General features: G+C 36.9%; 50 protein-coding genes and 2 tRNA genes (2 of these 52 cut by a window edge). 30 read left to right on the plus strand and 22 right to left on the minus strand.

All coding sequences use genetic code 11. The features are described 5' to 3' along the window. The 6 genes from D0T53_RS08150 to D0T53_RS08175 all read left to right on the plus strand — a co-directional run. A protein-coding gene (locus D0T53_RS08150) for an efflux RND transporter permease subunit (RefSeq protein ID WP_163266699.1) crosses the window boundary here: on the plus strand, positions 1–955 show its 3' end. Its footprint begins 2,099 nt before the window's first position; 955 of the gene's 3,054 nt are visible here — the last part of the coding sequence; its start codon lies beyond the left edge, outside the window; the stop codon is at positions 953–955. A gap of 4 nt (positions 956–959) precedes the next feature. Continuing rightward, a complete protein-coding gene (locus tag D0T53_RS08155; protein ID WP_163266701.1) occupies positions 960–2,276 on the plus strand; it encodes a TolC family protein in 1,317 nt (438 codons plus the stop codon). 185 nt (positions 2,277–2,461) lie between these two features. Next, positions 2,462–2,926, plus strand: coding sequence for a MarR family winged helix-turn-helix transcriptional regulator (locus D0T53_RS08160; RefSeq protein ID WP_163266703.1), 465 nt, complete (start codon positions 2,462–2,464; stop codon positions 2,924–2,926). An 18-nt stretch (positions 2,927–2,944) separates the two neighbouring features. Next, positions 2,945–4,045: an efflux RND transporter periplasmic adaptor subunit gene (locus tag D0T53_RS08165; protein WP_163266705.1), complete on the plus strand. Its 1,101-nt coding sequence runs from the start codon at positions 2,945–2,947 to the stop codon at positions 4,043–4,045. A gap of 35 nt (positions 4,046–4,080) precedes the next feature. Next, positions 4,081–7,233, plus strand: coding sequence for an efflux RND transporter permease subunit (locus tag D0T53_RS08170; RefSeq protein WP_163266707.1), 3,153 nt, complete (start codon positions 4,081–4,083; stop codon positions 7,231–7,233). Positions 7,234–7,245: 12 nt separating this feature from the next. Beyond that, complete coding sequence (locus tag D0T53_RS08175; RefSeq protein WP_163266709.1) at positions 7,246–8,646, plus strand: efflux transporter outer membrane subunit; 1,401 nt, start codon at positions 7,246–7,248, stop codon at positions 8,644–8,646. 93 nt (positions 8,647–8,739) lie between these two features. Here D0T53_RS08175 and D0T53_RS08180 read toward each other — a convergent pair whose 3' ends face one another. The 15 genes from D0T53_RS08180 to rfbB all read right to left on the minus strand — a co-directional run bounded on the left by D0T53_RS08180 (position 8,740) and on the right by rfbB (position 25,081). Continuing rightward, entirely contained in the window at positions 8,740–10,965 is a 2,226-nt protein-coding gene (locus D0T53_RS08180; protein ID WP_163266711.1) for a lipopolysaccharide assembly protein LapB, read from the minus strand. 137 nt (positions 10,966–11,102) lie between these two features. Then, positions 11,103–11,924, minus strand: a complete 822-nt coding sequence (locus D0T53_RS08185) for an aldo/keto reductase (protein ID WP_163266712.1) — start codon at positions 11,922–11,924, stop codon at positions 11,103–11,105. 80 nt (positions 11,925–12,004) lie between these two features. Beyond that, a complete protein-coding gene (locus D0T53_RS08190; protein ID WP_163266714.1) occupies positions 12,005–12,505 on the minus strand; it encodes a hypothetical protein in 501 nt (166 codons plus the stop codon). Positions 12,506–12,769: 264 nt separating this feature from the next. Beyond that, entirely contained in the window at positions 12,770–15,073 is a 2,304-nt protein-coding gene (locus tag D0T53_RS08195) for a hypothetical protein (protein WP_163266716.1), read from the minus strand. A gap of 189 nt (positions 15,074–15,262) precedes the next feature. Further along, a complete protein-coding gene (locus D0T53_RS08200; protein ID WP_370457808.1) occupies positions 15,263–16,114 on the minus strand; it encodes a M48 family metallopeptidase in 852 nt (283 codons plus the stop codon). Positions 16,115–16,162: 48 nt separating this feature from the next. Then, positions 16,163–16,960: a metal ABC transporter ATP-binding protein gene (locus tag D0T53_RS08205; RefSeq protein WP_163266719.1), complete on the minus strand. Its 798-nt coding sequence runs from the start codon at positions 16,958–16,960 to the stop codon at positions 16,163–16,165. Continuing rightward, positions 16,957–17,838: a metal ABC transporter solute-binding protein, Zn/Mn family gene (locus D0T53_RS08210; protein ID WP_163266721.1), complete on the minus strand. Its 882-nt coding sequence runs from the start codon at positions 17,836–17,838 to the stop codon at positions 16,957–16,959. Before D0T53_RS08210 ends, D0T53_RS08205 begins: the two co-directional genes overlap by 4 nt. Continuing rightward, the gene (locus tag D0T53_RS08215; RefSeq protein ID WP_163266723.1) at positions 17,835–18,485 is read right to left on the minus strand and encodes a carbonic anhydrase; all 651 of its coding nucleotides are present in this window, start codon (positions 18,483–18,485) and stop codon (positions 17,835–17,837) included. The genes D0T53_RS08210 and D0T53_RS08215 overlap by 4 nt, the downstream gene beginning before the upstream one ends. 16 nt (positions 18,486–18,501) lie before the next feature. Beyond that, positions 18,502–19,089: a dephospho-CoA kinase gene (gene coaE, locus D0T53_RS08220; RefSeq protein WP_163266725.1), complete on the minus strand. Its 588-nt coding sequence runs from the start codon at positions 19,087–19,089 to the stop codon at positions 18,502–18,504. Next, entirely contained in the window at positions 19,082–20,077 is a 996-nt protein-coding gene (locus D0T53_RS08225; RefSeq protein ID WP_163266727.1) for a YbbR-like domain-containing protein, read from the minus strand. Before D0T53_RS08225 ends, coaE begins: the two co-directional genes overlap by 8 nt. A gap of 23 nt (positions 20,078–20,100) precedes the next feature. After that, the gene (yajC, locus tag D0T53_RS08230; protein WP_163266729.1) at positions 20,101–20,418 is read right to left on the minus strand and encodes a preprotein translocase subunit YajC; all 318 of its coding nucleotides are present in this window, start codon (positions 20,416–20,418) and stop codon (positions 20,101–20,103) included. 88 nt (positions 20,419–20,506) lie between these two features. After that, on the minus strand, positions 20,507–21,430 hold the full coding sequence (gene nusB, locus D0T53_RS08235; protein WP_163266731.1) for a transcription antitermination factor NusB: 924 nt from the start codon (positions 21,428–21,430) through the stop codon (positions 20,507–20,509). Positions 21,431–21,567: 137 nt separating this feature from the next. After that, entirely contained in the window at positions 21,568–22,875 is a 1,308-nt protein-coding gene (gene murA, locus D0T53_RS08240) for a UDP-N-acetylglucosamine 1-carboxyvinyltransferase (RefSeq protein WP_163266733.1), read from the minus strand. 41 nt (positions 22,876–22,916) lie between these two features. Next, the gene (gene murB / locus D0T53_RS08245; protein ID WP_163266735.1) at positions 22,917–23,921 is read right to left on the minus strand and encodes a UDP-N-acetylmuramate dehydrogenase; all 1,005 of its coding nucleotides are present in this window, start codon (positions 23,919–23,921) and stop codon (positions 22,917–22,919) included. Between the two features lie 23 nt (positions 23,922–23,944). Next, positions 23,945–25,081: a dTDP-glucose 4,6-dehydratase gene (rfbB, locus tag D0T53_RS08250; protein ID WP_163266737.1), complete on the minus strand. Its 1,137-nt coding sequence runs from the start codon at positions 25,079–25,081 to the stop codon at positions 23,945–23,947. 246 nt (positions 25,082–25,327) lie between these two features. Here rfbB and rpmB point away from each other — a divergent pair, with 246 nt between their 5' ends. The 18 genes from rpmB to D0T53_RS08340 all read left to right on the plus strand — a co-directional run bounded on the left by rpmB (position 25,328) and on the right by D0T53_RS08340 (position 42,526). Further along, positions 25,328–25,579, plus strand: a complete 252-nt coding sequence (gene rpmB / locus D0T53_RS08255) for a 50S ribosomal protein L28 (RefSeq protein WP_163266739.1) — start codon at positions 25,328–25,330, stop codon at positions 25,577–25,579. A gap of 28 nt (positions 25,580–25,607) precedes the next feature. Next, complete coding sequence (rpmG, locus tag D0T53_RS08260; protein WP_163266741.1) at positions 25,608–25,796, plus strand: 50S ribosomal protein L33; 189 nt, start codon at positions 25,608–25,610, stop codon at positions 25,794–25,796. Positions 25,797–25,809: 13 nt separating this feature from the next. After that, positions 25,810–25,971: a DUF4295 domain-containing protein gene (locus D0T53_RS08265; RefSeq protein WP_163266743.1), complete on the plus strand. Its 162-nt coding sequence runs from the start codon at positions 25,810–25,812 to the stop codon at positions 25,969–25,971. Between the two features lie 141 nt (positions 25,972–26,112). Continuing rightward, positions 26,113–27,066 (plus strand): signal recognition particle-docking protein FtsY, encoded by a 954-nt coding sequence (gene ftsY / locus D0T53_RS08270; RefSeq protein WP_163266745.1) that lies wholly within the window; start codon positions 26,113–26,115, stop codon positions 27,064–27,066. Between the two features lie 80 nt (positions 27,067–27,146). Next, positions 27,147–28,442, plus strand: a complete 1,296-nt coding sequence (gene rimO, locus D0T53_RS08275; RefSeq protein ID WP_163266747.1) for a 30S ribosomal protein S12 methylthiotransferase RimO — start codon at positions 27,147–27,149, stop codon at positions 28,440–28,442. A 16-nt stretch (positions 28,443–28,458) separates the two neighbouring features. After that, a complete protein-coding gene (locus D0T53_RS08280; RefSeq protein WP_163266749.1) occupies positions 28,459–28,737 on the plus strand; it encodes an HU family DNA-binding protein in 279 nt (92 codons plus the stop codon). A 5-nt stretch (positions 28,738–28,742) separates the two neighbouring features. Then, on the plus strand, positions 28,743–30,857 hold the full coding sequence (locus D0T53_RS08285) for an HU family DNA-binding protein (RefSeq protein WP_163266751.1): 2,115 nt from the start codon (positions 28,743–28,745) through the stop codon (positions 30,855–30,857). Between the two features lie 54 nt (positions 30,858–30,911). Further along, positions 30,912–32,642: a lysine--tRNA ligase gene (gene lysS / locus D0T53_RS08290; protein ID WP_163266753.1), complete on the plus strand. Its 1,731-nt coding sequence runs from the start codon at positions 30,912–30,914 to the stop codon at positions 32,640–32,642. A 36-nt stretch (positions 32,643–32,678) separates the two neighbouring features. Beyond that, on the plus strand, positions 32,679–33,686 hold the full coding sequence (locus D0T53_RS08295; RefSeq protein ID WP_163266755.1) for an NAD(P)H-dependent glycerol-3-phosphate dehydrogenase: 1,008 nt from the start codon (positions 32,679–32,681) through the stop codon (positions 33,684–33,686). Positions 33,687–33,709: 23 nt separating this feature from the next. After that, positions 33,710–35,056 (plus strand): glucose-6-phosphate isomerase, encoded by a 1,347-nt coding sequence (locus D0T53_RS08300; RefSeq protein WP_163266757.1) that lies wholly within the window; start codon positions 33,710–33,712, stop codon positions 35,054–35,056. 76 nt (positions 35,057–35,132) lie between these two features. Beyond that, positions 35,133–36,167, plus strand: coding sequence for a 23S rRNA (adenine(2503)-C(2))-methyltransferase RlmN (gene rlmN / locus D0T53_RS08305; RefSeq protein ID WP_163266759.1), 1,035 nt, complete (start codon positions 35,133–35,135; stop codon positions 36,165–36,167). Positions 36,168–36,172: 5 nt separating this feature from the next. Next, positions 36,173–37,261, plus strand: a complete 1,089-nt coding sequence (gene pdxA, locus D0T53_RS08310) for a 4-hydroxythreonine-4-phosphate dehydrogenase PdxA (protein WP_163266761.1) — start codon at positions 36,173–36,175, stop codon at positions 37,259–37,261. Then, the gene (locus D0T53_RS08315) at positions 37,261–37,956 is read left to right on the plus strand and encodes a sugar phosphate nucleotidyltransferase (protein WP_163266763.1); all 696 of its coding nucleotides are present in this window, start codon (positions 37,261–37,263) and stop codon (positions 37,954–37,956) included. Before pdxA ends, D0T53_RS08315 begins: the two co-directional genes overlap by 1 nt. Before the next feature lie 36 nt (positions 37,957–37,992). Further along, the gene (locus D0T53_RS08320; RefSeq protein ID WP_163266765.1) at positions 37,993–38,862 is read left to right on the plus strand and encodes a hypothetical protein; all 870 of its coding nucleotides are present in this window, start codon (positions 37,993–37,995) and stop codon (positions 38,860–38,862) included. Positions 38,863–38,957: 95 nt separating this feature from the next. Next, on the plus strand, positions 38,958–39,881 hold the full coding sequence (locus tag D0T53_RS08325) for a CDP-alcohol phosphatidyltransferase family protein (protein ID WP_163266767.1): 924 nt from the start codon (positions 38,958–38,960) through the stop codon (positions 39,879–39,881). Positions 39,882–39,889: 8 nt separating this feature from the next. After that, a complete protein-coding gene (locus D0T53_RS08330; protein ID WP_163266769.1) occupies positions 39,890–40,225 on the plus strand; it encodes a carboxymuconolactone decarboxylase family protein in 336 nt (111 codons plus the stop codon). A gap of 41 nt (positions 40,226–40,266) precedes the next feature. After that, positions 40,267–40,995 (plus strand): HAD family hydrolase, encoded by a 729-nt coding sequence (locus D0T53_RS08335; RefSeq protein ID WP_163266771.1) that lies wholly within the window; start codon positions 40,267–40,269, stop codon positions 40,993–40,995. 232 nt (positions 40,996–41,227) lie between these two features. Continuing rightward, entirely contained in the window at positions 41,228–42,526 is a 1,299-nt protein-coding gene (locus tag D0T53_RS08340; protein ID WP_163266773.1) for an inositol-3-phosphate synthase, read from the plus strand. Positions 42,527–42,948: 422 nt separating this feature from the next. On the opposite strand, the gene D0T53_RS08345 is transcribed toward D0T53_RS08340, so the two are convergent. The 3 genes from D0T53_RS08345 to topA form a co-directional block, all read right to left on the minus strand. Beyond that, complete coding sequence (locus tag D0T53_RS08345; RefSeq protein WP_163266775.1) at positions 42,949–43,623, minus strand: OmpA family protein; 675 nt, start codon at positions 43,621–43,623, stop codon at positions 42,949–42,951. A 42-nt stretch (positions 43,624–43,665) separates the two neighbouring features. Further along, positions 43,666–43,992, minus strand: a complete 327-nt coding sequence (locus D0T53_RS08350; RefSeq protein WP_163266777.1) for a hypothetical protein — start codon at positions 43,990–43,992, stop codon at positions 43,666–43,668. A 168-nt stretch (positions 43,993–44,160) separates the two neighbouring features. Next, on the minus strand, positions 44,161–46,521 hold the full coding sequence (gene topA / locus D0T53_RS08355; RefSeq protein ID WP_163266779.1) for a type I DNA topoisomerase: 2,361 nt from the start codon (positions 46,519–46,521) through the stop codon (positions 44,161–44,163). Positions 46,522–46,834: 313 nt separating this feature from the next. On the opposite strand from topA, the gene D0T53_RS08360 reads away from it, so the two are divergent. The 6 genes from D0T53_RS08360 to D0T53_RS08385 all read left to right on the plus strand — a co-directional run bounded on the left by D0T53_RS08360 (position 46,835) and on the right by D0T53_RS08385 (position 51,038). Beyond that, a complete protein-coding gene (locus D0T53_RS08360; protein ID WP_163266781.1) occupies positions 46,835–49,066 on the plus strand; it encodes a cation-translocating P-type ATPase in 2,232 nt (743 codons plus the stop codon). Between the two features lie 6 nt (positions 49,067–49,072). After that, positions 49,073–49,285 (plus strand): heavy-metal-associated domain-containing protein, encoded by a 213-nt coding sequence (locus D0T53_RS08365; protein ID WP_163266784.1) that lies wholly within the window; start codon positions 49,073–49,075, stop codon positions 49,283–49,285. A 211-nt stretch (positions 49,286–49,496) separates the two neighbouring features. After that, positions 49,497–50,204 (plus strand): tol-pal system YbgF family protein, encoded by a 708-nt coding sequence (locus D0T53_RS08370; protein ID WP_163266786.1) that lies wholly within the window; start codon positions 49,497–49,499, stop codon positions 50,202–50,204. A 146-nt stretch (positions 50,205–50,350) separates the two neighbouring features. Further along, entirely contained in the window at positions 50,351–50,842 is a 492-nt protein-coding gene (gene ribH, locus D0T53_RS08375; RefSeq protein WP_163266788.1) for a 6,7-dimethyl-8-ribityllumazine synthase, read from the plus strand. Between the two features lie 32 nt (positions 50,843–50,874). Beyond that, positions 50,875–50,957: transfer RNA gene (locus D0T53_RS08380), tRNA-Tyr, on the plus strand. 8 nt (positions 50,958–50,965) lie between these two features. Next, positions 50,966–51,038 (plus strand) — tRNA-Gly (locus D0T53_RS08385). Positions 51,039–51,081: 43 nt separating this feature from the next. On the opposite strand, the gene D0T53_RS08390 is transcribed toward D0T53_RS08385, so the two are convergent. From D0T53_RS08390 to D0T53_RS08405, 4 genes are all read right to left on the minus strand, one after another. Continuing rightward, positions 51,082–52,005, minus strand: coding sequence for a glycosyltransferase (locus tag D0T53_RS08390; protein ID WP_163266790.1), 924 nt, complete (start codon positions 52,003–52,005; stop codon positions 51,082–51,084). Positions 52,006–52,053: 48 nt separating this feature from the next. After that, positions 52,054–53,382 (minus strand): tRNA lysidine(34) synthetase TilS, encoded by a 1,329-nt coding sequence (gene tilS, locus D0T53_RS08395; protein ID WP_163266792.1) that lies wholly within the window; start codon positions 53,380–53,382, stop codon positions 52,054–52,056. Positions 53,383–53,569: 187 nt separating this feature from the next. Then, the gene (locus D0T53_RS08400) at positions 53,570–54,748 is read right to left on the minus strand and encodes a class I SAM-dependent methyltransferase (protein ID WP_163266794.1); all 1,179 of its coding nucleotides are present in this window, start codon (positions 54,746–54,748) and stop codon (positions 53,570–53,572) included. Further along, a protein-coding gene (locus D0T53_RS08405) for a translocation/assembly module TamB domain-containing protein (protein WP_163266797.1) crosses the window boundary here: on the minus strand, positions 54,748–57,671 show its 3' portion. It continues 1,534 nt past the right edge of the window; 2,924 of the gene's 4,458 nt are visible here — the last part of the coding sequence; the start codon falls outside the window, past its right edge; it ends in the stop codon at positions 54,748–54,750. The genes D0T53_RS08400 and D0T53_RS08405 overlap by 1 nt, the downstream gene beginning before the upstream one ends.

Consider the following 57,671-nt stretch of genomic DNA (forward strand, 5'->3'; position numbering starts at 1 on the left):
TAATATAGATAGAGAAAAGGCGGCTTTATTAGGTGTGAGTACTCGCGATATTGGGCAAACATTACAATATGCACTTAGCGGACAGCGCATGGGGTATTTTTATATGAATGGAAAACAGTATCAGATATTGGGCGAAATAAACCGCCAGCAGCGTAATACTCCTCTCGATTTGAAAACTATTTATCTGAAAAATGCTACGGGAAATATGATTCAGATGGATAATCTGGTAGAATTGGAAGAGAGTGTTGCCCCGCCTCAACTTTACAGGTATAATCGTTTCAACTCGGCAACGATATCGGCTGGTATGACTCCGGGAGTAAGTATGGGCGAGGCTTTGGACGAGATGGATAATATTGCAAAAGAGATATTAGACGAGTCGTTCCGTACAGCTTTGGATGGAGACTCGAAAGATTATAGGGAGAGTTCGTCCAGTCTTATGTTTGCTTTTGGATTAGCGGTAATCCTTATCTTCCTTATACTGGCTGCCCAGTTCGAAAGTTTTAAAGATCCGTTTGTTATTATGCTTACAGTACCGTTGGCTATTGCAGGGGCGCTGGCTTTTATGTATAGTAGGGATATTACAATGAATATATTTAGCCAGATTGGTATTATTATGCTGATAGGTTTGGTTGCCAAGAATGGAATTCTGATTGTTGAATTTGCGAATCAACGACAGGAGGCCGGAATGAATAAACTTGATGCAATACAAGGTGCAGCAGTTCAGCGTTTACGCCCAATTCTTATGACAAGCTTTTCTACTATTTTGGGACTTATACCATTGGCATATGCCAGTGCCGAAGGTGCAAATGGGCGTATAGCTATGGGGGTTGCTGTAATCGGAGGTATGTTAGTGTCTACTTTCCTTACTATTTTTATTGTACCGGCTATGTATATGTATATATCGACAGACAGGTCGAAGCGTGATGCCAAAATGAAAAGTAAAGATCAGAATTAGAACAATGAAAAAAATAATAATATTATTACTGGTAACAAGTCTCGGAAGTGTATCTGATGCTCAGTCTGTTTTAACATTAAAAAGAGGCATTGAATTGGGACTCGAAAAAAACTACGAAATACAGATAGTTCGAAACCAACAGCAAATATTAGATAATGATGTGACTATAGGAAATGCCGGATATTTGCCAACGCTTGACTTGTCGACAGGCTACTCTGGTACGATTAATAATACCGATCAGCGTAAGCCTACAGGAGAAACCGTATCGAACGATGGTGTACATAACCAGACGTTAAACGCAGGCGTAAATTTAAACTGGACAATATTTGATGGCTTTAATATACAAGCAAATCATAGTCGGCTAAAAGAACTTAAATTGAGGGGTGAGTTAAATACTCGGCTAACTGTCGAAGATTTTATATCTCAGTTTACTACGGCTTATTATAATTATATAAAACAAACCATTAGCTTGAAAAACCTTAAATACGCAGTATTATTGTCGAAGGAGCGAGTGAGGATTGTTGAAGCACGCCATAATATAGGAACAGCATCTATGCTCGAATTGCAACAGGCACGGGTCGATTATAATACCGATAATTCGAAACTCATAAAACAACACGAGGTATTATATACTTTGCGTACCCGGTTGAATGAAATGATAGTTTCGGATAATATTGATAACAAATTAACTCTTGCCGATACTTTAATATCTTTTAATCCATTGCTTAACAAGGAAGAAATATTAGATAAAGCACTTCGTATTAATACAGAGCTATTGTTAGCTCAGAAGGAAGGAAGGCTAAGTCAGCTAAATCTCAGAATGTTGCAAAGCGAAAACTATCCATATCTTAAAGTGAATGCCGGGTATGGATATACGCAGAATGTGTACGAAACAGGAACTTATGACAGGGAGAAAAGGCTCGGTTTCAATTATGGAGTAACATTAGGATTTAATCTGTTCGATGGTTTTAACCGCAGACGTAAACAAAAGAACGCAAAATTGGAGATTGAAAATAAGCAACTGGAGTATCAGCAAACAGAGTTAGCTGTAAGAGCTGATTTTGCCAATATGTGGATGGCTTACCTGAATAATATGAAGTTGGAAGGGCAGGAAAGAGATAATTTGAAAACTGCTAGGGCAAATTTTGATATAGCGATGGATCGTTACAAATTGGGTGATTTGGCCGGAATAGAAATAAGAGAAGCACAAAATAGTTTACTCGAAGCCGAAGAGCGTTTGGTGCAGTCGCAATACGATACTAAGCTATGCGAAATATCGTTGATGCTGATAAGCGGGCAAATAGTGAGTTATGTAGAATAAATGACCATTTGTGCTAATAAACATAAAGAGGCTTATGGCTTCTTTTTTTTGTGAGAGAGTAAGATAATTATTGCTATAATACTAAATTGACCTCAAAAAGTGTTAATAAAATAAATATTTTTACATTTATATCGCACTTATTATAAGTGTGCTTATTATATTTGCAGCTCAAAATAGCAGGTTATATGGAAAAAGATTGTTTTCAACCCCGGAATGCAGGCGAAGAATTTGGTTTTCTTATTTGGCAGATAATGAAATACTGGCAAAGAGGAAAGCATCGTCTGTTAGACGAGTTTGGGATAACTGCATCGCAGATGGAAATATTGTCGGCTATTTACCATTTGAATCAAGAAGGGCAAGAAGTTCCTCAGATATTGGTTTCGAACATGACAAATGTTGACCCTATGACTACTTCTACAATAATGCGGAATCTTCAAAAAAAGAAACTGATAAGTCGTAGGGCAAGTAAGAATGATACCCGAGCCAGAGTTGTAGAAATAACTGAAAAAGGGGCAGATGTGCTTCAGAGGGCTATGGAAAAAGTTAAGGGTTCGACAGCTCAATTGCTAAAAGAAGTAGATGAAGAAGCATTGAAAACTCAGTTGAGAGAACTTTTGAATGCATTAATAAAATTAAACCAACAAAATTAATTTAATTAAATATTAGGTATGAGCTTGAAAAAGGTTAGTTTAGGAATTTTTTCATTGTTATTGATGGCGTCATGTGGTAGCAAGCAAGAGCAAGCCGAAGCACCGTTAATGGAGTATAAAACAATGGTATTAAGTGAACAGAATGCGACTTTAGAGACGTCGTATGCTGCTACTATTAAAGGACAGGAAGATATTGAGATAAGGCCTCGTATTGATGGTTTTATCGATGCTATTTATGTGGATGAAGGTTCGGTTGTAAAAAAAGGACAGACATTATTTAAAATAAATTCTCCGACAGCCGATCAGAATATCCGTACGTCAAAAGCGCAGGTCGAAAGTGCAAAGGCAGCAGCAAAAACTGCTGAGATTAATGTAACAAGCCTTCGTCCCCTTGCGGCAAAAGGAATAATAAGTAATACTCAATTGCAAACAGCCGAAAATAGTTATGCTACGGCAATGGCTAGTGTTGCACAGGCTGAGGCTGCATTAACAAATGCACAGGCTATGCTTGGTTGGACAAACGTTTCGAGCCCTGTTGATGGAATTGTAGGAGCAATACCTTTCCGTCAAGGGAGTTTGGTAAATAATTCCAATACATTGACTACAGTAGCAAATACTAAAAATGTGTATGTTTATTTTTCACTGAATGAGAAAGATCTGTTTAATTTGTTGAATAAATTGGATGGAAATACTCAGGCTGAGAAGATTAAAAACATGCCGGAAGTTTCGTTAGTTTTGGCAAATGGCGATAAATATCCTGAGAAAGGAAAAATATCTACTATTACAGGTCAGGTAAATGTAAGTACCGGTTCGGTAAATATGAGAGCCGATTTTCCGAATAAAGATGGTTTGCTGAGAAGCGGATTTAGCGGTAAGGTTATTATGCCTAATTATGTAGAAAATACATTTGTTATTCCTCAAGCATCAACATTTAAGAAACAAGATAAAGTAGTGGCTTACAAAGTTCAAGGCGACTCGGTAGTTGAAGCTATAATCTCAGTTCTTCCATTACCTGATGGTCAACAATATGTTGTTACAAATGGGCTTAATACAGGAGATCGAATTGTAACCGAAGGTTTGGCAACATTAAGTGTTGGTAAGAAAATTATAGCAAAATAAGTCAATTATTCAGATCATAATAAAAAATATATACAATGTTAAGAACATTTATAGACAGGCCCGTACTATCAACCGTGATATCTATTATCATTGTTGTGTTGGGGATTATAGGCCTAGTAACATTGCCTGTGGAACAATATCCGGATATTGCGCCACCAACAGTACAGGTGTCAGCAACATATCCGGGGGCTAATGCCGATGTGGTAATGAACAGTGTGGTTATACCACTCGAAGAGCAAATAAATGGAGTAGAGGGTATGACATATATGACATCTACTGCCATGAATAATGGTATGGCTACCATTCGGGTATTTTTTAAACAAGGGGTTAATCCCGATATTGCTGCGGTAAACGTACAAAATCTTGCCGCCCGTGCAAATCCTTTATTACCAGCTGAGGTAACACAAACAGGGGTAACCGTACAAAAGCAACAGAATAGTACTATTCTGGGTTTAACAATATCGACAGAGAATCCCGATTACGATGGTGAGTTTATTCAAAACTATGCTAATATAAATATTCTGCCTCAAATTAAACGTGTTTATGGGGTAGGGGATGCCAATGTATTTGGGGCAAAAGACTATTCGATGCGTGTATGGTTAAAGCCCGATGTTATGGCTTCTTACAAAATATCAGCGCAAGAAGTTATTGCTGCTTTGCAAGATCAGAATATAGAAGCTGCTCCGGGAGAGCTTGGAGCTAATAGTAATCAGGCATTTCAGTATACATTAAAGTTTACGGGTAAATTAAAAACAGCCGAACAATTTCAGGATATTATTATTCGCTCGCAAGGCGGGCAACTTCTACGTTTAAAAGATGTTGCAAATGTAGAACTAGGTGCGGTAAGTTATGCTGTGTATTCTAAAATGAATAAGAATGAAGAATCGGTCTTCATTTCAATTAGCCAAACAGCAGGTTCTAATGCTCAGCAAGTAATCGAAGATGTAAAAGCTGTACTAAAAGAAGCCGAATTAACTTTGCCGGCAGGAGTAAAGGTTAACTATATAATGGACTCCAGCGAATTCCTTGATGAGTCGATAAGCAAAGTAGTTTCTACTTTAATCGAGGCGTTCTTACTTGTGTTCTTAGTTGTATTTGTTTTCTTGCAGGATGTTCGTTCAACATTGATACCTGCTATAGCTGTACCTGTGGCTATTGTCGGAACATTCTTCTTTTTGCAGGTATTTGGTTTCTCTATAAACTTGCTTACTCTGTTTGCGTTAGTATTGGCTATTGGTATTGTGGTGGACGATGCTATTGTGGTCGTCGAGGCTGTCCATGCCCAATTGGACGCGGGAGAGAAAGACCCTCGCGAAGCAACTTTGAAGGCGATGAAAGAAATAGCTCCGGCTATTATTTCTATAACCTTGGTTATGTCTGCGGTATTTATTCCAGTGAGTTTTATTGGAGGAACAACAGGTATATTTTTCCAGCAATTCGGATTAACTCTTGCCGTCTCAATTCTTATATCGGCAGTGAATGCCTTAACGCTAAGTCCGGCTCTTTGTGCATTATTCCTGAAAGGACACGACGAGAATGAACATGGTAAGAAGAAAAACTTTATAGAGAAGTTCTACTACTATTTTAATATAGCCTTTAATGCAGGAACTCGTAAATATAAGAACTCTTTGCACTTCTTAGGAAAAAAAGGACATCGTTGGATCACTCTAGCTATAATTTTGGTGGCATCTGTAATTTTGTTCGGCTTAATGAAAGTGTTACCAACCGGATTTGTGCCGAATGAAGATAGTGGTGGTGTAATGGGATTCGTAACTTTGCCTCCGGGAGCATCGCTCGACCGTTCCGATTCGATTGTAAATAAAGTTATAGATATAGCTCAGGAAATAGAAGGGGTACAAAGTGTAACTAATATCACAGGGGTTAACTTTATGAGTGGTTTAGGTAGCTCGTATGGTACTGTTATCGTAAAGATGGACCCATGGGGTGAACGTAAACTTACAACAAATGAGGTCGCTAATATTTTAACTCAAAAAACCAAAGAGATAAATGAAGCTACATTCTTCTTTATGGCAACACCAACCCTGCAAGGGTTTGGGCTTGGTTTCGGGGTCGAAATGCAGATGCAAGACCGTATGGGGGGCGATATAAACGAGTTTTATGAGTTTACAAAAGATTTTGTAGCTAAAATGAATGCTCGGGACGATGTTATGGCTGCAATGACTAACTTCAATCCTAACTTCCCTCAAAAACAGATAGATGCAGATATTGCGAAGATTAAAGCTGCAGGACTGACGCTTTCGCAAGTGATGGGTACTTTACAGGCCTATATCGGAAGTTATTATGTATCTAACTTTAACCTGTTTGGTAAACAGTTCCGTATTATGATGCAGGCAGGACCTGAGTACAGAGCAAATGAAGCGGATATTAGTGGTCTGTTTGTTCAAACAGCTTCGGGAGAAATGGCTCCGATAACAGAGTTTATTTCGATTACCGATATTTCGGCACCTCAAACATTGAACCGATTTAATATGTATTCATCTATGGACGTAACTATTATTCCAAACATGATAGATGGTTATGGTAGTGGTGATATAATTAAGGTTGTAGAAGAAATGAAAGCCGATTTTCCAGCTAACTATACCTTTGAATATGCAGGTATGACTCGCGAAGAGGCCGGATCAGGTAGCCAAACTGTTATAATATTTGGTATATGTTTGATATTCGTATATCTGCTGTTGGCTGCGCTTTACGAAAGCTATATTTTGCCATTGGCTGTAATATTCTCGTTACCGGTCGGATTAGCAGGGGTGTTTATATTCCTTATGTTATTCGGGGTAAGATTGGGTATTGTAAACAATATATATGTGCAGATATCGATGATTATGTTAATTGGGCTTCTTGCTAAAAATGCCATCCTTATTGTTGAGTATGCTATACAGCGTCGCCAACAGGGAATGAGTATTGTTGAGGCGGCTGTTAATGGTGCTGTAGCCCGTTTACGTCCTATTTTGATGACATCGTTTGCATTTATATTCGGTCTTCTACCTCTGGCCCTTTCAACAGGTGCGGGAGCTTTGGGTAACAAGTCTATTGGTATTAGTGCCATTGGAGGTATGTTTATCGGTACAATGTTAGGTATTCTGATTATACCAACGCTGTATATAATGTTCCAAAGCTTGCAAGAGCGTTTCAGTGGAAAAGATCCGAGAAGTAAAACAACAAAATAATAGCACAAGAATATGAATAAAAGATATTTTGCAGGTGCGGGATTAGTAATGCTTTTGAGCATTACTTTCCTCTCATCCTGTGGCATTAGAACTAAATATAAAGAGCCTGAACTTCCTCAAAATGTTTTTAGAGAAGGTACTACAGGCGACACTACAACTATTGCTTCAATTCCTTGGCGTACATATTTTTCGGATATGTATTTACAATCTCTTATTGATGAAGGATTGAATAATAGTTTCGATATGCAGATAGCTTATCAACGTATCAAGCAAACCGAAGTTGCACTTGATGTTGCTAAGGTTGCTTATTTTCCCGATTTGACATTAGTTGGAAGCGCAGATCAAAAACGCCATAGTGTTGGCCGGGAGAGCGGACAGTTTCTGCCAAAACACTCAGAATCCTATATGCTAGGCGTATCAACCTCTTGGGAGTTGGATATATGGGGTAAATATTATAAGCAAAAACGTGGAGCTGTGGCACAATATATGCAAAGCGTAGCTTATCGTAACCTTATTCAAACATCATTGATCGCTAATATTGCTACTTCTTATTATACGTTGGTAGCATTAGACGAGCAATTGAAGGTAGCTAAAGATATGGCTGGAATTATGCAGGAAACTGTAGAGACAATGACGGACATGAGAGATGCCGGATTGTTAAACAGTGCTGCTGTAGAACAAACCAAATCGGCATATTATTCAACTTTGATTTCTATTCCTGATATGGAAGCTCAGATTCGTAATCTGGAGAACACTATATGTTTATTGGTTGGGCGCGAACCTTCATCAATATTAAGGAGTACTATTAATAATCAGGTTGTTAATGAAAATACAAGTCACGGTATTCCATCACAAATGTTGGCTCGCCGTCCTGATGTGAAAATGGCTGAATGGCAATTCCGTGCCGCTTTTGAGGCTGTTGGAGTAGCGCAGGCAAGCTTTTACCCATCGGTAAGTATCAGTGGGACGCTAGGATATTCAACAAGTAATACTGTTTCGAATTTCTTCAAACCCGAGAATCTTATTGCTAATATTGTAGGAAATTTGGCTCAACCGATATTTGCCCGCAATGCATTAAGAGGACAATTAAAGCTTGCTAAGGCTCAGCAGGAAGAAGCTTTATTGTCGTTTAAACAAACAGTTATAAGCGCAGGAAATGAAGTTTCGGACGCTTTATATAGTTTTGAGGCTGCACAGAAAAAAGTTGAGCTTCGTCAGAAACAAATAGATGCCACTGAAAAATCGGTGGAATTTACTAAAGAGCTTTTGAAAGCTGGTTTAGCTAACTATACAGAGGTTTTAACAGCCGAAGGCAATTTATTGCAAGCTCGTTTAGGCGAGGTTTCGGATAAACTTGCACAATTGCAGGCTAATGTAACTCTTTACAGAACCTTAGGTGGTGGCTTAGAGTAGACCTTTAACTAACTATTATACCTTAAAAAAGGGCCAACTACATTTAATGTAACTGGTCCTTTTTTCTTTGTAGATAAAAATGGTGTCTTTTTATTAGTCCAGTTTATATTGTATCTGATCTAACAGTAACGGAAAGAAGCTTTCTTTTATTCCTACTGCCATAAGTTCTTCTTTGTCGGCTGTTAGTAGTTCCGAAAATTCCTGAAGATTATTGTTAAGCAACGATACAGCCTGTATATATTGCTCTAAAGCTTTTTTCCTATTGTTTAAAGCAAGCTCTGTATGTCCGGCGTTAAGAAAATCGTGCACAGTTGGTTTTGCTTCAAGTATACGGAAATAGTATGCTTGCGATAAATCAAACTTTTTCATTAAGAAAGCAGTCCAGGCTATCGGTCTCCATGCTTTGGGATTATCTCCACCATCCATCAATTCCACTTTGAAATAGGCATTCAGGGCTTTGTTGTAGTCCTTCATATCCAGATAACAATGTCCTATGTTCAATTGAGTAGCTATGTTATCGGGGTGCAGGTCTTGTATTTTTATATAATACGATAGAGCCTTTTCCGGTTGTTTTTTCGAACGATACAGCTGGGCAATACGTTTCATTGTCCATGTGTTATCGGGTAATAATAAGTCGGCCTGCAGGTAGGCTGCCAGTGCGTCATCAGTATTGTTTAACATCTGATTGCAGTATCCTGTTTTTTGCCATATATCCGAAGTATCTAACCCTTGTTCGGCGAGTAAGCTGAAAATTTTAAGTGCTTCGGTAAAGAAATTTTTATCGAAACAGTATTGAGCTATAGCCTTCATATCTTCAGGTTCGGAGATTAATGGGGCTATCGATTGTTTGTCGTAGAAATTTAATCGTAGTGTGAATATATCGAAAAAGCTCTTTTTAGCAGTGTGCAATTTAAAGAATCTGTAAAGGTCTTGTATATAAAGATTTGATATGATTTCGTCTTTCGCTGACGAATTCATTTCTGCGGCTTCCTTTTGTAGTTGTTTCATTTCTTCCGATTCTTCACCAAAACGGCGTAACATCATTTCACGTTGGCTTTCGGGTAATTGCAATAAACTGAATGCGAACGAATATTTATCGGAGTTACACATATGCCCCGAATTCAGAATAGCTGAATACAAAAGGTTTTCGCTACCGTTTCCATTAAATAAATCCAAAAGTTCGGAATATGAAATATCAAAAGGGATGAACCAGTTACTAAACTCACTAAAGAATGAGAAGTTTTTTAAATGAGCAAAAGTAGAATGAAAAACATCAGCCCCTTCCATTTGCAGGTTCGAATATTCCTGTAATTTACCGGCTAAGCCCGAACTTTCGAGTTCTTTTTTCCATTCAGGGTTCTTCTCCGAAAAATCAATATCGCCCGACATTAGCTCTTCCATATTCAACTTTCGTCCAGCCATTGAGTTGAACTTCATCATTTCGGGAATTATCTCTTCGGTCATTTTCCGGCTTATTTCTTCTGTCTCTCTTGAACGTATCAGTTGTTTAATAACAGCAATAACCGATTTGTTGAAATAAGGATTTTCGCTCAATGTTTCGAGTTGATGCTTACATTCAGGGTAAAAGCTCCACCTTACGTCATACATTTGCAATACGATAATAAGTCCCACAATAGCTCGTTGGCTTATCATAGGATTCTCGTTAGAACATGACGACATTAGTAATTGTACTTTTCTTCCGTCGAAACGATGGCATAGGTTTAATGTAAGAGCAGAGATTATCAAACATTTCTCACGCTCAAGTATATCTTTATTGTTAAAAAAATCGGACAATTGTATTGCTATCTCATTGTCGGCTCGCTTCGATGCAAAAACATGAGAAAACATATCTGCTGCTATCCGTTCACGTTTGACACTCAAAGCTCGCTTTTTATCAATCTTTATATTGTTATCTTCAATAAGCTCGGTAAGCGATAATGAGTCATATATATCGCGCAGTTGTTTGTGATAATCAGCTATCTGGGTGTTATTTTTCAATGATTGAATCCTACTTTTTTCATAATAAAAGTTCGAAGATTCTATCATCAACAATTCGTCGGTAATGTCATCCGTCATTTCATATAAAGTACGCAAAAATCCATTATATACAGTTACCTGATTTGGGTCGTCAGATCCTTCAAATTGATAGAGAAGCATAAATTTATAATTGGTATCCAATTCATTCAGTCTTTCGGATACTTGCCAGTCCTGTAAATTTACCGCCATTTTTGTCAGCAATTCTATGGCATTCTTTAACTGACGTTTTGACAGCTTATTTAATACTTCTTTTTTTTTATTTATGATATCCTGACTACTCATTTGTATAAAGTGTTTATCCTGTTTGTTTTAGCTGTCAGTATTATATTCCTTATTATGCAACATATAAACAGCAAACGGGAATATGAATTCCCGTTTTATATAGACCAATAAATGTGCCAATTTTTATATGATTACTTTTAAAAAGTGAAAGTATCAGGGTCAGAGCCTACCCGTTTATCTTTGTTCAACGAGTTTATCATTATTATTTCGTTGTCGGATAATTTGAAATCGAAGAAATCGAGATTTTGTTTCAATCTATCCTCATTCGACGATTTTGGAATTACAATAACATCACGTTGATAATTCCAACGTAGGATAATTTGTGCAGGAGTCTTGTTGTATTTATCTGCTAAATCCAAAAGGATTTTTTCGGAGAATAAATTGGTCTTTTGAGCGGCAAACGGACTCCACGCTTCCACATGTATTCCTGCTCTTTTACAATAGTCAAGTACCGATTGTTGTATAAGATAAGGATGAAGTTCTATTTGATTTACGGCAGGTATAATAGATGCCGATTTTATTAGTTCGTCAAGATGATGTTCCTTGAAATTGCTGACTCCTATGGCTTTTGCTTTTCCTTTTTTATATATTTTCTCCATTTCAAGCCATGTGTCAACAAATTTTTCTTTCACAGGCCAATGTATAAGGTAAAGGTCTACATAGTCGGTTTCGAGCTTTTTTAAGCTGGATTCGAAAGCTTCTTTCACTTTTCCCGAACGCATATCTTCGTTCCATACTTTTGTGGTAATAAAAATATCTTTTCGGGCGATGCCTGAATTTTTGATGGCTTTGCCCACTATATCTTCATTTCCATAAACAGCAGCAGTATCTATATGCCGATAACCTACCGATAGCGCAGTTTCTATTGCCTTTTGCGATTCATCGTTATCTTCCATTCTGAACACGCCAAGTCCTATGTATGGCATTAATGTTCCGTTGTTTAATTTTGCTTTTTTCATCTTTATATACTTTTTATTTCATAATTTTACGACATTCAGTATATAGGTAAACAAGGTGGATTGTAGTATTGTTCTCGGATTTATTCAACTTCCATACCAAAGACTTGTTCGATAATAGCTCGCGATTTCGGAGATAATGTTTTCTTGCTCCATCCACTCAGATTAATGCCACTGGGTGTAATCATGGTTCCACCTGTAGGTATAAAATGAAAATGGCCTCCCATAAAAACTATGGCTGTAGATCCGGCAGGAAGCATATTAAGAGGTATATCGCCTTTGTAAATTAACACCGAGGGATTTATCTGGTATTTGTCTTTAAACTTATCCAGCAAATCGCCCGATTTATATTTGTAGTACGACCTCAGGTACTTATTGTCGATTATACCTTCGTTACTGTTTTCTTTAAGTAACATTTCGATTTTAGGAGACGATTGTAAAGGGGATGATGTTGTCGGTTTTATAGTTTTCCATAACTCTTTTTTGTATTCGTCATTATTCAGGAACGATGATTGTCCGTATACCATCAGGCTGGCTGATGATAGAATAATGTAAACAATAAATTTAGAGTAACAGGGCTGCATAAAAAATCGTTTATATTTAACTATATAGCACAAATCTAGCGAAATAGCCTTAAGCAAATTATTCTATAAAAGTTAAATAAAAAACAGGTGCGGTTATATAATTATAAAAAAGCGAGCCTATCCTTTAACAAAATGAAAAACGGATAGTTTCTTAAAAAACTATCCGTTATTATTTATTCGGTTTTTATACAATAAGAGGCTATGCATATCACAGCACAGCCTCTTATTCATTTTATATTAGAGCATTTTTAATAACTCAGAAACTTATTTAAATATAACTTTCGATACTTCAGTTCTTTGCGATTCGTAAGTTTTTTTCACAATATAAATTTCGCCTACAATAGGATTAAGAACTTCGATACCTTGAGTGGTATAGTATTTAACTGCTATAACTTCTTCGCCATCAACCAGAACATCATCACTAATGCCTACATAAGCAAGGTCTTCGTAAATTTGGAAGTTATCGAAATAGCAAGTTAAGCCATCACAGCCTTTATCTCCATCGTTATTGAAGAAAGTACTGCCAGAACCAGCGCTTTCACCAGCAATAAATTCTATTTTTATTGGTGTCCATTGATTTAAAGGAGCTGTAGTATTATCAATAAAGAAATCTTTATTTGCAGTTGTAGATGCCTCTGGGTCAGGGTAAGCGCCATTTACGCCAAAAACGAATGATCCGTCTATTGGTTTCAAATCAAAACTGATTATATATTTTTTACCGGCTGTCCATGTTATGCTATTTACATCAAGAGAACCTCCGTTAGGCCAAGAATTTGAAGTACCAGCAATCTTCATACATTGAGGACCATCACAACCAGCAGCGTTAGCATCTTCAAACACATTTACAATGCTTTTATGTCCCCAACCTGCATATCCCTCAAGAGTATTCATATAAGCATTAGGGGTTATATTGTTCGTTTCGGGTACCAACGTTTCGGCTTTAGCATAAACAGTTAAAGTACCAGTACTGTTTACTGTTCCGCTAGTAGCTGTTATTTGTCCTGATATCTCTGTTGCTTCATCCCAAGTAGCAGTAATTTCAGTTCCAGCGTTTGCTTGTTCTGCAGTAAGAGTGCTAGGAACAAGAGTTATTCCGCTAGGAGCAGATAATGTTACATCTTCTGTTAGGTTGCTTCCAGCTACTGTAAATTTGTATTTGTTAGCACCTGTCGATATAGCATCTTCTAATAGCACAACAGTTGCACTAGGTACTGAAAGTAGGGTTTCGGCGATAGCACCTGTATAATACAAGCGGAAGTTGTCAGCATACGCCCAGTTTACACTGCGACTAACAGATTTGAATCCGATTGTTAAGTTACCATCTATAACAGTTACATCAAGCGTATATTCGCTTCCTGTGGTTGTTACTTCCACTTGTTGCGTGCCTGCATAAATGAATGTTCCTGTAGTTCCTTCATCGCCTCCGGCATTGGCTTTAAGTGTATAGTATCCTTTGGGCAGTCCTGTTAGTTCCTGAGAAATAGAAAAGTCAGGTTTACTACTGCTCCAATATTGGAAATAAACATTACCTGTTTTAAATGTGCCACTCAAAGGGCCTGCATCGTTTCTTGTACAATATTCCGAATTAGCAGCACTTGTTTTAGTCCAGCCCGGAATAGTTTGTTGTCTATCTCCTTGGTTTTCCTCAAAACTTGGATTTTGTATATAAGATGTAACATCTGCAGGTGAAGAAGTACTAGCATTAGCTATAGCATAAGTAAATAATGCAGCGTCTAAACTATCAATAGCATCGAGTACCTGAGCCATAGTTGCATTTACATCGGCAGCAATAACTGTAGCAGCATCAATTACAGCTCGCAAAGCAGCAGCTTCATTACCCGATCCATCGCCATATACAGCTTCAGCTTCTGTAATTTTGTTGTTTAAATCGGTTTTGTCAATGCCCAAATAAGTAAGTTTTACATAATCGATAAATATTCTACCTAGAGAACCCGAACCTGAATTTGGAGTACTTATACCTACTTGTATTTTACCAGCTGTATTATCGACTACTGTAAAATCAATAGTTTCAACAATCCATTCTCCCATAGGGAAAGAGGTGCGGCTGGATAATACTGAATTTCCGGAAGCGGGAACCCAACCAACCAAGCTGTTATCTGTAGCATTAGGGCCTGAATTATATGCAGTGTATTCTAACTGATATTTACCGCCTGTAGTAAATGTTACATCCTGATAGTAAGTAAGACTTGCGCCCCAAGCAGCCGAAAGTCCAAGTGAAGCTCCTGTTGCAGTACCATCATAACCTGTACTAGGGATATAACCATAATCCCCTGAGGCATTTAAAGTCCCGGCATAACCATATTCGAAAGTTGATGAAGCCGAATTATCTCCAAAAACACCAATTGTCCAACCAGTAACAGCTTGAATATTAGCACCTCCATTAGCTGAACCCAGATTGGATGAAGTAGTTGTTGATAAAAAATTAGGAGATTCGTCAAATCCGGCGTTACTCAGATATGTACTAGTAACATCTGTTTGTGCTTTCATAGATACACTAAACAGACATACGGCAGAAGCCGCAAAAAACGAAAGTAATCTTTTTTTCATATTTGATTAGGTTTAAATTGATTCACCAGCAAATATGAAAGTTTTTTTCTTTCTGAGAGATGATAAAAAGTGCAAATAAGGGGTATTATTGGCTCAAACTACTTTTTAAGTATATTGGATGGTAGACTAATAATGCAAGAATGGATAGTTTTTAAGAAAACTACCCATTCTTACTTGTTCTGTTTATTATTAGAAACTCCATTTACTGGAAGTTTTGCTCGATGGTGTCGATGTATTTATTCCTTTATAATACTTTAACGCTTCGGACAGATTTTTTTGTATATCTTTTATACGATGGTTGTCGGAAGGGTGGGTGCTCAAGAATTCCATTGAAGAGCCTCCCGATGCATCGGACATGCGAGTCCAGAAAGCTTCGGCCTGACGTGGGTCGTAACCGGCCATTGCCATAAATATAAGTCCCATTTTGTCAGCTTCAAGTTCGTGATTACGCGAGTATTTAAGCATGCCTAATTGCGAGCCAAGCCCATATACCGAAGAGGCTATGTTTTGAACCGCAGCCGATTTGCCGTCTAAAGCCATACCTATAGCAGCACCTCCGTATTGCAGAGCCATTTGTTGACTCATACGTTCATTGGCATGTTTTGCTACGGCGTGTGCAACTTCGTGTCCGAGAACAACAGCTAGGCCTGTTTCGTCGCGGGTTACGGGTAATATTCCTTCGTATACTACTATTTTGCCGCCCGGCATACAAAAAGCATTAACATCCGAACTTTTTACTAAATGGAATTCCCACTGATAACCCGAAAGTTCACTTTCGTATCCATGGTTTTTAAGATACGTTTCTACAGCATTTGCTATTCTGCGTCCTACTTTTTCTACCAAAGCTGTGTTTCCTTTGTCGGTAGATAAAGGTGCTGAGTTTATAAACTCTCCGTATTGTTGCAGACTTAGGGTAAGTACCTCCTGATCGGAAACAAGAAGCATTTGTTTTCTTCCCGTAAGCGGCACGTTGCCACATCCTAGAAAAAAGATGGTCAGAAAACCGACTAATAGTTTTGTTAAATGTTTTTTCATACTCATTCTTCTTAATTTAAATTCCGTTTGTGTAATTTTCTAAAGATAAAAATATTAATCTGTTTCACTTGTATTATTGCAACAATTGCATTTGTTGTGTTTTTCCAACACACGATGGGGAAAATCGCCATGTCCCACAATTTCTATTGGGCACGATGTATAATGCTCTTCGAGCCACTTAGCTGTAATATTATTGCCCGAATGATAGTGTAGCCCTCCATTTACACAGGCTATATTTTTAGTGAGTGATATAACTGTGCCAACGTCATGAGATACCATTATTATGGCTGTATTTCGATTAATTTTATCCAGTATTTTATAAAAATCTGTTTCGAACCGCTTGTCAACATAAGAGCTGGGCTCATCTAAAATTAAAAGATCGGGATTGTCAACTATAGCACGTCCCAATAGTACACGTTGCAATTGTCCTCCTGATAATTGTCCAATAGGACGGTTTAGCAGATTTTCCAATCCCATATCCGAAGCTGTATGTAAGGCTTTTTCTTTTTGGTCTTTAGAAAAACCAGATAAAAATCTTCTTTTTCCGGCTAAACCCGAAAGTATAACTTCAAATACAGATATAGGAAACTTTTTATCAATTTGGGTTATTTGTGGTAAATAACCAATGTTTATTTTATCTGTTTGAGTTCCGTTTACAAAAAAATCAATAGATCCGTCATTGGGCTTTACCAGTTTTAGTATGGCTTTCAATAACGATGTTTTTCCTCCTCCGTTTGGTCCAATTATACCAAGAAAATCGTTTTCGAATACGGTTAAGTTCACATTTTCGAGTACAGGAGGGTTATTGTCATAACATACCTTGAGGTCGGATATTTGAAGTATTTTATTCATTCCGAGGCTAGGGCTTCAGCTATTTTTATCATTTCTTCGTTCCAGTTATAAGAGAGAAGATTCAGCGTCACTATTTTTGCATTTATCTCCTTTGCTATTGTTTGTGCGTTATTTACGTCAAACTCCTGCTGAACAAATACTATTTTGATGTCTTTTGCTTTAGATAGATCTACCAATTCTTTTAGTTGTACCGGAGACGGGCTTTTCCCTTCAAACTCGATAGGGTATTGTTCCAATCCGTATTCGTTGGCATAATAACTAAGGGCCGGATGATAAATAATGAAAGACTTACCTTTAGCCCTGTCTAAGTGCGATTTTATTATGCTATCTGTTTTATTGAACTCGGTAAATAAATTATCGAGATTTTCTTTATAAAATTCTTTATTGTCGGGATCGACTTTAATAATAGCGTTATACATGTTTTGCGCCATTATACGAGCTGTAGCGGGTGAACTCCAGATGTGAGGATCGGCGCCCGAATGTCCGCCATGATTATGGTGGGTACAATCGTGACTATGTTCTTCATCAAGAGATGTTATGCCTGTCGAGCAATCAATTATACTCATTCGAGGGTTGTTATCTTGTATGTTTTTAATCCATACGTTTTCGAAGTTAAAATATCCAACCTTAAAATATAATTTGCTTTTCCCCAATGAAACCATTTGTGAAGGTGTCGGATCAAAACTTTCGGGATTTGAACCGGGTGGAATAATGCTGGATACAGTAAATTTGTCTTTTACTATACATTCAAGAAAGTATTTCTGTGGGTCGATCGATACAGTCAAGTTATTTTCTGGTCTGTCTTTTTCCCGACATGATCCTAATATTGTTGCACTAATAAAAAGCACAATAAATATATGAATACTAGTTTTTTTCATTTCCCTTCTATAGTGAGGTCGTAAATTTTTCTGATTTTATCCAACTCTTTTTTGAAATCAATATCTAAATCTATCAGTACTCCTTTGTGTAAATCGAATATCCATCCAGCAACACGGGGAAACCCATTTTCGAGATAAGATTTTTGTACTTCGGCTGTTTTTATAACGTTTAAACATTGTTCGTATACATTTAATTCAACCAGTCTGTTATGTCTATCTTCTAGGTTTTCTATTGCATCTAATTCTTTTTCGTGCAAACGGTATACATCCCTTATATTACGTAACCACGGATTTAATATTCCTAAATTGCGAGGTTGCATAGCTGCTTTTATACCACCACAATCGTAATGTCCACAAACAATAATATGTTTAACTTTTAAATGCTCTACCGCATAATTTATTACCGATAGGCAATTTAGATCGGCATTTACCACCATGTTCGCAATGTTGCGATGTACAAATACATCGCCGGGGCGTAATCCCATAATCTCGTTTGCATGCACACGACTGTCCGAACAACCGATATATAGATATTCGGGTGTTTGTTGCTGAGCTAAATGTTCAAAGAAATTAGCGTTTTCCGATTTCATTTTTTCAATCCAACGCTTATTTGCTTCAAATATATTTTTGTAATAGCTGTCGGGCATAGAGCGATTTTTAGAATTAATTTTTGTATCCCAACTGATTCAGAATTTGCAGGGTTTGTGCAATTACTGATTCTGTGCCATCATTATAGATGACAAAATCGGCAAGCTTCATCTTTTCTTCATCAGGCATTTGGCTATCTATCCGATCCATTACTTTGCCTCTGCTTGTTCTGTCTCGCTGCATAGCTCGTGAAATCCTTGTTTCGAGAGGACAATAAACCATGATTGTTTTATCAACAAATTTATTGAATCCCGATTCGAATAATATAGCAGCTTCATTGCCTATAACAGAGCAGTTTTCTCTTTTTTCCATCCACAGAGCAAAGTCTTTAGCCACTTCTGGATGTATTATTTCATTTACTCGCTGACGTTTTTCTTCGCTGGTAAATATATATGAGGCTAATAACGATTTATCTAATTTATTCCCTTCATATATCTCTTCGCCAAATTCCTTTATCAATTCGTCTTTAATAATGGGCGAAGTAGCCGTAAGTTTTTTACTTTCGGTGTCGGCCATGTAAACGGGGATGCCCATTAAAGTTAATATTTTCGATACCGTAGATTTTCCGCTACCGATTCCTCCTGTTATTCCTAATTTAATCATAATTGTTTTGTTCAAAAATAAATTCTACATCTGCGGGCGACATCGAAACGCTTTGTATATGATCGGGCATTGATATTATTCGCAAAGGTACATGTGATTCACGGGTGTTTTTTAGATCGTTATAATCAAGTTGTATAACGAAATCTTTTTCTGTTATTTGTTGATACTGAGAAAGACCTACCAGAAATGAAACTTTTACTGAAGATGGAAAGAATTTCACCTCCAATTTTTCCGGCAGGTTTATGCAAACAATTTCTATTTGCAAATTCTTTTGAGTATATTTATCTATAGGAACATAAACATCTACCACATCGGGAATAAATTTTACGTTCTCAATATTTTTTATGGCATATTTTAGTGGGCTCTCTGAATTATACTCGTGTATTGTATCATTTACGGTATACACATAATTCATTCCGTTTAGAATAGTTTCGGGTCCGTAAGCCAACACCGTGTCGGGTAAAATGCTTATATCGCCATCAAGTAAATAGCCCGACGAGATAAACACCTGCCCGTTAAAAATTACAGGTAATTTTTTCTGTTTCAGAGCAGTGTACTGAAATGTTATAAACGAAGGATCGTAATTAACAAGAGTTGCTGTGTTTTGTAATTTGTTTTTTACGGCCTGTTGCAAAGAGGTTGAAGATAGTACTTTGTTAGATGTTGTGGCAAAGACTTCTGAAATATCTATTGTTAGAGAATCTTTCCGCTTTGTAAAGTACGAATTAAATAATCCATACCCATTATCTTTTATTGTTATATTTATACTTTCAGGCAATGGTGTGTTAAAGATAACGCTGTCGGGTATCGATATGTACCTTATTGGAAGGTCGTAGCTTGCTGTGAAATTTTGCCTGTATATCTGAAAAAACCAAAGGATTGAGGATAAAAGGACAAAAAAAGAAAAAGTCAGAACCTTTCTCCATGGTGTATTCACCAGAATTTTCCTGACTTTTTCTGATATATTATGATATATATTATTATCCATAATATGACCTCATATTCGGCTTTTTAGTTTTTCGAAACATCCTCGCCTGCAGCGTATACTGATGCTTTTTCTACTTTAATTTTAACCGAATCGGCTATTTCAACAATAAAGAAAGTTTCGCCAACTTCTTTTATGCGTCCATGAATACCTCCGGCTGTTACAACTTTATCGCCTACCTTCATTGCTTCGCGGGCTTGTTGTATTGCTTTTTGTTTTTTCTGTTGTGGCCTGATCATAAAGAAGTAGAAGATAGCAATTATTGCTACCATCATTATAATCATTTGCATTCCGCCACCTTCACCTCCTGTTGCTCCGTCTAAAAATACAGTTAATAAATTCATAATATTCTTTTTGATTTTAATGTATCCAAAGATACAGTATTATTTGTAAACAATAAAAGTTTAATATTAAAAGTACTGTTGGGCTTTATTATTTAAACAGTTTTTTAGATGCCCTAAGTTCATTAACAATCGAATCGAGTATTCCGTTTATAAAAGATGCACTTTTTTCGGTGCTATACACTTTTGCTACATCAATGTATTCGTTGAGAGTAACATTAACCGGAATGCTGGGGAAGTTGATAATCTCGGTAAGTGCTGCTTGCATTATAACGAGATCCATAAATGCAATACGCTCCGATTCCCAGTTTTGGGCATGGTGGGTTATCATTTCTCTGTATTCTTTCATGTTAAACAATGATTCCCGTAATAGCTTAACTGCAAATTCACTGTCTTCCTCATCTCTGAACATAGGAAGAAGAACTTGTTGGTTAGTGTCGTCTTCTTCAAGTTTTTTGATTGTTTTCAGTACAAACGATTCGATAATTTCTATGTCATCGTTCCAGAATATACTTTCGTCTTCGAGTAAATCATCAAGGTCTTCATTCGCATAAATGAATTTTTTGAATATTTTACGCCAAAAATCACGGTCGTCTTCGTAGCTTGGATTTTCCAAAGCTATATAGTCTTTGTATATTTCAGAAACAAGTATGCGGTTTAGTATAGTTTTTATGAATGACTCTTGTTCGTTCCAGTCGAATGGCCTTTTATTCAAGTATTCCGAAAGTTCGGTGTTTTTTCGGAGCTGACCAATAAACTTATTATCAAGAAGGCGAACATTTGGGTTCATGTCTTCGTAGGAGGGAAGGAGTTTCGATTTATTTGCTTCAACTCTTTTTGCGTAAGCGTCGGTAATAGCAATAAGTAGTCCTAAGAGGTAAAAATATAAATCGTAAGATTTCTGAAAGCTGAGATTTAGTTCAGCTTCACTTTTTTTTAGGTTTCCATCTTGGTTCTGATAATAAGAATATAAAACCTGAATAACCCTAATACGGATAAGAACGCGATTAATCATAAAATATGTAAAGATTATTTCCGAGTGCAAAGATAATATTTTTCAGTTCACATATCATGTTCTTATGCTCGAAAAAAGAAAAAGCCGAAAAGTTAATAATAACTTTCGGCTTTTTTGTTTATAATATTGTGTTGTTTTTATTGATCCATTCTCATAATATTTGCACCTAATTGGTTAAGACGTACGTCTATGTTTTGATAACCACGGTCTATTTGATCAATATTGTGTATGACACTTTTTCCGTCGGCGCACATTGCTGCTATAAGTAAAGCTATCCCTGCCCGTATATCGGGCGACGTCATAGTTGTAGCGCGCATAGGGCGTTTCCCCGTTCCTATAACTGTGGCACGGTGCGGATCGCAAAGAATGATTTGTGCACCCATATCTATAAGTTTGTCTACAAAAAACAAACGGCTTTCAAACATTTTTTGATGTATAAGTACACTACCTCTAGCCTGTGTAGCTACAACCAGCAAAACGCTAATAAGGTCGGGGGTGAGGCCTGGCCACGGAGCGTCGGCTATAGTAAGGATAGAGCCATCGATGAATGTGTCGATAGTATAATCTTTTTGCTTGGGTATATATATATCGTCTCCTTTTCTTTCTACTTTGATTCCTAGGCGACGGAATGTTTCGGGGATAATTCCAAGATTGTCGTACGACACGTCTTTGATAGTCAGTTCCGAGGATGTCATTGCTGCCATTCCAATAAAACTGCCAATTTCTATCATGTCGGGTAAAATACGGTGAGTGGTTCCTCCAAGCTCTTTTACGCCTTCTATGCGTATTAGATTAGATGCTATTCCCGATATATTTGCTCCCATCTGTACCAGCATCTTGCAAAGCTGTTGTAAATAAGGCTCGCATGCCGCATTGTATATGGTTGTTTCGCCTTCGGCTAATACAGCTGCCATTATTATATTTGCGGTACCTGTAACCGAAGCTTCATCCAGAAGCATGTATGTGCCTTTTAGTTTTTTAGCAGTGATGGAGTATAGTTGTTGAACGCTATCGTATTTGAAATCGGCTCCTAGCTTTTGTATTCCTAAAAAATGTGTATCTAAACGTCTGCGACCAATTTTGTCTCCTCCCGGTTTGGGGAGTATGGCCTGACCGAAACGGGCAACCAAAGGTCCGATGATCATAACAGATCCTCGTAATGACGAGCTTTTTTTGAAAAACTCAGGGGTCTGAAGATAATCGAGATTTACTTCATCGGCTTTAAACGACCAAGTGTTTTCGCTCACTCTTTTTGTTTTAACTCCCATATCCGATAATAAGGCTATGAGGTTGTTTATATCTAGAATATCGGGGATGTTTTCGATGATAACTTCCTCGGGGGTGAGTAGGGTTGCACAAATAATTTGCAGAGCTTCGTTTTTTGCTCCTTGCGGTGTTATCTCGCCATTAAGGTGGCAGCCTCCTTCTATAATAAATGATGCCATGATCTGATTTATAATGTTGTTTTAATGCGTGGTGTTATTTATTAAAATATTCTGACTTCGGGTTCAAGTTCTATCCCGAATTTGTCTTTTACTGTGTCTTGTATAGTTTGCGCGAATTTTACAATTTCGCGACCATCACTTGCTCCATAATTTACGATTATAAGCGCTTGGTTTTTGTAGGTTCCAATGTTTCCTATTTGTTTGCCTTTAAATCCGGCTTTATCTATAAGGAATGCAGCTGATGTTTTTATTTTTCCATCGTGTTGAGGGTAAACAGGGAGGTCGAAGTGGATTTTAATAAGCTCTTCCGACTTTTCTTTTGAAATGTATGGGTTTTTGAAAAAACTTCCGCAATTAGGCAGCTTTTTATGATCGGGAAGCTTACGTTCACGTATGCGGATAACCGCCTCTCTAACATCTTTTATCGTTGGAAAAGCAATATTCTCTAACTCTTTATTCAAGTCAAAGTATTTGGGTTTGTATGAGTATGTTCGTTTTAGTTGGAATACAACAGAGATTATAATGTATTTATTAGTACGTTTGAAGATACTATCTCTGTAAGCAAATTCACATTCGCTATTCGAAAAAGATAATACTTCGTGTGTATTTATATCTAAAGCTATAACTTCCTTGATGCAATCTTTGACTTCTGCGCCATATGCTCCAATGTTTTGAACCGGAGAAGCTCCGACGGTGCCGGGGATGAGAGAAAGATTTTCCAATCCCGAAAAACCTTTTTCAACACAGTAGTTTACGAAATTGTCCCAATCCTCAGATGCCATGACTTCGATGAAGATGTCCTCATCCTCATTCTCTTCGTCCGAAACTTCAGTTATGCCTGTAAGTTTTGGCTTTATAATTAGCCCGTCAAAATCGTGTGTGAAGAATAAGTTACACCCTCCGCCTATAATAAGCTTCTTTTCTGTGGGGTAGTCTGCTATGCATTGCTTAAGCTCTGCAATGTTTTCCGGTTCACAGAATAGCTTGGCGTAGGCTTCGGTCCGAAACGAGTTGTATTCTTTTAATTGTACGTTTTGTTTATACATTATTGCCTTAAAATCCGTTATGTTTACCTGTTTTCGTACATCTGTTGATAATACTTCATGTAATCGCCAGATGTAACTTCGTCAACCCATTGTTGGTTGTCGAGATACCAATATATTGTTTTCACAATACCTTCGTCAAAATAAGTTTGTGGCAGCCATCCTAATTCATTTGATATTTTCGTTGGGTCTATCGCATAGCGATGATCGTGACCTTGTCGGTCTTTAACGAATGATATAAGATTGTTATTAATCCATGATATGTCAATACTTCCATCTTGTAAAATCTCCTTTTTCTTTAACGCGCAACGGTATTCAGGCTCTTTTTCCATAATACTGTGTATGGTGTATATTACGAGTTTTACGATGTCTATATTCTTCTTTTCATTATGTCCTCCAACATTGTATATCTCGTCAGGGCGTCCTTTATGAAGAACCACATCTATTGCCCTGCAATGGTCTTCAACATATAGCCAATCTCTAACATTGCTGCCATCGCCATATACAGGTAGCTGTTTGCCTTCTAGTATATTCCTAATGATGAGGGGTATTAACTTTTCGGGGAAATGGTATGGACCATAGTTGTTTGAGCAGCGAGTGATGTTTATTGGCATTTTAAAAGTCTCGCCGTATGCTTTTACAATCATGTCGCTCCCTGCTTTTGATGCGCTGTATGGTGAACGGGGGTCGAGTGGGGTTGTTTCTGTAAAATAACCTTCATCTCCTAGTGAGCCATATACTTCGTCGGTCGAGACATGTAAAAATTTCACTCCGCTTTTCCATATAGGGTAATTATTTTCATCTTTGCCTGTTGTCCAGTGCTTTTTTGCGGTATCCAGCAGATTCTGTGTTCCCAATATATTTGTTTGCAGAAATAATTGGGGATTCTCAATGCTCCGATCAACATGACTTTCTGCGGCAAAGTTCACAACATAGTTTATGTTGTGCTCAGTAAATATTTTTTCGCAGATTTGCCTGTCGCAAATGTCTCCTTTTACGAATGTTATTCGAGAATCTTTGAGTTCTTTGCTCAAAGTTCCTAAGTTTCCAGCATAAGTCAGGGCGTCTAATATTATAAATTGACCATCAGGATGCGCTGTAAGCATGTGCTTGACAAAATTTGAGCCAATAAAGCCGGCTCCTCCTGTGATTAAATATGTCATACTCTTTTATTTTATAATTTTGTTCGTTGTTTTGCAAAAATAGGAAATAAATTCATTAAACGGTTTGACTTTTTGTTTTCAGCAAAAAAAAATGTTTTATGTGAAAAAGTTTGTTTTAAAAATTGAAATAATATTTGTTTGATAAAAAAAAAAGATTAATTTTGCAGCCTCAATTAACCATTACAAATTCCATACAAAGTAATTATCAGTTAATTAAGATTATAAAAATAACAAATAATAATAGCAATGTCCAAGATTTGTCAAATAACAGGGAAGAAAGCTATGGTGGGAAACAATGTTTCGCACTCGAATAAAAAGACGAAAAGAAAATTTAACGTCAACCTGTTTTCTAAAAAATTCTACTGGGTAGAAGAAGATTGCTGGGTAAGCTTGAGTGTATCGGCTGCTGGTCTTCGTACAATTAATAAAATAGGCTTGGATGCCGCTCTTAGAAGGGCTATGGCAGCAGGTTTTTGCGACCGCATAGTTTTACTGTAACGCTTAAATTAAGAGGAGGACTAAGAAAATGGCAAAAAAAGCAAAAGGAAATAGAATTCAAGTGATATTGGAGTGTACCGAGCATAAAGAAAGCGGTATGCCGGGAACATCGAGGTATATTACTACCAAAAACAGAAAAAATACAACCGAAAGAATTGAGTTGAAGAAATACAATCCTATTCTTCGCAGAGTAACTGTTCATAAAGAAATCAAGTAAAAAGATATAAGAAATGGCAAAGAAGACAGTCGCAGGTTACCGTGACCAATCGTCAAAAGACGGACGTAGTCATACAAAAGTAATCAAGATGGTAAAGTCTCCAAAAACAGGGGCTTATACATTTAAAGAAGAAATGGTTCCAAATGAAGCTGTTAAGGATTATTTCGCAAAATAATCTCGTTAAAAATATATAAAAGCCTCCTATCCTATAATTGGTTGGGAGGTTTTTTATTTTTAGATTTAATAACTTTGTAATAGGCACAGGGTTAGATTGTTGTGGGTTGTTTTAGAATATTAATAATATAATAAAGGAAATATGGGCTTGTTTAGCTTTTTTTCGAAACAGAAGAAAGAGAACCTTGATAAAGGGTTGGAGAAAACTAAAGATAGTATGTTCTCAAAGTTGTCTAGAATTGTATCGGGGAAATCTAGGGTAGATGACGATGTTTTGGATGATTTAGAAGAAGTGTTGATAACATCGGATGTGGGTGTTGATACAACTCTTAAAATTATAGACCGAATAGAGAAACGTGCAGCTCGTGATAAATATATTAATACAGATGAGTTAAACTCTATTTTGCGAGAAGAGATTGCTGCTCTTTTGATGGAGAATAATACTGTTGATAACGAAGATTTTTCTATATCTGAAGAAGAAAAACCATATGTGATTATGGTTGTGGGGGTAAATGGCGTAGGGAAAACAACAACTATAGGAAAGCTTGCAAATCAGTTTAAAAAGAATGGTCTTTCGGTTTATTTAGGTGCTGCCGATACGTTTCGAGCTGCAGCTGTGGAACAGCTGGTTGTTTGGGGCGATAGGGTTGGTGTGCCTGTGGTTAGGCAGTCGATGGGGGCCGATCCTGCCTCTGTTGCTTTTGATACTATAAGTTCGGCGAAAGCAAATGGAGCTGATGTTGTGATTGTAGATACGGCGGGCAGGTTACATAATAAGGTTGGGTTGATGAATGAACTAACCAAAATAAAAAATGTAATGAATAAGGTTGTGCCTGGAGCTCCGCATGAGGTATTGCTTGTTCTTGATGGATCGACAGGGCAGAATGCTTTTGAGCAAGCGAAACAATTTACTGCGGCTACGGATGTGTCGGCTTTGGCGATAACTAAGTTGGATGGAACGGCCAAAGGTGGAGTTGTTATAGGTATCTCGGATCAGTTTAAAATCCCTGTAAAATATATAGGTTTAGGAGAAGGTATTGATGATTTACAAGTGTTCAGACGAAAAGAGTTTGTTGATTCGTTGTTTGGTGGGTAAAAAAATATTATTTTTGTTGGTGATATAGTAGACGAAAGAGTCTGCTAAAACCCGATGAAAAGGGTAATTTTCGATTGCTGATGAAAAAGAATAGAATAGACGTCATAACTTTGGGGTGTTCTAAGAATCTTGTAGATTCGGAAATGTTGATGAAGCAACTTCTGGCGAACGGTTATACGGTGAAACATGATCCTGAAAAACCGGAAGGCGAGATTGTTGTAATTAATACTTGTGGGTTTATTGGGGATGCCAAAGAGGAGTCTATTAATATGATTCTTGAGTTTGCAGAGGCAAAACGGAAGAGGGAAATTAATAAACTTTTCGTAATGGGGTGCTTGTCTGAAAGGTATATGTCAGAGTTAGAATTGGAGATCCCTGAAGTTGATAGATATTACGGAAAGTTTGATTGGAATGCCTTAGTTGGAGATCTTGGCAAGTCGTATCGAGATGATATGGGTTTCGAGAGAGTTATTACAACTCCGGCGCATTATGCATATCTGAAAATATCGGAAGGATGCAATCGGGCATGTTCATATTGTTCAATCCCAATAATGACAGGTAAGTATAAATCGCGCCCAATAGAAGAGATTGAGGCGGAAGTGAGATACTTGGTTGGTTCGGGAGTGAAGGAATTTCAGGTTATTGCTCAGGATTTATCGTATTATGGAATTGATAGATACAAAGAAGCAAAACTGCCCGAATTAATTGAACGGATAGCTAAAATAGATGGGGTTCGTTGGGTAAGATTGCATTATGCGTATCCGACGAAGTTTCCGGATGATTTGTTACGCGTTATGCGTGAAAATAAAAATGTATGTAAGTATCTTGATATTGCGCTGCAACACATAAGTGATAATATACTGAAAAAAATGAAACGAGGTATCTCTAAAAAGGAAACTTACGAATTAATTGACAGGATAAGAAAAGAAGTTCCGGGCATTTATTTACGAACAACGCTAATGGTTGGGCATCCGGACGAAACAGAAGAGGATTTTAATGAACTTGTCGATTTTGTGAAAGAAATTCGTTTCGAAAGAATGGGTGCATTTCCTTATTCGCACGAAGATGGGACTTATGCTTATAATCATTACAAAGACAATGTTCCGGAGCAAGTGAAGCAGGATCGCATGGATTTGTTGATGGCTGTTCAAGAGCGCATATCGAACGAAATAGGTTCGTCAAAAATAGGACAAGTGCTTGATGTTATTATTGATAGGGAAGAGGAGGATTATTATGTCGGGCGTACCGAATATGATTCGCCAGAAGTAGATCCTGAGGTTTTGATAACAAAGAGTAAACAAATAGAATTAGGTGAATTTTATCAGGTTCAGATAACCGATGCTGATGTCTTTGACTTATATGCAGAGGTTGTATGACCATTTATATACTACTATGACACATAAAGAACTTACAGCAGAACTAGCAAAACGATTAGGATGGACTCAAGCCCGAACATCTTTAGTATTAGAATCGGCAGTGTCTATCATTGGTGAAAATTTAGCGAATTCAAATTCTATAAACATACAAGGCTTTGGTGTGTTTGAAGCAAGACTTAGACAAGAACGTGTTTCGGTTAATCCGGTTTCTAAACAACGATTTTTGGTTCCGCCTAAGATAACTCCGGCTTTTCGTCCGGGACAAACGGTTAAAGACAAACTTAAAAATCTGTAATTGACATGAAGGAAAAACTCACACTTCAAGACCTCGTTGATCTACTGGCTAAACAAACCAGTTTGACAAAAAAAGAAGCAGATGCTTTCTTTAGGGAGTTTTTTAATGCCATAATAGATGATGTTTTTGGCGGAGAACCTGTTAAAATCAAAGACTTTGGTACGTTTAAACTGACTAAAGTAAGTAGCAGAGAAAGCGTAAATGTAAACACTGGAGAAAAAATTGAAATTCCAACTCATTATAAACTAAGTTTTTTGCCCGATAAAATACTCAAAAGTTTAGTTAATAAACCATTTGAGGGATTTGAAACCACATTGGTAGAAGAAGGCGTTTCTTTTGGTGTTATAGAAGAGTCGGAAGAATCTGTTGAATTACTCGAAGAGGAAGATACAGCAACAGACGATATTGATGTAATAAGTTCTGTTGTTAATGAAAAGGCGCAGGAAGCACTGAATATTCAAGCTAAATCTGATGCGAAAACGAATAATTCGGGCGAGCAGAAAAATCAGAAAATAGAAACTCCTTATGTTTCGGATGGAATTTATTCGTATCCAGTAGTATATACATATGCTACAACAGAAACACCAAACGAAGAGGACAGCATAACAATGATTGTTTCGTCGGCTAATGAATCCGATATCGAAACCGTAAAAAGTGCTGATGATACAAATAATATTGAAGAAGAGATTGCTACTCAAGATGTGTCGGGTGTTGTTAGCGAACCCGAATCGGAGAAAATTGAGGTGTCAGTTTTAGATAATGCTAAACCTCTAAATGAAGAGGATAAATCGCAGTCAGATAGGTCTGATAAAGAGGTTGTTGTGTTTGATGTTACCGAGCCTATCGAAGCTGCAGAGGATATATTGGCAGATATTAAAAAATTAGATGACTCCAATTCTATTGATGCCGAGAAAATACAAGAGAAAATACAAGAACTTCAACTTGCTATTGAAAAATTGAATCAGGCAAAGATTCAGAAAGAGTTAGAAACTCAAAAAGAGACACAAGGAGCAGAAGACGAAGGTTTAGTTGAACAAACAGAACAGAAAGAACCTATAGTTGATGAAGACTATAATGCTACCGAAGAAATAATTGAACCTCCAATTGAAGAAACAGCAGTTGTTTCCGAGCATTCGTTAGAAGATTCTGATTTGCTCGAAAAGCTAGAACCTCTTGATAAGGCTGGCGAAGATATAGAAGTAACAGCAAGTTACCCTTCGGATATTGAAGATCAGGCAGATATTGTTGATGAGGGTTATTACGATTATTATAAAGAATCGGCATGGACTCGTATTCGTCGAAGAATGCCTATTATATTGTTTTTATTGGCTACAATTGCATTTGGTGCATACTTATTTTTTAATTTATTTGAGAATACTCCAAAAGTATTTGTGCCAGATAAAAAAACATTTACTTCGTCAGGAACACTACCTGGTGTGGCAAGTAAAGATAGTGATGTAACAACTTTGCATAGCGAAGATATACCTCCAATTGTTTTGCTTGATAAAGATTCGTTGAATAGAATTAAAGATATAAATGTGACTCCGGAATCGGTTGATTCGGTAAAAAAACGAATTGAAGGTTTAGCTAAGACTTATTCATCGGAGAGAAGTCCTAATATAGCAGAAATATCTGATATACTAAAGATAAGGGTTGTTCGTAAAGCTGAAGCTTTATTAAATAATCCCCAATTATTGGAAGATAGTATTTTACTGAGCGAAGAAGAGTTGGAAGCCGAGGTAGTTGATGCCGGATTGGGGGGCGTTAATAATAATGGTAGTGCGAATGTAAAAAATGTTGTAGAGAAGAATATTATAGTTAAAAATTCAGAATTTCCTAAAACTGTGAAGGTTCAGGCCGGAAATTCGTTGCGAAGTATAGCTTCTAAGCAATATGGAAATTACATATATTGGGTATATATATATCAAGAGAATAAAGATAAGATACCTAATATAGATAATTTGCTTATAAATATGGAGCTAACTATTCCTGCTCTAGATAAATATGGAGTTGCAGATCCAAAAGATCAAACAGCTGTTGATAAAGCTAAGATACTTGATAAAAAAATTACGACAGAAGGCAGGAGAAATAGCAACAATAGCGATAGTAATTCCTACTAGTTTTGTAAACAAAGGAATTTGGATAAATTAAAGAAAAGATATAATCAAAAAGTAATGAGTAGTATATTGGAATTAAGCGAACAAGAGATTTTTCGCAGAAAAAGTTTAGAAGAGTTGCGTGCGTTAGGTATTGAACCCTATCCCGCAGCATTGTACGAAACCAATGCTTATTCAACAGATATAAAGAAGGAGTTCAATGAAGACTCAGATCCTCGTCAGGTTTCTATTGCCGGTCGGATAATGAGTCGTCGTATAATGGGGAAAGCTTCATTTATAGAACTTCAAGATGGCGAAGGACGTATACAGGTTTATATAACACGTGACGATATTTGCCCGGGAGAGGATAAGGAATTGTACAATACTGTTTTCAAGAAACTACTTGATATAGGTGATTTTGTGGGTATTAAGGGATTTGTTTTTCGTACCCAAATGGGCGAAATATCAATTCATGCCCAAAGTTTAACAGTTTTGGCGAAATCGTTACGTCCACTACCTGTTGTTAAAGTTAAGGATGGAGTTACATATGATGGATTTACTGATCCAGAAATGCGTTATCGTCAACGATATGTTGACCTTATTGTTAACGAAAACGTAAAGGATGTTTTTCTGAAAAGGACACAGGTATTTAACTCGATGCGTGAATTTCTGAATGGTCACGGATATATTGAAGTTGATACACCTGTTCTGCAAAGTATTCCGGGAGGAGCAAGTGCTCGTCCGTTTATAACACATCACAATGCATTGGATATTCCGTTATATCTGCGTATTGCAAACGAACTTTATCTGAAACGTTTGATTGTTGGCGGATTTGATGGTGTTTATGAGTTTTCGCGCAACTTCCGTAACGAAGGGATGGATCGCACACATAATCCGGAATTTACAGTTATGGAGTTCTATGCAGCTTATAAAGACTATAACTGGATGATGGATTTCACAGAGCGTATGCTCGAGAAAATCTGTATGGATGTTCATGGAACAACCAAAGTTAAAATGGGAGACAATGAAATTGACTATAAAGCACCTTATCCGCGTGTGACGATGATTGATTCAATCAAGCATTTTACCGGATTTGATATAGGTGGTATGGATGAAGCCCAATTAAGAGATGTTTGCAAGCAATTAGGCATTGATCAGGATGAAACGATGGGTAAAGGCAAGTTGATAGATGCTATTTTTGGTGAAAAATGTGAAGGCAACTATATTCAACCTACATTCATTATTGACTATCCTGTTGAAATGTCTCCTCTTACAAAAAAACATCGTAATAATCCCGAATTAACAGAACGGTTCGAGTTAATGGTGAACGGTAAAGAATTGGCAAACGCCTATTCTGAATTAAATGATCCTATCGATCAGCGTGCACGTTTCGAAGATCAGTTGAAATTGTCAGAAAAAGGAGACGATGAAGCTATGTTTATCGATCAGGACTTTCTTCGTGCACTTGAATATGGTATGCCTCCAACAAGTGGTATAGGTATAGGCATGGATAGGCTTGTTATGTTTATGACCGGACAGGTATCGATACAAGAAGTATTGTTGTTTCCTCAAATGCGTCCCGAAAAGGTAACAAAAAAAGATGCAGTAACTAAATATACGGCTATAGGTATTCCTGAAGAGTGGGTTGCAGTTATTCATAAATCGGGATATCTGACTGTTGAAGAATTACAGGATGTGAATCCGAATAAATTCCGTCAGGAATTATGCGGGTTAAATAAAAAGCATGATTTGGGGTTGACTAATCCTTCCGATGAGGATATAGCCCGTTGGATTGAAGGTGCCCGGTAAATACCATTGGGCTTTGTTTAACCAAAGTATATAATTATGATTTTTCCCGGAAAAATAGCCATATTAGGTGGTGGAACTTGGGCTACAGCTTTAGCTAAAATAATGTTGGCTCACGAGAAGCATATTAACTGGTATATGCGCCGCCCCGAACAAATTGAAGATTTTAAAAAAATAGGGCATAACCCGTCTTATTTATCAAATATAGAATTTAATCTTGACAGGATTACGTTTTATGATGATATAAACAAGGTTGTCGAAGAATCAGACACCCTTGTGTTGGCGGTTCCTTCGCCCTTTCTGAAAGGACACTTAGAAAAACTCGATAAAGCAGAAAAAGCGCTCGAAGGTAAATTTATAGTTTCGGCAATAAAAGGAATTGTACCTCCCGAAAATCTGATTGTAACAGATTATCTAGCTAAATTTTATGGTGTAAAACCAGATAATATAGCTATTATTGGTGGTCCATGCCATGCTGAAGAAATTGCAATGGAACGCCTTACATATCCAACTATAGCTTGTGCTGATTTAGAAAAAGCTTCGGCGTTGGCTAATGTTTTTTCCAATCGTTTTGTTCGTCCAACCGTTTCTTCAGATGTTACGGGTATTGAGATTGCGGCGGTTTTGAAAAATGTATATGCTATTTGCTCGGGGGTTTGTCACGGTTTGAAGTATGGAGATAATTTTCAGGCGGTACTTATATCGAATGCCATAAAAGAAATGGAACGGTTTGTAGCGGCGGTTTCTCCTATCGAGCGTAACATATACGATTCGGCCTATTTGGGCGATTTATTGGTAACGGCATATTCAACGTTCAGCCGCAACCGTACTTTTGGGTCAATGATAGGAAAAGGGTATTCGGTAAAGGCTGCGCAAATGGAAATGGAAATGATTGCAGAAGGCTATTATGGTACAAAATGTATTATGGAGATGAATGAAACAGTAGGAATTGAGATTCCAATTGTGGAAACTGTGTACCATATTCTTTACGATAGAATACCAGCCAGATCGGAGGTTAAAGTTTTAAGAGAGAATATTCTTAAATAATATAATAAATCACAATCACTTTTATGAATAAGGTAATTAGTTTGAATGTAGACAAAGTTTTGTCGTTTGTTTCGAAAGAAAAAATTGATGCCAATGCTGCATTAGCAAAACAATGTAACGAAACTTTGCACAAGGGAACAGGTAAAGGGAACGATTTTTTAGGTTGGTTAAATTTACCATCTTCGATAAGCGAAGACTTTTTGGCTGATATTGAAAAAACAGCCGCTCTTTTGCGTGAAAAATGTGAAGTTGTTGTTGTTGTTGGTATAGGTGGAAGTTATTTAGGAGCAAGAGCCGTTATCGAATCTCTTTCAAATTCTTTCGACTGGCTTCAACGCGATCGTAAAGTTCCGGTTATTGTGTATGCCGGACAAAATATAGGCGAGGATTACATTCACGAACTGATGACATTCCTTAAGGGTAAATCGTTCGGTATTATAAATATTTCGAAATCGGGAACAACAACCGAACCGGCTTTAGCTTTCCGTTTGTTGAAACAACAACTAGAAGCAGCTGTAGGTAAGGGTGAGGCGAAAAATCTTATTGTTGCTATTACCGATGCAGCTCGTGGTGCATTGCATACATTAGCGAAAAAAGAAGGATACAAAATGTATGTAATTCCTGACAACGTTGGAGGACGTTTTTCTGTTCTTACACCTGTTGGATTGCTACCAATAGCAGTTGCCGGATTAAATATCCGTGAAATTGTAGCAGGAGCTACTTTTATGGAAAAAGAAACAGCGCCTGAAGTTGCTTTCGAAAAAAATATAGCAGAACAATATGCTGTAACTCGTAACGAGTTGTATAAAAGTGGAAAGAAAATAGAAATACTAGCTAATTATAATCCAAAATTACACTTCTTTGCCGAATGGTGGAAACAACTTTATGGCGAGAGCGAAGGAAAAGAAAATAAAGGGATATTTAATGCTTCGGTAGATTTTACAACCGATTTGCATTCTATGGGACAATGGATTCAGGAAGGAGAACGTACTATTTTCGAAACGGTTCTTTCGGTAGCAAACCCAAATCATGCAGTAAATGTGCCTATGGATGAAGAAGATCTTGATGGCTTGAACTTCCTGAAAGGAAAGCGTGTAGATTTCGTAAATAAAATGGCAGAGCTTGGTACGCAATTGGCTCACGTTGATGGTGGTGTACCTAACATTAAAATTGAAATTCCTCAATTGAGCGAAAATTATATTGGTCAGTTAATATATTTCTTTGAAAAGGCTTGTGGTATTAGTGGCTATATTTTAGGAGTTAATCCTTTCGATCAGCCTGGTGTTGAGGCTTACAAGAAAAATATGTTCGCCCTGTTGAATAAACCGGGATTCGAAAAAGAACACGAGGAAATACAAAAACGTCTGTAATACAAAAATCTGAAATAGTACAAATGCTTGACTTTTATGCAAGGTCAGGCATTTGTTCCGATATAACGGATACATTATGTTGGTAAAAAAACATCTGTTGGGTATGACTTTGGACGAACTGAAAGAGGTTGTTCGGGAATGCAGTATGCCTGCATTTACAGCTAAGCAGATTGCCGATTGGGTGTATAAAAAAAAGGTCACAGATATTGATCAAATGACAAATATTTCGGGGGCAAACCGTTCTGCCTTATCAGAAAAGTATGATGTAGGGCGTGTTGATCCGATACAAAAGGAGGTATCGTCGGATGGTACTGTTAAATATTTGTTTGGTACTGGTATAAGTAAATTCGTTGAAGCTGTGATGATCCCCGATGGAGATCGGGCTACGCTTTGTGTATCGTCTCAGGTAGGATGTAAGCTCAATTGTTTATTTTGTATGACAGGCAAGCAGGGGTTTAACGGAAATCTATCAGCAAACGAAATACTTAATCAGATTTATTCGGTTACTGAATCGGATAAATTAACCAATGTTGTATTTATGGGGATGGGTGAACCCCTTGATAATTATGATGAATTATCGAAAACACTCGATTTAATGACTTCTGAATATGGCATGGCTTGGAGTCCCAAGCGTATAACTGTGTCGACAACAGGAGTAACACCCAAGTTGAAACGCTTTTTGGACGAGAGTAATGCACATTTGGCTGTAAGTTTGCATAGTCCGTTTCACGAACAGCGTTTGTCTATAATGCCTGCCGAAAAGGCGTATCCATTAAGCGGTATTTTAGATTTACTTAGGGCTTACGATTGGAAAAAACAACGACGATTGTCGTTCGAATATATAATGTTTGATAACTTTAACGACTCGTTGGCTCATGCACGTGAGTTGGCTCGCATTTTGCAGGATTTTGAGTGTAGGGTAAATCTTATCCGTTTTCATGCTATTCCTGATGTTGATTTAAGAACATCAGAGCAAACAAAAATGGAACAATTCAGAGATTTTCTGACTTCTAGAGGTGTTACCTGTACAATACGTTCTTCAAGGGGAGAAGATATTTCGGCGGCCTGTGGTATGTTATCAACAAAGAAGGAGAAAGCAAATAAAAACTAAGACTAATGATAAAAGTAGGAATTACGCATGGGGATATAAATGGGATAGGCTATGAAGTTATTCTTAAAGCATTCTCGGATATTCGTATGGCCGAGTTGTGCATTCCCGTTATATACGGATCGTCTAAAGTTGCAGCGTATCATCGCAAGGCGCTTAATCTGCAACCTGTGATGTTTAATCAGATATCAAGTGCCAAAAATGCCGAAGTAAACAAAATTAATATTGTCAATATTTCGAATGAGGAGATTAAGGTAGAATTCGGGAAGTCGACTAAAATAGCCGGCGATGCAGCTTATGCAGCATTGGAACGTGCTACAGCCGATTTAGCAGAGGGGCTAATAGATGTACTGGTTACTGCTCCTATAAATAAGGATAATATTCAGCAGGATAATTTCCATTTTCCCGGACACACCGAGTATCTAGAGCAAAAATTTGGTGCGGAAAGTGCTAAATCGTTGATGATTCTTGCTAAAGACAATTTAAGGGTAGCCTTGGTTACAGGACATATGCCTTTAAGCGATGTGCCTAAAGCTGTAACGAAAGAAAAAATAACCGATGCTATAAAGATATTTACCGAAAGTTTGCAAAAAGATTTTAGTATAGGGAAACCCCGCGTTGCTGTTTTATCGTTGAATCCTCATGCAGGCGAAAATGGACTATTAGGAACTGAAGAGCAAGAAATTATAACTCCCGCTATAAGGGAGATGAGCGATGCCGGATATTTATGTTTCGGACCGTTTGCAGCCGATGGCTTTTTCGGCTCAGGAAATTTCAATAGTTATGATGGTATTTTGGCAATGTACCACGATCAGGGATTAGCTCCTTTCAAAACAATTGCGATGGAAGAAGGGGTTAACTTTACGGCTGGTTTGCCAATTGTGCGCACATCTCCGGCTCATGGAACGGCGTATAGTATTGCCGGAAAAAATGAGGCATCGGAAGAATCGTTCCGCAGTGCTATTTATATGGCTATCGATACATTCCGTAATCGGAAAGATTATGAAACCGCCCATGCTAATCCGTTAAGGAAATTATACTTCGAAAGAGGGGGCGATAATGAAGTGCTGGATTTAACAAAGGAGGAACAGGAATAATGAACTACGCAATAATTGCGGCAGGCGAAGGATCGCGTTTAGCACAGGAAGGTATAACTTTACCCAAACCTTTGGTCAAATTGAACGGTAAGGAGATGATTAGCCGTTTAATTGATATATTCTTGAAAAATAATGCCGAATCGATAAATATAATTGTCAACGAACAGATGACAATGGTGCAGGAATATATTTCGCATATAAAGTTAGATATACCTTTCAATGTGGTAATTAAATCTACCCCAAGCTCAATGCATAGTTTTTTTGAGCTCCGTAATTATCTTCGCGGAGGAAAGTTCTGTCTGACAACTGTTGATACTGTTTTTAAGGAAAAAGATTTTACCGCATACATACAGTCGTTTATAAAAGATAATGCATCAGATGGAATGATGGCTGTAACCGACTATATAGATGATGAAAAACCCTTATATGTTGATGTTGACAATGATATGAACATCAAAGGATTTTTAGATAGTTCGGAATCGTGCAAATATATATCGGGCGGAATATACGGACTTACGCCGAAGGCTATAGACACGCTTGAAAAATGTTTATCGGAAGGGCAGGCACGTATGCGCAATTATCAAAGGCAATTAGTTGCCGACGGTTTAAATCTGAAAGCATATGCGATACCTAAAATATTGGATGTTGATCATGCCGAAGATATAAAAAAGGCTGAAGCTTTTTTGAGTGAATAAATAGTCTTGTAAGAAACTAAAAAACGAACAGAAAAAATGTCGAAGATAAGATTAGCAGGAGTAAAACGTAAAACAAAGTATTCGCCGAATCATATTGGGAACGATGGTATGATATTTAATCTTGCTACGCAATATTTGCGAGAGTTAGGTTATGAGGTAAAAGAATATACCGAGGCAGAATTTGTTTTAGGTAATATTGAAGAACCTGTTATATTCAACATGGCGAGGGATAAAACCACGATAGCAAAACTAAAAGAGTTGGAAGAAAAAGGGCGTGTTGTTGTTAATTCGGGTTTTGGAATAGAGAATTGTACTCGTAGCAGAATGACAGATATTTTGATGAAACACGATATTCCTCATCCCAAAAGCATTATTGTTAGTACCACAGGCGATCAGACTTCGGATTTGGAGGCTATGGGCTGCAATACGTTTTGGATTAAACGTGGCGATTTTCATGCCATACATCGCGAGGATGTTGCTTTTGCCCGCAGTGTAGAGGAGGCTTCGGATATAATAAAAGAGTTTGCATGGCGTGGTATTCCCAGCGCAGTGGTAAACGAACATTTAGTTGGCGACTTAGTTAAGTTTTATGGTGTTGCCAATACTAATTTCTTTTATAAATTTTATCCGTTCGACCTGAGTCATAGTAAATTTGGACACGAGGCCATAAATGGGAGTGCAAGACAACTATTTTTCTCCCGTGGCGAGCTGAAAGATGCTTGTGATAAAGCCGGAGACGTGTTAAACGTGAGGATATATGGAGGAGATTGTGTAGTTGCTGAAGACGGGTCGTTTAAAATAATCGACTTTAACGATTGGCCAAGTTTTGCACCATGCAGGGAAAAAGCGGCGCCTAAGATAGCGGAAAGCATTCATAAGGAAATTGTCACAAAATTAGGGTTATAACTCAAAGATATTCTTTGTTAAAAGAAAAAAAGAGTGTAAATTTGGTGGCTGAAAAGAGTTTTGTGTTACAGAAGAGAGTTCTGCTCAAAAAAATAATGGAAAATCAAAGCCACCCTACGTTAGAATCTACGCTTAAATCGGCTGACACCGAAGAGGTTATCGATATTTATTTTTATCGCCCTATCGGATACCGTTGGGCATTACTATTTCAGAAATTAGGAGTTACTCCTAATGCTGTTACTATTGCCAGCATATTTTTGGGAGTGGGAGCAGGTGTATGCTTCTATTTCGATAATATTTGGATATCATTACTCGGTATCTTTCTTTTGATGTGGGCAAATTCGTATGATAGTGCTGATGGGCAACTAGCCCGAATGACTCAGAAATTTTCTCCTTTGGGACGTTTATTAGATGGCTTTGCTGGCGATTTATGGTTTGCATCTATATATATTGCTATATGTTTGCGTTTAGCTCCGGTTTGGGGTTGGCCCATATGGGTACTTGCTATTATTGCCGGACTGTTTCATTCTCGTCAGGCTTCAATGGCCGATTATTACCGTAACATACATTTGTTATTTTTAAAAGGTAAATCGGGTAGCGAGCTAGATAATACCAAAGAATTGACTGAAAAGTATGACTCGTTAACATGGGGAGGCGATTTCTTTTCTAAAATAGTTACCTTTTTTTATCGAAGTTATACCCGCGGACAGGAAAACTGGAGTCCAAATTTTCAGCAGATGTTTGGCTTATTAAAAGAAAAATACGGAGACATTACACCCGAAAAATTTAGGATTGAATTTAGGGAAAAAAGTTTACCTCTGATGAAGTGGACAAATGTATTGTCGTTTAATACTAGAGCTATAGTATTATTTCTTTCGGTATTGGTTAGTCAGCCATGGGTGTATTTTGTGTTTGAATTAACTGTTCTCAATATCATACTTATATATATGATAAGAAAACATGAAGGTTTTTGTCGTGATTTTTCGCAAAAAATAGAAAGAGGAGAATATGATAAATAATTGTTGTTATGGAAAATAACGATTTTAATGAGCGAAGAAATATTCTAAACAAGTTAATGTCGGAAACGGATTCCTTTTTCGAACAATTTGGGGAGTTAGATGATCTGGTATATTCAAATGGAGCAATTCCAAAAAAATATAAAGAATTGACAGGACTATCAATTTCTGTTTTATCAAGATGTGAAGAGTGTATTATATATCATTTACAAGAGTGCGTAAAAATAGGAGCATCGAAACTTGAAATTATTGAAGCTATAAAGATTGGCGTTATAGGAGGAGGCTCTGTAACTTATCCTTCGGCAAGATTTGCTTTTAATTATATAAAAGATCAGGGAATTCTGTGATATACTACAAAATGTGTTGTTTATAGGAAAAAAATAGAAATATGTTCGATATAAGTAAAGTAAAGGGTGTTATTTTTGACTATGGTGGAACCATCGACAGTAATGGTACACATTGGGCTGAAGTTTTATGGTCGGCTTATCAACAATTTAATATACCTGTAACAAAAGAGGTTTTTCGCGAAGCTTATGTTTATGGCGAACGCTATTTGGCAACACATCCGGTAATAAAACCTGAACATAATTTTGGCGATTTGTTGAAGGAAAAAGTCAGATTGCAAATTAGTTATTTGGTTTCTAACAATTTTTTAGAGCAAAGCGATAAAACGGAAGAATATATCCTTGCTATTTCGAATCAATGTTATAACTTTGCCCGTGATATAATCTCGGAGGAGAAGACTATTATTGAGTGTTTGCGTAAAAAATATCCCATGGTTTTGGTATCTAATTTTTATGGAAATATTCATGCCGTATTAGAAGATTTTGGTTTGTTAGGTTATTTTGATGATATAATTGAGTCGGCAGTCGTGGGTGTGCGTAAACCTGATCCTGCCATATTTGGATTAGGTGTCGAAAAAATAGGACTTCCTGCCGAAAATATTGTTGTTATTGGCGATTCTAACAGTAAAGATATTGTTCCGGCTACAAAAGTCGGATGTCAAACTATATGGCTGAAAGGGCCGGGATGGGGCGATGATGACCCAAATGCCACAGCAGATTTAGTAATAACAGATTTCATGGAGTTAAAATCTGCATTTGAGTTGAATAAATAGAAATGCAGAAAATGCATACTTTGTTTTGATAATAATACAGGGTTAGCCGGACTTCTTGTTTTAATAATGGATACCGCTTGTATGGTTGAAAAGCCCGGGTTGGGAGAATAAAATGAAACAAGACTCTGCTGAAGCTGTACTGTTTATAGGATGCATTGGGATATTCCTAATGATCCGGTTTTTAAAGGATTGCTGCGGGTTGCAGTGTATTTTAAATTTTTAAAATTAAAAAATGGAAAAAGTACAAGTAAAAGAAGCCAAAGGTAAACTTGGTGTTCTTGTTGTTGGAGTTGGTGGCGCAGTATCATCAACATTTATTGCAGGTACGTTAATTGCTCGTAAAGGGCTAGGAGTTCCTGTAGGTTCAATCACTCAGTTAGCTACAATGCGTCTTGGGAAAAGAGAAGAAAACCGTTTCCCTAAAATTAAAGATGCAGTGCCTTTGGCTGATATGAAAGATATCGTATTCGGTGGATGGGATATCTTTGAAGAAGATATATATAAGGCGTCTCGCCATGCAGAGGTTTTAACTGTTGAGGATCTTGACAAAGTGAAAGATGAATTGTCGGCTATTAAACCAATGAAAGCCGTTTTTGATCAGGACTTTGTAAAACGTCTTCACGGAACATGGGTTAAATCGGCTGCTACTAAGTGGGATTTGATGGAACAAGTTCGCGAAGATATCCGCAAGTTTAAAGCAGATAATAATTGCGATCGTGTTGTTATGATTTGGTGTGGTAGTACCGAAGTATTTACTCCACTAGGCGAAGTTCATAAAACACTTGCTAACCTTGAAAAAGGAATGAAGGAAAACCATAAAGATATCGCTCCTTCAAATATTTATGCATATGCAGCTGTTACCGAAGGTGTTGCTTATATTAACGGAGCTCCTAACTTAACAGTTGATATTCCTGCAATGTGGGAACTTGCAGCACAAAAACAAGTGCCTATTTGTGGAAAAGACTTCAAGACTGGTCAAACAATGTTGAAAACAGTTCTTTCTCCGATGTTAAAAACTCGTATGTTAGGTTTGAGCGGATGGTTCTCTACTAACATTCTTGGAAACCGTGACGGAGAAGTTCTTGACGATCCGGGTTCATTCAAAACTAAAGAAGAATCTAAGCTTTCGGTTATCGATAATATTCTTCAACCAGACCTGTATCCAGAACTTTATGGAAATGTATATCACAAAGTTCGTATCAACTATTACCCACCACGTAAAGATAATAAAGAAGGTTGGGATAATATCGATATCTTCGGATGGTTAGGATACCCAATGCAATTGAAAGTGGATTTCCTTTGTCGTGACTCTATTCTTGCTGCTCCTTTGTGTCTTGACTTGGTGTTGTTTACAGACCTAGCTCAACGTGCAGGAATGAGTGGAATTCAAGACTGGTTGTCGTTCTACTTCAAGAGCCCAATGCACGAGCCTAGCAAAATAGCTGAGCACGACTTGTTTATCCAATATGTGAAGTTGAAAAACACGCTTCGCAAAATGATTGGAGAGGAAACAGTTGATTATATAGATTAATTCTTATATAAATTCAAATAAAGAAAGAGAGGTTGCTTTTTGTGAGCAGCCTCTCTTTTTATTTCCGTGTGTGCCTGGTTCCGAAATGGTGTTGTAAAAAGGTGTAATGTTATGGTAGAAATTAAGAAAGAAGTATGTAAGTCATAGCCAAAAGGATTACACTAGAGCTTTAACAGTAAGTCAAGCTTTTGAAAACGCAGAAAGCCATATTGGAGAAACAGGCTGAAAACATAGAGATGAAAGCTGTTTCTTGTAGCCTCCTTGATGAAATGGATAAACTAAGACGAAAGGGCTTGGAATGCTAAAAACAAAAATAGTTGCCGGGGGTTAAGCCGGCAACTATCTCATAAATTATAAATATTTTGTCTAATAAAACCTTGTGACGGTTTTTTAGGACGTGCTCAAATAAAGCGTTTTACTTATTATTTTCCTTGTTGAGCGTCTTGTATCATTTTCTCGTTAGGAAGAATGTATACTTCTACACGGCGGTTTTGTGCACGACCTTGGCTTGTTGAGTTGTCAGCAACAGGTTGAGTAGAACCAAAACCTTGAGATTGCATACGCGATCCTTTAACACCTTTTGATGCTAAGAAAGAATATACAGCCTGAGCTCTTTTTTCAGACAATGGATTGTTGATAGCATCATTTCCAGTGTTGTCTGTATGTCCGTATATTGATACATCTGTATCAGGATTACTAATCAATGATGAAGCAAAACTTGAAAGTGCACTTTGCGAAGCTGTATTCAATGTGCTTGAGTTTGTAGCAAATAGTATACCCGATTCGAATGTAACTTTAATAGCTTGTCCATCGTTGATAGATTCTACTTGTGCTCCATTTATAGCTTCAAGTTCTTTCTTTTGTTTGTCCATCTTGTTTCCGATAATGGCTCCGGCAGATCCACCTACAACGGCACCAATACCTGCACCCCAAGCAGCACCTTTGCCACCACCAATAATAGCACCAATACCTGCACCAAGCGCGCCTCCGGCACCTGCGCCAATACCTCCACCTTTAACAGTGTTACTTGCACCACATGCCGATAATAAAATAGTTAAACTAAGAGCTAAAGCTCCTAAAAATGAAAAACGTTTCATAATTTTTTAATTTTTAAATTCAGTTTTGTATTATTTCAAATTTTAGTCAAACATTCCAAGCGATTCACAATATTGTAATTCACCTTGCACTACAAAGTTTATTTCCTCATGTGTGAAGGTGTTTACTTTATCTTTTTGAGCACTTTTTATAACGTATTCGATTAATTCATCTTCGTCAAGCTCAACTATGTCTTCATCCGATATGTCATCATTCATGAAGCCCTTTTCATCATAAAAATCATAAATAACATCAATGATATAATTGATATCATTATCTGATAATTTTTCTTTAAGTTCCTGAGGAATATAATTACGGATGAATTTTACAGCATCATCTTCGTCATACTGAAGTTCGTTGTTATTGCTCATAGATTATGTTTTATATTCTTATTTTATAACTTCACTCTTTTTATATTCTATCTTCTTGATATATATCTAATACTTAGCAATAGTGCGGCATTGGTTTGTGTTGCTAAGCCCACAAATATAACAAAAAAGAAATCTTATAGTTCATTTTGTGAAAAAAATCACTATTAATTATTTGCTTTTCGTTTTTGAGCCTGTTCCTTTTTTAGCGGAAGTTTTTTTCTTCCCGCTACTTTTAGCATCCCCTTCTGCGTTTATAATTTTCATAGCCTCTTCAAATTTGAGTTCCGAAGGATTAGCTGTTTTAGGGATCTTATAATTTTTTTTCTGATAGGCTATATATGGGCCATATCTACCGTTTAGTATTTGTAAGTCTGTGTCTTCTTCAAAAGTTTTAATTATTTTTTCGCTGTCTTTCTTCCTCTTATCCAAGATAAGTTCAATTGCTTCGTCTGCCGAAATAGTATAAGGATCGCTGCCTTTGGGTAGTGATACAAATTGACTATTGTGGCGAACATATGGTCCAAAACGTCCTATAGCTACAGTCATTTCTTTATTTTCGAATTCTCCCAGCGAGCGAGGTAGCCCAAATAGCTTAAGTGCTTCATCTAATGTTATTGATGAAATTGATTGAGATTTTTGCAGACTTGCGAATATGGGTTTTTCTTCCTCATCTTGTGTCCCTATTTGTACCATTGGTCCAAAACGTCCTATTTTCACAGACACTTGTCGTCCGGTTTTAGGGTCAGTTCCCAAAATTCGTTCTCCTACTTTATGATCTGTTTGTATGTTGATGGCTTCGTCTACAATAGGGTGAAATACTTTATAGAAGCGATCAATCATTTTAGTCCATTCCTCTTCACCATCAGCAACTTGGTCAAACTCTTTTTCTACACTAGCTGTAAAGTTGTAATCGAGTATGGATGGGAAGTATTGGATAAGGAAATCATTAACAACTATACCTATATCGGTTGGTATCAGTTTGTTTTTGTCGGCACCGGCTGTTTCTGTTTTTTCTTTGTCTGTAATTTTACCGTCCGATAGTGTTAATGTATTGTACCTACGCTCAATACCTTCTATATTTCCTTTTTCTACATACTCACGGTTTTGAATTGTCGAAATTGTAGGTGCATATGTTGATGGACGACCAATACCCAATTCTTCAAGTTTACGTACTAGTGAGGCTTCGGTATAGCGAGGAGGACGTTGAGTGAAACGTTCAGTTGCTGTAATTTCTTTCATGTTGAGGCTTTCTTTCTCTTTCATAGGAGGTAAGAGAGCTTCATCTTTTTCGTCATTCTCTTCGTCTGTTCCTTCAAGATATACGTGTAAGAAACCGTCGAATTTTATAACCTCGCCCACAGCCTGAAATTTAAGATCGGTAACGGGTGATCCTATGTTAACGGTTGTCTTTTCTAATTCGGCATCAGCCATCTGCGAAGCTATTGTACGCTTCCAGATAAGTTCGTATAGTTTTTTTTCCTGAGCTGTACCTGTTGTTGTATGCTCACTCATATATGTCGGGCGGATAGCTTCGTGAGCTTCTTGCGCGCCTTTCGATTTTGTTGAAAATTGACGGCTTTTAATATACTCCTTGCCATATGCACTTTCAACTTCGGCTTTTGACGTGTTAATAGCTAAGGCTGACAAATTAACAGAGTCGGTACGCATGTAAGTGATTTTACCCGATTCGTACAGTTTTTGAGCCAACATCATTGTTTGTCCCACCGAATAGCCTAGTTTGCGAGCTGCTTCTTGTTGAAGTGTAGAAGTTGTAAATGGAGGAGCTGGTGATTTTTTTACGGGTTTTTTAGTAATGTCCTCTATCGTAAAATCACTGCCGTTTAGTTTTTCTAATAAGCTAAGGGCCTCTTCTTTAGTTTTTAACCTTTTATTAAGCTCTGCTTTTATTTCGTAGGTGTTTCCGTTTTCTTCTTTAGTGAAAATAGCAATAACCCTATATGACACCTCGGTTTTAAAAGCTTCAATTTCGCGTTCGCGCTCTACAATTAACCTTACAGCAACCGATTGTACACGTCCGGCCGAGAGTGCAGGTTTTACTTTCTTCCATAATACAGGCGAAAGTTCAAATCCAACAATTCTGTCTAATACTCTTCTGGCTTGTTGGGCATCTACTAAATTTTTATCTATTTTGCGAGGGTTTTGTACTGCATTTATTATGGCGTCTTTGGTTATTTCGTGAAACACAATCCTTTTAGTGTTTTCGTCTTTTAAGCCCAACGCATCGAATAAATGCCATGAAATAGCTTCTCCCTCACGGTCTTCATCGGATGCTAACCATACAATATCCGCATCTTTTGCAGCTGATTTTAGTTCCGATACAACCTTCTTTTTGTCTGCAGGTATTTCGTATAATGGTTTGTAATTGTGCTCGATGTCTACACCCAAATCTTTCTTTTTAAGATCCCGTATATGTCCGTAACTAGACATTACCTTAAAATCTTTACCTAAAAATTTTTCTATAGTTTTTGCTTTGGCCGGTGACTCAACGATAACTAGATTTTTTTGCATAAACAATCATTTTTGTGCTGCAATAAATAAAGCTTGCACATTATATAGCTATTTTTCAACCGCAAAAGTAGTAAATTTGTTTTTGAAACCGCATTTTTTTTTATTTAATACGTTTTTTATTTTAAAAAAACATAGCACTACAATATAAATATTGGAGAATATTCTGTTTGATAAATTTTATAGATTTATAATAATCTATAAACCTACAAGTTATATTGCGGCATCTTATTTGTTATACTTTATTTTGATAATTGAGTGTTGATTATTCCAAATTATCAACGAACTTTGTTTTATTAAAGTAAGGAGTACACAAATGCAAAACATAGATAAAAATACAGTAAAAAAAACTGTTCCTATTCTTAATATGTCTTGTGCAGCATGCGCAGCCAGCTCTCAAAAAATCCTTCTCCGTCAGGAAGGGGTTATAAGTGCGTCGGTTAATTTTGCGAATGGTACAGGTATAATTGAATATAATGAAAAGAAAACAAATCTAGAGAATCTGAAACAAGCTCTGCAAACAGCTGGTTATGATTTAATGATTGAAGAAGATAATGTTCAGGAAAAACTAGATGAGATAAGCGATCGGAAATATAAACGACTAAAAAGGAGAACCGTTTTTGCTATGTTCTTTTCTATACCATTGGTGCTTATTGCAATGATTCCTTCTCTTATGCATATGCCATATGCGAATTATCTTATGTGGCTTTTAGCTACTCCCGTATTGTTTATATTCGGGCGTCAATTTTTTATTGGAGCATTAAAACAAGCTGCGAATCGAACTGCTAATATGGATACACTGGTTGCACTAAGTTCGGGAGTAGCCTATTTATTCAGTATTTTCAATACATTATACCCTGATTATTGGTTAAGCAAAGGATTGGAATCGCATGTGTATTTTGAGGCTGCAGCTGTTGTAATCTCTTTTGTGCTATTAGGTAAAATGCTTGAAGAACGAGCGAAAGGAAATACATCGTCTTCTATCCGTAAACTAATGGGGTTACAGCCTAAAAATGTAACTGTAGTAAAAAATAATGTACAGCAATCTGTACCGATAGAACAAATAACTATAGGTGACCTAATTTTAGCGAAGCCGGGCGAGAAGATAGCGGTTGACGGCGTTATTGTACAGGGAAATTCGTTTGTTGATGAAAGTATGATTAGTGGAGAGCCTGTTCCTGTTGAAAAGAAAGAGGAAAGTATTGTTTATTCGGGATCGGTAAATCAGAAGGGGAGCTTTTTGTATAAGGCAGAGAAGGTTGGTGGCGATACATTGCTTTCGCATATAATAAAAATGGTACAAGAAGCGCAGGGCAGTAAAGCTCCAGTTCAGAATCTTGTAGATAAGATTGCAAAGGTTTTTGTGCCAATTGTAATCCTTATTGCGCTAGTGAGTTTTGTAATCTGGTATTTCTTCGGAGGAGAAAATGGCTTTACACAAGGGCTGATGACGATGGTTACGGTTTTGGTAATAGCATGTCCGTGTGCTTTAGGTTTAGCAACGCCTACTGCTATTATGGTAGGTATAGGCAAAGGAGCGGAAAATGGTACTCTTATTAAAGATGCTGAAAGCCTTGAACTATTGAGGAAAATAGACGTTGTTCTTTTTGATAAGACAGGAACAATAACCGAAGGTAAGCCTGTTGTAAATGATTTTGTTTGGTTTGTTCAGGAAACTCAGGAGTTGAAAGATATGTTGTTCAGTATTGAGTCGGCATCAGAGCATCCGTTGGCAGAGGCTATATGTAATTATCTGGGGAAAGATAATAATCTTATTGATAACATTCATGTAAAAAGTGTTTCCGGACGTGGTATTTCCGGACGATACAACTATAAGAAGTATTTTGTAGGTAATGCAGAAATGGCGAAGGAAGCGGGTATAACAATAGTAGAGGAAGTACAGAATGTTATTGACTCGAAAGAAGAGCAGGCAAACACAGTTGTTTTATTTGGCTATAACTTCGAGTTGGTTTGTTTAATTTCTATAGCCGATAAAGTAAAGAATGCAGCAATATCTGCGGTAAAACAATTGAAAGAATCAGGCATAGATATATATATGCTTACGGGAGATAATGAACATACTGCTCAAGCTGCTGCAAGAATTGTTGGAATAGAACATTATAAAGCAGGTTTGTTACCAGCCGATAAAGTTGGGGTTGTAAAAGACCTGCAAACTCAAGGTTTAAAAGTTGCAATGGTAGGCGATGGAATAAACGATAGTGTTGCTTTGGCTCAGGCTGATGTTAGTATTGCAATGGGGCAAGGGAGTGATATTGCGATGGATGTGGCTAAGATAACGATAGTGTCTAACGACTTAGTGCGTATTCCGCAGGCTATACGTTTGTCGGAATATACTGTGCGAACAATAAAGCAAAACCTGTTTTGGGCATTTATTTATAATCTGATAGGAATACCAATCGCGGCAGGGGGACTTTACCCTGTTCTGGGTTTTATGCTTAACCCAATGCTTGCCGGTGCAGCTATGGCTTTGAGCAGTGTTAGTGTGGTAACTAATAGTTTAAGATTGAGATATGTAAACTTAAAATAAAAAGGCATGAAAGAAACATATAAATTTAAAACTACAATAAATTGTGGTGGATGTGTGGCACGGGTTACTCCGGCTTTGAATAAGATTGAGGGTATTGATTCGTGGAATGTGGATACTTCCAATCCTGATAAAATTCTAACAGTGGAAGCTAATGGGGCTACCGAACAGCAAATAATATCGTCTGTGCAGGCTCTAGGTTTTGATATTGAAAAGATATAACATCTTATAAAAAAATAGAGGTTATCTGCATTTGATAGATTTGCTTTTAGAATATTGAATTATTCTCTAAAAAAAATAGCAGAATTGGAGGAAAATGGCGGTTGTTGCTTTTGTATTAGAAAAAAACGGAATAAAATTTTCTTTATATGCATAAATCAACTATTTTTGCGCCAGCGAAAATACGTCAAATTAAAAATAAACATAGTTTAATATGTCATCAAAGAAGAAACAAGAGATAGCGAAAGAACAGAAAGACTGGGAGAGCATAGGCGAAGCAGTTGTAACTTCAGAACGTTTTATCGAAAAACATCAAAAACAAATATTTATTGGAGTTATAGCCATTTTGGTTATTGTGGGTTTAGTATGGGCATATGATGCTTTGTATGTAAAACCTAAAACAGAAGAAGCTCAAGTGGCTATGTTTAAAGGAGAATCTTATTTCCGAGCAAATCAAGACACATTGGCTCTTTACGGAGATGGTAGAGACTTTATCGGTTTTGAAGCTATTGCCGAAGAGTATGGTTCGACCAAAGCAGGAAACCTTGCTAAATATTACGCCGGTGTATCAAATTTTCGTATAGGAAAATATGCAGAGGCTATATCTTTCTTGAATTCGTATAACGGAGATGATGTGGTGGTTGCTTATGTAGCTAAAGGAATTATAGGAAGCTGTTATGTAAATACAGGAAAGCTTGAAGAGGGTGCGAAGTTTTTTATAGAAGCAGCTAAGGGTGCTAACGATAACTTAATTTCGCCTAACTACTACATGAAAGCAGTATCAGTGTACCGTGACCTGAAAAACTACGATAAAGTAATTGAATTAGGTAATATTATACGTAATCAATATATGAACTCGTACGAAGCTATGAATATTGTTAAATATATTGATGAGGCTCAAGTATTAAAAGGAGCACAATAAAAAGATAACTACAGATAAAATATGAAAAATCCGCTTTTGTTATAAAGGCGGATTTTTTTATTACCACAGATATTTAAGACCGAGAGTTTTCGCATATACCGATAGTATTTTCTATTTTTGTATCAATAATTGTAAAAACTATAATAATGGCTACAGCTTATCATAATTTATCGTCGTACGATCCGGAGAGTGTTCCTAATGGAAAAGATATGAAAATTGGAATAGTAGTTTCGGAGTGGAACGAAAATATAACAAAAGCTTTACTCGATGGGGCATATAAAACATTGGTGAAACATGGAGTTAAAGAAGAAAATATTATTATCGATTTTGTTCCCGGAAGTTTCGAGCTGGTTTTTGGGGCTCGTTATTTAGTAGAACAAAAGGATATTGATGCTGTAATAGCATTAGGATCTGTAGTAAGAGGCGATACTCCGCATTTTGATTATGTTTGTAGTGGAGTTACACAAGGAATCACAGATTTAAACAGAATGTATGATATCCCATTCATTTTCGGGTTGTTAACTACTGATACTATGCAGCAAGCTAAGGATAGGGCAGGAGGTATGCATGGCAATAAAGGTGATGAATGTGCAATTACTGCAATAAAAATGATTGATTTTGTTTGCAGGAATAAATAATATTTTTTATCTTTGCATCGCAATTAACAAAAGGGCAGTTACCAAAGTGGCCAACTGGGGCTGACTGTAACTCAGCTGACTTACGTCTTCGGAGGTTCGAATCCTTCACTGCCCACTAAAATTGCGGAAGTAGCTCAGTTGATAGAGCATTAGCCTTCCAAGCTGAGGGTCGCGGGTTTGAGCCCCGTCTTCCGCTCTTAAGAAAAAGCTGTCCCCGAAAGAGGACAGCTTTTTTTGTATTAAAACTTCGCGTCTTTTTTGTTATATAATCTGGTGCTTTTTCGCATTATCCTGAATGGATTTATATGTAAATAGTAAAGTATATAGGATAAATAAAGTATGACAGAATGTTTTCGGTGCCCGATGTTTTTAGCCTGATTAGCATTTATTTTTGTCATACGCAATAGCTTACGGTAAGTGTTTTTCTTATATTTATTACCAGTCTCGTTATTGAATATATCGAAGAGATATGACAGGGAAAGTGTTAGAAACATAGGCGTGAATTTTAATGACATGCCTTCGGTATGTTTTCTGTAGACCGACATGCTATCTTTCATGTATCCTACTTTACCATGAAGTGCAACTAGTAATTGTATTACATAGTCCTGATTATATATTGTGTTGAAATTATCGTTTGTTTGGAAAGCATTCCTTCGGAACAATATGGATGCAGTCATAATAGCCCAGTCGTATTCAATAACGTTTTCTATGGTAAAAACACTTTGGTTGAGAGGGGGCATTTTTCTAAGTTCGATTCCGTACCATAACATATCCACATTGTGTGAACTCATTGCAAAATCGGGATTGTTTTCCAGAAAATCTACTTGCTTTTGTAATTTAGTCGAATCCGACCAATAATCATCACCTTCGCAGATGGCTATATATTTTTCTTTTCCCGCGGCTATGGTTTGCGCAAAGTTTTTTCTTAGCCCCAGATTTATATCCTGTAATAATAGTGTTATTTTATCGGGATGCTTTTCTTTGTACTCAAGACATATTGTTCTGGTACGGTCTGTGCTGCAATCTTCGCCAATATATATCATTACCGGGAAATTGGTCTCCTGCATTAATATTCCGTCTAAAGCTTCAGCTATATATGCCTCGTGATTGTGTGTCATAACACATACGGCAACCGATACGGGTGTTTGAGTTTGTGTATTCATTGTTTATTTTTGTTTTTCGCTCAATATAAAATTAAAGGTAACATTTTCTCACTTACCTGAGAAATTTACTTTTAATATGTCAGATGTTTTTTCGGTTATCTTGAAACGGTCGTCCATTCGTTCGCCTATTATCCATATTATTTTATTATCGGCCGAGCATAGTAACCATACATCCTCCTTATCGACGATACTAAATTTTCGGTCCGAAAAATAATCACTTAATTTTTTAGAACCTTTCATCCCAAGAGGTACAAATTTGTCACCAAGTTTCCACTTTCTTATTTGCAAAGGGTAAGTAATCTTCGACAGATCGGCATATAAAGTATTTTTGTCTCTAGTTATTTCTAATATATCTTCTTTTATATGTTTAGAGAATCTCAACTCTATCGGGTTTGATATATATGTGTTTGTAAATTGTACTTCATACTCTGTATTGTCTGAAGTGTAAGTTTGTTCGTTTATTATGAGAAAATTACGATCTTTAATTAACCGAAAATTATCGGAGTAGAATGTTTTTCCTGACAATCCGCTTATAGAATTGAATATGTTATTTATAGTGTCGGAATTAAATCCTAATGGATGGAGAATTTCGAACAGGATAGTTTTGGCTCCCTTCTCTTTCAACAATAGTTCTATATCTATTTTTCTGCCATCGAAAACTTGGTTTGTAATATTGCATACATGTTCGGTATAGATTGTTTCAACCTCAGACAGGTATTCCGATGTACGGCTGATAGCTTCTTTAGCCGATGGGTTTATTTTTTCGAGTAAGGGTATTATCTCAAGCCTTATTTTATTTCTTGTATATATGTTTTCAGCATTTGTGCTGTCTGTTATAAAAGGGATTTTATTTTCGTTAAGGTAATCAAGTATTTCGTGTCGAGACAGACAAAGCAGAGGACGCACTATCTGGTTGTTTTTAGGAGGTATTCCTGTTAGTCCCCTTATTCCGGTGCCTCTTATCAGATTAATCAGCACAGTTTCGATAGAATCGTCCTGATGGTGACCGACAGCTATATAATCGGCATTATGTTCTTCTTTTATGGTTTCGAACCAATTATACCTTAACTCGCGTGCTGCCATTTCTAAAGAAACGGATTTTTCTTTCATGTAAGCATAGGTATCGAATGATGTTGATATGTAGGGTATGTTTTTGTATTGACAATAACCTTCAACAAATCTTTCATCCCGGTTCGACTCTTCTCCTCTCAAGTGAAAATTGCAGTGCGCCGCAATGCAATTGTATTCCAGATTGGTTAAAATAGAAAGCAAAGCCATTGAATCGGCACCTCCACTGAGCCCGATAATAATTATACTATTGGGCGATAGTAAATTTTGAGATTCGATGTAATTTTTTACTTTTCCTAAAAGTGGCATATCTTACTATTTAAAGTTATTATATCTGACTATAATAATGTACTTGTTTTAATATGTTCTGTCTTGTGCTTTTATAAAAACCTGACAGTTCTGACAGTTTTTCTCTTTTTTCGAAATAGCTTTATTTTTGATGATAAAGAGTTTTGATAAGCAGAATTATCTGTCGATATAAAGATAAAAAAGAGTATTATAATTTCTCACAAATAAGGAGAACCTTTTTGTTGTCAGACAGTGTTGTTGCAAATATATATATATCCCCGCCATCTTTAACCGAAATTTTCTTCTTTATTTTGTCTACTGATAATGGAAAATTTCGTGCCGATATATTAGCTTTAGATATATTAGTAAGGGCTGACTTTATTTCTTTTTTATTGAATGTAATGCAGTTCTGAACAATAAACTTCCGTCCCGGAAAATCTTCGATATGTTCGTTCGCTGTATATAAATGGCTGTTTGGATGTAATTTGAGGAGTTTGAAATCGGAGCAAAGCTTTTTGTAAGCTCCAGCCTTCATTACCGAAGTATTAGGTTCGTATAAATATAGTAACGCTTTGTCTGAGAAGCGGGCTGTCGTATCACTTTCTTCTGTTTTCGTAAAACTGTATTTTTCGGTCTTACTATTTGATATATTTATACAATGAAATATAGGTTCAATGTTTTGGTTATACTTGTCTTTTATAAAAAGCAATTCTTTGCATTCGTTGTTTACACTTATAACATGAACTTCGGATATATTTTTCAAATGCTTTATTGCCGCCGATATATCGAGCATAGGCGATAGTTTTATTATTGTTCGTCTGCTTTTAGCGTCGAAATAATCATCTAGCTCAATTATATTGGGGGAACACTCTTCTATTAACACAGTTTTCTTTCCTTTAGTATCGCGTCTGCCCGGATCGATAAAAATAGTGTCGACAGAATCCATCTGTAACAAGTGCGATTTAGCATCGGTGTTTATGACGATACTATTGGCTAGTTTCAGCTTATCGAAATTGTGCTTTGCAAGTTCAGCAAGTTCTGGTTGTTGTTCTACATAAACAGCTTGCCCGTTAAATTGACGTGACATGAATGAAAAGTCTACACCTAAACCTCCGGTAAGGTCGACAAGCGTGCCACCAGAACACAGGTTGGCTTTATAGATAGCTGTGTGTTCGGAAGAGCACTGTTCTAAAGACAGATGTGGAGGATATATGATTTCCTTATTGGCATACCACGACGGAATTTTATTTCGGGCTATCTGACGACCTGCTATCTGACTAACAGCAAAAGATATATCTATATCGGGATGACGTTTGCTTTGCAGTGCCAACGAACGAACATCGTCGTTTTCGTGTTCCGATATAAATTGCAGAGTTTTACTGTTCATTATTCTTTTATTCTGATAAAAGCGCCTAAAGAACTTCCTTTCGTTGTTGAGTCGGGTAGGAGGGGTTGTATCGTATCTCTTTGTAGGGTAGGGTATGTTAATCTTGGTTTTGACCTTATTCCGAATAAATCTTTAAGACCATCAAAATCTTTTTTATACATAATACCTATGCCCTGTGTTTGTATGGCAGATGTTCCTTCCGAACCTCCATTTCCGATAAGATAGTATTTTTCGTTATAACGATTGTAAGCTTTTAGCCTCCATGTCCCGATTTTGTTCAATAAAACTTCTATATCTACATCGCCAATAAATGCCGCTTGCGTTTGTGGATTGTCTTTATATCCGAAATTGCCATTTAGCAATACTCTGTTGTTTAATAGTTGGCTCGAAAGCAGTAATTCTACTTCGGTACTAGTGAATTCCGAATCGCTGGTACGAATGTTTGTTCCTACTTGCCATCTGTCGTCGATCATACTTAATATTTTACTCAACTGGGTTGATAAGGTGGCAGATGCAAGTGAGGCAAAGTCGTTGGTCTTGTTTTCTATATTGGCATAGTTAGGCGTATAAAACTTCGACAACAACAGCAAATATACCATTTGCCTGTTTATCATATCAGGATCGTTCATTAAACTTTTGACTTGTCGTTGTACTTCAGGGTTTACCGATGGTAAAACTACATCAAAAGCAATATTCGGGTGGCGTAATTCGCCTGTTATATTCAGTATACACTCTACCGGAACAGTATATTGTCCTGAGTTTACAGCCAGATTTTGGTCAAGGTCACTAAGGTTTGCATTCAGGTGATAAATAGCATCTATATTAAGATTTGCCTGAAAAGGATCTCCCCTGAATAATACAGAGCTACCAGACCGAATGTTAAATTTTTTTTCGATTATTTTTTGAAAAGTGAAATTATAACTACCCTGATTTATTGTATAGTTACCGAATAATTGTGGCGACGTTTTTGTCCCCCATACAAACTGCATTGCACCGGAGCCCGAACTTCGAAGCATATCGCCTCCCACAGGGTCCATAACCAACTCTACAGTTGCGTCGGGGGTTGCATCTATATATAATGAAATATTGATGCCTATTCCCGATTCGGTTTTTATCACGTTTTCAGTATTTGTTCTTTCTTTCTTTTTTTCGGCAGAAGGTTCTTGCTTAATGTCTTCGGTTTTATATGTTATGAAAGAATAACTATCAATGGTTTCTTCCATAAAATTCATGATTATCTTTGTATTTGCATCGGTTTTTAACTGAGCATCGATGTTTACTTCCTGTTCGTCTCCACTGATACTGCCCGAGCCCGAAGCAAATACTTTTCCATAAAACATAGGATTGTGGCGCGATGAAGCATTATATAGCATAAAATTACTACCTTGCATATCGACATAATACATGAAATTAGCAAAAAAGTCGTGCACAACTTTACCACTAATGTTTGCTGTATTATTGAGAGGATCGGAAAATTTAATGTTATTGAAATAAATGAGGTCTTTTTTCATAAAAATGGTGTCGGTAAACGTATAGTACGTATTTAGGAAGTTTATTCCCAGACTACCATTTTCGATAAAAGCCTTACCTTCTACCGTAACATTTTTAAAATTTCCGTATAGTTTAACTTTTCCACTACCTTTTCCTTTTACGTTGTTGAACAGCGACGAAACATATTTATTCAGAAATCCTACATTGACATCTTTTGCGTCAAAATTTATAGATAATTCCTGATTTATAGGGTTTATATATCCGTCTATCAGCGTGTTTTTATTATCCTCGTTTATCAGGTTACCTTTCAGTAGAATTTTTTTGGTGGCTTCGTCCAGTTCGCTGTAGAGGTTGAGGTTGCCCAATGGTGCATTATTAAACATAAATCCCGAAACATCGAGTTTTATATTTGCGTATGGGTTTTCTTCGATGCTTGAGGCATATAGCGTTCCTGTGGCTTTTCCACCAAAGTTTAGCGCATCAATAGCCAAAGTATTAAATACATATTCGAGATTTATATTTTTTAGATTGGCATATAGTATGTCCTGTGGATTGTATTTTGAATATTGGCCGTTGATATTTACCGACTGGCTGTTTATATGGTCGTGTATGTTGAAGTTGTTAACCGATATATATTTGCTATTAATATGTATTAGAGCCGGATCTATTTGCCAAAGAGTATCGTTTAGTACCATATTGGATGGGAATATCTCAATATCGGTCTGTAATGGGTCATTTTTATCTTCTTTCGTAAATTTTGCAGAAGCCAAAATGTCTCCGTAAAATTTATTTCGGCTATTGTTTGTGAATGATATTTTAGATTTGATGGTATTGTTACTTGCCGAAAGATTTAACAGTACATTGTTTTGAACGTTATTTTTAGCTGTAACAACAGTCGAGATGTTAGCTATAATACTGTCTCCTATATTGCTAATGTGGAGTTTCGATGATTTGAGCTTAGCACCGGCTATTTTGCCTGCGGGATAATCAATGTTAAGCTCAATTTTATCTGTGATATTATTATACGAACCGGTTATCTCGGTTTTTTCGGAAACAGTAAATGGAAGCGAAAATATATCGCTTATGTTTTCGGTATTAGCTACCGATAGTTTTAGGCTCAAGGCATTATTTTCTGTTTCCTTTTTTGCGTTGTGTGTATGTGTGATCAGAGCCGGAAGATAAGGTTGTAATGTATGCATTATACTACGCCCCATTGTCGTAAATGAATATTTGCCAATAACTTCTCCATTTAGTATGTCGGATGATATTTTAAGGTGTTTGTCAGATGACAGACCTGATGCTTCGATTAGTAATTTATCGATATGAATATTTTTTTCGTTTCGGTAAAAACGAACAGAATCGATACTTAAATATCCAATAGCATTGTCGATGTTACTTCCCGCGAAGTTTGCGTCTATATTTAACGATAGGT

This window comes from Dysgonomonas sp. 216 (genome assembly GCF_010501065.1).
Lineage (GTDB): Bacteria > Bacteroidota > Bacteroidia > Bacteroidales > Dysgonomonadaceae > QVMM01.

What these genes read in the sequence shown, in the direction of transcription:
- D0T53_RS08155 (WP_163266701.1), top strand. Translation starts at nt 960, where the DNA reads ATGAAAAAAATAATAATATTATTACTGGTAACAAGTCTCGGAAGTGTA.
- D0T53_RS08160 (WP_163266703.1), top strand. Translation starts at nt 2,462, where the DNA reads ATGGAAAAAGATTGTTTTCAACCCCGGAATGCAGGCGAAGAATTTGGT.
- D0T53_RS08165 (WP_163266705.1), top strand. Translation starts at nt 2,945, where the DNA reads ATGAGCTTGAAAAAGGTTAGTTTAGGAATTTTTTCATTGTTATTGATG.
- D0T53_RS08170 (WP_163266707.1), top strand. Translation starts at nt 4,081, where the DNA reads ATGTTAAGAACATTTATAGACAGGCCCGTACTATCAACCGTGATATCT.
- D0T53_RS08175 (WP_163266709.1), top strand. Translation starts at nt 7,246, where the DNA reads ATGAATAAAAGATATTTTGCAGGTGCGGGATTAGTAATGCTTTTGAGC.
- D0T53_RS08180 (WP_163266711.1), bottom strand. Translation starts at nt 10,965, where the DNA reads ATGAGTAGTCAGGATATCATAAATAAAAAAAAAGAAGTATTAAATAAG.
- D0T53_RS08185 (WP_163266712.1), bottom strand. Translation starts at nt 11,924, where the DNA reads ATGAAAAAAGCAAAATTAAACAACGGAACATTAATGCCATACATAGGA.
- D0T53_RS08190 (WP_163266714.1), bottom strand. Translation starts at nt 12,505, where the DNA reads ATGCAGCCCTGTTACTCTAAATTTATTGTTTACATTATTCTATCATCA.
- D0T53_RS08195 (WP_163266716.1), bottom strand. Translation starts at nt 15,073, where the DNA reads ATGAAAAAAAGATTACTTTCGTTTTTTGCGGCTTCTGCCGTATGTCTG.
- D0T53_RS08200 (WP_370457808.1), bottom strand. Translation starts at nt 16,114, where the DNA reads ATGAGTATGAAAAAACATTTAACAAAACTATTAGTCGGTTTTCTGACC.
- D0T53_RS08205 (WP_163266719.1), bottom strand. Translation starts at nt 16,960, where the DNA reads ATGAATAAAATACTTCAAATATCCGACCTCAAGGTATGTTATGACAAT.
- D0T53_RS08210 (WP_163266721.1), bottom strand. Translation starts at nt 17,838, where the DNA reads ATGAAAAAAACTAGTATTCATATATTTATTGTGCTTTTTATTAGTGCA.
- D0T53_RS08215 (WP_163266723.1), bottom strand. Translation starts at nt 18,485, where the DNA reads ATGCCCGACAGCTATTACAAAAATATATTTGAAGCAAATAAGCGTTGG.
- coaE (WP_163266725.1), bottom strand. Translation starts at nt 19,089, where the DNA reads ATGATTAAATTAGGAATAACAGGAGGAATCGGTAGCGGAAAATCTACG.
- D0T53_RS08225 (WP_163266727.1), bottom strand. Translation starts at nt 20,077, where the DNA reads ATGGATAATAATATATATCATAATATATCAGAAAAAGTCAGGAAAATT.
- yajC (WP_163266729.1), bottom strand. Translation starts at nt 20,418, where the DNA reads ATGAATTTATTAACTGTATTTTTAGACGGAGCAACAGGAGGTGAAGGT.
- nusB (WP_163266731.1), bottom strand. Translation starts at nt 21,430, where the DNA reads ATGATTAATCGCGTTCTTATCCGTATTAGGGTTATTCAGGTTTTATAT.
- murA (WP_163266733.1), bottom strand. Translation starts at nt 22,875, where the DNA reads ATGGCATCATTTATTATAGAAGGAGGCTGCCACCTTAATGGCGAGATA.
- murB (WP_163266735.1), bottom strand. Translation starts at nt 23,921, where the DNA reads ATGTATAAACAAAACGTACAATTAAAAGAATACAACTCGTTTCGGACC.
- rfbB (WP_163266737.1), bottom strand. Translation starts at nt 25,081, where the DNA reads ATGACATATTTAATCACAGGAGGAGCCGGCTTTATTGGCTCAAATTTT.
- rpmB (WP_163266739.1), top strand. Translation starts at nt 25,328, where the DNA reads ATGTCCAAGATTTGTCAAATAACAGGGAAGAAAGCTATGGTGGGAAAC.
- rpmG (WP_163266741.1), top strand. Translation starts at nt 25,608, where the DNA reads ATGGCAAAAAAAGCAAAAGGAAATAGAATTCAAGTGATATTGGAGTGT.
- D0T53_RS08265 (WP_163266743.1), top strand. Translation starts at nt 25,810, where the DNA reads ATGGCAAAGAAGACAGTCGCAGGTTACCGTGACCAATCGTCAAAAGAC.
- ftsY (WP_163266745.1), top strand. Translation starts at nt 26,113, where the DNA reads ATGGGCTTGTTTAGCTTTTTTTCGAAACAGAAGAAAGAGAACCTTGAT.
- rimO (WP_163266747.1), top strand. Translation starts at nt 27,147, where the DNA reads ATGAAAAAGAATAGAATAGACGTCATAACTTTGGGGTGTTCTAAGAAT.
- D0T53_RS08280 (WP_163266749.1), top strand. Translation starts at nt 28,459, where the DNA reads ATGACACATAAAGAACTTACAGCAGAACTAGCAAAACGATTAGGATGG.
- D0T53_RS08285 (WP_163266751.1), top strand. Translation starts at nt 28,743, where the DNA reads ATGAAGGAAAAACTCACACTTCAAGACCTCGTTGATCTACTGGCTAAA.
- lysS (WP_163266753.1), top strand. Translation starts at nt 30,912, where the DNA reads ATGAGTAGTATATTGGAATTAAGCGAACAAGAGATTTTTCGCAGAAAA.
- D0T53_RS08295 (WP_163266755.1), top strand. Translation starts at nt 32,679, where the DNA reads ATGATTTTTCCCGGAAAAATAGCCATATTAGGTGGTGGAACTTGGGCT.
- D0T53_RS08300 (WP_163266757.1), top strand. Translation starts at nt 33,710, where the DNA reads ATGAATAAGGTAATTAGTTTGAATGTAGACAAAGTTTTGTCGTTTGTT.
- rlmN (WP_163266759.1), top strand. Translation starts at nt 35,133, where the DNA reads ATGTTGGTAAAAAAACATCTGTTGGGTATGACTTTGGACGAACTGAAA.
- pdxA (WP_163266761.1), top strand. Translation starts at nt 36,173, where the DNA reads ATGATAAAAGTAGGAATTACGCATGGGGATATAAATGGGATAGGCTAT.
- D0T53_RS08315 (WP_163266763.1), top strand. Translation starts at nt 37,261, where the DNA reads ATGAACTACGCAATAATTGCGGCAGGCGAAGGATCGCGTTTAGCACAG.
- D0T53_RS08320 (WP_163266765.1), top strand. Translation starts at nt 37,993, where the DNA reads ATGTCGAAGATAAGATTAGCAGGAGTAAAACGTAAAACAAAGTATTCG.
- D0T53_RS08325 (WP_163266767.1), top strand. Translation starts at nt 38,958, where the DNA reads ATGGAAAATCAAAGCCACCCTACGTTAGAATCTACGCTTAAATCGGCT.
- D0T53_RS08330 (WP_163266769.1), top strand. Translation starts at nt 39,890, where the DNA reads ATGGAAAATAACGATTTTAATGAGCGAAGAAATATTCTAAACAAGTTA.
- D0T53_RS08335 (WP_163266771.1), top strand. Translation starts at nt 40,267, where the DNA reads ATGTTCGATATAAGTAAAGTAAAGGGTGTTATTTTTGACTATGGTGGA.
- D0T53_RS08340 (WP_163266773.1), top strand. Translation starts at nt 41,228, where the DNA reads ATGGAAAAAGTACAAGTAAAAGAAGCCAAAGGTAAACTTGGTGTTCTT.
- D0T53_RS08345 (WP_163266775.1), bottom strand. Translation starts at nt 43,623, where the DNA reads ATGAAACGTTTTTCATTTTTAGGAGCTTTAGCTCTTAGTTTAACTATT.
- D0T53_RS08350 (WP_163266777.1), bottom strand. Translation starts at nt 43,992, where the DNA reads ATGAGCAATAACAACGAACTTCAGTATGACGAAGATGATGCTGTAAAA.
- topA (WP_163266779.1), bottom strand. Translation starts at nt 46,521, where the DNA reads ATGCAAAAAAATCTAGTTATCGTTGAGTCACCGGCCAAAGCAAAAACT.
- D0T53_RS08360 (WP_163266781.1), top strand. Translation starts at nt 46,835, where the DNA reads ATGCAAAACATAGATAAAAATACAGTAAAAAAAACTGTTCCTATTCTT.
- D0T53_RS08365 (WP_163266784.1), top strand. Translation starts at nt 49,073, where the DNA reads ATGAAAGAAACATATAAATTTAAAACTACAATAAATTGTGGTGGATGT.
- D0T53_RS08370 (WP_163266786.1), top strand. Translation starts at nt 49,497, where the DNA reads ATGTCATCAAAGAAGAAACAAGAGATAGCGAAAGAACAGAAAGACTGG.
- ribH (WP_163266788.1), top strand. Translation starts at nt 50,351, where the DNA reads ATGGCTACAGCTTATCATAATTTATCGTCGTACGATCCGGAGAGTGTT.
- D0T53_RS08390 (WP_163266790.1), bottom strand. Translation starts at nt 52,005, where the DNA reads ATGAATACACAAACTCAAACACCCGTATCGGTTGCCGTATGTGTTATG.
- tilS (WP_163266792.1), bottom strand. Translation starts at nt 53,382, where the DNA reads ATGCCACTTTTAGGAAAAGTAAAAAATTACATCGAATCTCAAAATTTA.
- D0T53_RS08400 (WP_163266794.1), bottom strand. Translation starts at nt 54,748, where the DNA reads ATGAACAGTAAAACTCTGCAATTTATATCGGAACACGAAAACGACGAT.